Annotated in this window: 53 protein-coding genes and 1 pseudogene (1 of these 54 running past the window's edge); 32 read left to right on the forward strand and 22 right to left on the reverse strand. The window is 63.4% G+C overall.

Translation table 11 applies throughout. The features are described 5' to 3' along the window. Positions 1–360 precede the first annotated feature (360 nt). Positions 361–1,248, forward strand: a complete 888-nt coding sequence (gene rhtA, locus Q6A48_RS15515) for a threonine/homoserine exporter RhtA (protein ID WP_304554981.1) — start codon at positions 361–363, stop codon at positions 1,246–1,248. Between the two features lie 167 nt (positions 1,249–1,415). Beyond that, positions 1,416–1,697: a hypothetical protein gene (locus tag Q6A48_RS15520; RefSeq protein WP_304554982.1), complete on the forward strand. Its 282-nt coding sequence runs from the start codon at positions 1,416–1,418 to the stop codon at positions 1,695–1,697. A gap of 5 nt (positions 1,698–1,702) precedes the next feature. Here the strand turns inward: Q6A48_RS15520 and Q6A48_RS15525 are convergent, their stop codons facing one another. Beyond that, the gene (locus Q6A48_RS15525) at positions 1,703–2,266 is read right to left on the reverse strand and encodes a TetR/AcrR family transcriptional regulator (protein WP_304554983.1); all 564 of its coding nucleotides are present in this window, start codon (positions 2,264–2,266) and stop codon (positions 1,703–1,705) included. Positions 2,267–2,355: 89 nt separating this feature from the next. On the opposite strand from Q6A48_RS15525, the gene Q6A48_RS15530 reads away from it, so the two are divergent. Together Q6A48_RS15530 and Q6A48_RS15535 are read left to right on the forward strand one after the other, a co-directional pair. After that, positions 2,356–3,084 carry an SDR family oxidoreductase gene (locus tag Q6A48_RS15530; RefSeq protein WP_304554984.1) on the forward strand — a complete coding sequence of 243 codons (729 nt, stop codon included), beginning with the start codon at positions 2,356–2,358 and terminating at the stop codon, positions 3,082–3,084. Between the two features lie 33 nt (positions 3,085–3,117). Then, the gene (locus Q6A48_RS15535; RefSeq protein ID WP_304554985.1) at positions 3,118–3,708 is read left to right on the forward strand and encodes a 2-hydroxychromene-2-carboxylate isomerase; all 591 of its coding nucleotides are present in this window, start codon (positions 3,118–3,120) and stop codon (positions 3,706–3,708) included. A gap of 9 nt (positions 3,709–3,717) precedes the next feature. On the opposite strand, the gene Q6A48_RS15540 is transcribed toward Q6A48_RS15535, so the two are convergent. The 5 genes from Q6A48_RS15540 to Q6A48_RS15560 form a co-directional block, all read right to left on the reverse strand. Beyond that, positions 3,718–5,526, reverse strand: a complete 1,809-nt coding sequence (locus Q6A48_RS15540) for an aminopeptidase P family protein (protein ID WP_304554986.1) — start codon at positions 5,524–5,526, stop codon at positions 3,718–3,720. 49 nt (positions 5,527–5,575) lie between these two features. After that, complete coding sequence (locus Q6A48_RS15545; RefSeq protein ID WP_304554987.1) at positions 5,576–6,742, reverse strand: cysteine desulfurase family protein; 1,167 nt, start codon at positions 6,740–6,742, stop codon at positions 5,576–5,578. A 159-nt stretch (positions 6,743–6,901) separates the two neighbouring features. Next, positions 6,902–7,516 carry a LysE family translocator gene (locus Q6A48_RS15550; protein WP_304554988.1) on the reverse strand — a complete coding sequence of 205 codons (615 nt, stop codon included), beginning with the start codon at positions 7,514–7,516 and terminating at the stop codon, positions 6,902–6,904. Positions 7,517–7,618: 102 nt separating this feature from the next. Continuing rightward, the gene (locus tag Q6A48_RS15555) at positions 7,619–7,885 is read right to left on the reverse strand and encodes a hypothetical protein (RefSeq protein WP_304554989.1); all 267 of its coding nucleotides are present in this window, start codon (positions 7,883–7,885) and stop codon (positions 7,619–7,621) included. A gap of 117 nt (positions 7,886–8,002) precedes the next feature. Then, the gene (locus Q6A48_RS15560; protein WP_304554990.1) at positions 8,003–8,362 is read right to left on the reverse strand and encodes an antibiotic biosynthesis monooxygenase; all 360 of its coding nucleotides are present in this window, start codon (positions 8,360–8,362) and stop codon (positions 8,003–8,005) included. Between the two features lie 97 nt (positions 8,363–8,459). Here Q6A48_RS15560 and soxR point away from each other — a divergent pair, with 97 nt between their 5' ends. The 10 genes from soxR to Q6A48_RS15610 all read left to right on the forward strand — a co-directional run bounded on the left by soxR (position 8,460) and on the right by Q6A48_RS15610 (position 15,919). Beyond that, entirely contained in the window at positions 8,460–8,912 is a 453-nt protein-coding gene (gene soxR, locus Q6A48_RS15565) for a redox-sensitive transcriptional activator SoxR (RefSeq protein WP_304554991.1), read from the forward strand. Between the two features lie 102 nt (positions 8,913–9,014). After that, positions 9,015–9,473: a VOC family protein gene (locus Q6A48_RS15570; RefSeq protein WP_304554992.1), complete on the forward strand. Its 459-nt coding sequence runs from the start codon at positions 9,015–9,017 to the stop codon at positions 9,471–9,473. Positions 9,474–9,756: 283 nt separating this feature from the next. Continuing rightward, entirely contained in the window at positions 9,757–10,971 is a 1,215-nt protein-coding gene (locus Q6A48_RS15575; protein WP_304554993.1) for a PepSY-associated TM helix domain-containing protein, read from the forward strand. 38 nt (positions 10,972–11,009) lie between these two features. Then, positions 11,010–11,510 carry a PA2404 family protein gene (locus tag Q6A48_RS15580; protein ID WP_304555065.1) on the forward strand — a complete coding sequence of 167 codons (501 nt, stop codon included), beginning with the start codon at positions 11,010–11,012 and terminating at the stop codon, positions 11,508–11,510. Next, the gene (locus Q6A48_RS15585; RefSeq protein WP_304554994.1) at positions 11,507–11,833 is read left to right on the forward strand and encodes a hypothetical protein; all 327 of its coding nucleotides are present in this window, start codon (positions 11,507–11,509) and stop codon (positions 11,831–11,833) included. Before Q6A48_RS15580 ends, Q6A48_RS15585 begins: the two co-directional genes overlap by 4 nt. Next, positions 11,830–12,405, forward strand: coding sequence for a DUF6162 family protein (locus Q6A48_RS15590; protein ID WP_304554995.1), 576 nt, complete (start codon positions 11,830–11,832; stop codon positions 12,403–12,405). Before Q6A48_RS15585 ends, Q6A48_RS15590 begins: the two co-directional genes overlap by 4 nt. 35 nt (positions 12,406–12,440) lie before the next feature. After that, the gene (locus Q6A48_RS15595) at positions 12,441–13,370 is read left to right on the forward strand and encodes a metal ABC transporter solute-binding protein, Zn/Mn family (protein WP_304554996.1); all 930 of its coding nucleotides are present in this window, start codon (positions 12,441–12,443) and stop codon (positions 13,368–13,370) included. Then, positions 13,367–14,122, forward strand: coding sequence for a metal ABC transporter ATP-binding protein (locus Q6A48_RS15600; RefSeq protein WP_304554997.1), 756 nt, complete (start codon positions 13,367–13,369; stop codon positions 14,120–14,122). The genes Q6A48_RS15595 and Q6A48_RS15600 overlap by 4 nt, the downstream gene beginning before the upstream one ends. Then, positions 14,119–15,018: a metal ABC transporter permease gene (locus Q6A48_RS15605; protein WP_304554998.1), complete on the forward strand. Its 900-nt coding sequence runs from the start codon at positions 14,119–14,121 to the stop codon at positions 15,016–15,018. Before Q6A48_RS15600 ends, Q6A48_RS15605 begins: the two co-directional genes overlap by 4 nt. A gap of 1 nt (position 15,019) precedes the next feature. Next, positions 15,020–15,919 (forward strand): metal ABC transporter solute-binding protein, Zn/Mn family, encoded by a 900-nt coding sequence (locus Q6A48_RS15610; protein ID WP_304554999.1) that lies wholly within the window; start codon positions 15,020–15,022, stop codon positions 15,917–15,919. A 247-nt stretch (positions 15,920–16,166) separates the two neighbouring features. Here the strand turns inward: Q6A48_RS15610 and prpF are convergent, their stop codons facing one another. The 5 genes from prpF to Q6A48_RS15635 all read right to left on the reverse strand — a co-directional run bounded on the left by prpF (position 16,167) and on the right by Q6A48_RS15635 (position 22,978). Next, positions 16,167–17,360, reverse strand: a complete 1,194-nt coding sequence (gene prpF / locus Q6A48_RS15615) for a 2-methylaconitate cis-trans isomerase PrpF (protein WP_304555000.1) — start codon at positions 17,358–17,360, stop codon at positions 16,167–16,169. A gap of 42 nt (positions 17,361–17,402) precedes the next feature. Then, positions 17,403–19,994, reverse strand: coding sequence for a Fe/S-dependent 2-methylisocitrate dehydratase AcnD (gene acnD / locus Q6A48_RS15620; protein ID WP_304555001.1), 2,592 nt, complete (start codon positions 19,992–19,994; stop codon positions 17,403–17,405). Between the two features lie 200 nt (positions 19,995–20,194). Next, positions 20,195–21,322 carry a bifunctional 2-methylcitrate synthase/citrate synthase gene (gene prpC / locus Q6A48_RS15625; protein ID WP_304555002.1) on the reverse strand — a complete coding sequence of 376 codons (1,128 nt, stop codon included), beginning with the start codon at positions 21,320–21,322 and terminating at the stop codon, positions 20,195–20,197. 55 nt (positions 21,323–21,377) lie between these two features. After that, entirely contained in the window at positions 21,378–22,268 is an 891-nt protein-coding gene (prpB, locus tag Q6A48_RS15630) for a methylisocitrate lyase (protein ID WP_304555003.1), read from the reverse strand. After that, the gene (locus Q6A48_RS15635) at positions 22,265–22,978 is read right to left on the reverse strand and encodes a GntR family transcriptional regulator (RefSeq protein WP_304555004.1); all 714 of its coding nucleotides are present in this window, start codon (positions 22,976–22,978) and stop codon (positions 22,265–22,267) included. Before Q6A48_RS15635 ends, prpB begins: the two co-directional genes overlap by 4 nt. A gap of 282 nt (positions 22,979–23,260) precedes the next feature. Between Q6A48_RS15635 and rloA the strand changes: the two genes are divergently transcribed. The 4 genes from rloA to pabB all read left to right on the forward strand — a co-directional run bounded on the left by rloA (position 23,261) and on the right by pabB (position 27,949). Next, positions 23,261–23,797 carry a retropepsin-like aspartic peptidase RloA gene (gene rloA / locus Q6A48_RS15640; RefSeq protein ID WP_042729217.1) on the forward strand — a complete coding sequence of 179 codons (537 nt, stop codon included), beginning with the start codon at positions 23,261–23,263 and terminating at the stop codon, positions 23,795–23,797. Positions 23,798–23,802: 5 nt separating this feature from the next. Further along, complete coding sequence (gene rloB, locus Q6A48_RS15645; protein ID WP_042729216.1) at positions 23,803–25,335, forward strand: osmotic stress tolerance membrane protein RloB; 1,533 nt, start codon at positions 23,803–23,805, stop codon at positions 25,333–25,335. Then, a complete protein-coding gene (locus Q6A48_RS15650; RefSeq protein WP_304555005.1) occupies positions 25,335–26,321 on the forward strand; it encodes an alpha-L-glutamate ligase-like protein in 987 nt (328 codons plus the stop codon). Before rloB ends, Q6A48_RS15650 begins: the two co-directional genes overlap by 1 nt. A gap of 284 nt (positions 26,322–26,605) precedes the next feature. Then, positions 26,606–27,949: an aminodeoxychorismate synthase component I gene (pabB, locus tag Q6A48_RS15655; RefSeq protein ID WP_304555006.1), complete on the forward strand. Its 1,344-nt coding sequence runs from the start codon at positions 26,606–26,608 to the stop codon at positions 27,947–27,949. A 58-nt stretch (positions 27,950–28,007) separates the two neighbouring features. Here pabB and thrH read toward each other — a convergent pair whose 3' ends face one another. Continuing rightward, entirely contained in the window at positions 28,008–28,625 is a 618-nt protein-coding gene (thrH, locus tag Q6A48_RS15660; protein ID WP_304555007.1) for a bifunctional phosphoserine phosphatase/homoserine phosphotransferase ThrH, read from the reverse strand. A gap of 171 nt (positions 28,626–28,796) precedes the next feature. On the opposite strand from thrH, the gene Q6A48_RS15665 reads away from it, so the two are divergent. From Q6A48_RS15665 to Q6A48_RS15675, 3 genes are all read left to right on the forward strand, one after another. Continuing rightward, positions 28,797–29,537, forward strand: coding sequence for a phosphoadenylyl-sulfate reductase (locus Q6A48_RS15665; RefSeq protein ID WP_304555008.1), 741 nt, complete (start codon positions 28,797–28,799; stop codon positions 29,535–29,537). Between the two features lie 468 nt (positions 29,538–30,005). Continuing rightward, the gene (locus Q6A48_RS15670; RefSeq protein ID WP_304555009.1) at positions 30,006–31,535 is read left to right on the forward strand and encodes an NCS1 family nucleobase:cation symporter-1; all 1,530 of its coding nucleotides are present in this window, start codon (positions 30,006–30,008) and stop codon (positions 31,533–31,535) included. A 59-nt stretch (positions 31,536–31,594) separates the two neighbouring features. Next, complete coding sequence (locus tag Q6A48_RS15675; protein ID WP_304555010.1) at positions 31,595–32,323, forward strand: aspartate/glutamate racemase family protein; 729 nt, start codon at positions 31,595–31,597, stop codon at positions 32,321–32,323. 148 nt (positions 32,324–32,471) lie between these two features. Here the strand turns inward: Q6A48_RS15675 and Q6A48_RS15680 are convergent, their stop codons facing one another. Beyond that, a complete protein-coding gene (locus Q6A48_RS15680) occupies positions 32,472–33,395 on the reverse strand; it encodes a LysR family transcriptional regulator (protein ID WP_304555011.1) in 924 nt (307 codons plus the stop codon). Between the two features lie 125 nt (positions 33,396–33,520). On the opposite strand from Q6A48_RS15680, the gene Q6A48_RS15685 reads away from it, so the two are divergent. Next, a complete protein-coding gene (locus Q6A48_RS15685; protein ID WP_304555012.1) occupies positions 33,521–34,267 on the forward strand; it encodes a 3-oxoacyl-ACP reductase family protein in 747 nt (248 codons plus the stop codon). A 70-nt stretch (positions 34,268–34,337) separates the two neighbouring features. On the opposite strand, the gene Q6A48_RS15690 is transcribed toward Q6A48_RS15685, so the two are convergent. The 4 genes from Q6A48_RS15690 to Q6A48_RS15705 form a co-directional block, all read right to left on the reverse strand. Beyond that, the gene (locus tag Q6A48_RS15690) at positions 34,338–35,033 is read right to left on the reverse strand and encodes an HAD-IA family hydrolase (protein WP_304555013.1); all 696 of its coding nucleotides are present in this window, start codon (positions 35,031–35,033) and stop codon (positions 34,338–34,340) included. Between the two features lie 187 nt (positions 35,034–35,220). Further along, positions 35,221–35,568 (reverse strand): hypothetical protein, encoded by a 348-nt coding sequence (locus Q6A48_RS15695; protein WP_304555014.1) that lies wholly within the window; start codon positions 35,566–35,568, stop codon positions 35,221–35,223. Between the two features lie 92 nt (positions 35,569–35,660). Next, the gene (locus tag Q6A48_RS15700) at positions 35,661–35,861 is read right to left on the reverse strand and encodes a hypothetical protein (protein ID WP_304555015.1); all 201 of its coding nucleotides are present in this window, start codon (positions 35,859–35,861) and stop codon (positions 35,661–35,663) included. A gap of 30 nt (positions 35,862–35,891) precedes the next feature. Then, the gene (locus Q6A48_RS15705; RefSeq protein ID WP_165887350.1) at positions 35,892–36,050 is read right to left on the reverse strand and encodes a hypothetical protein; all 159 of its coding nucleotides are present in this window, start codon (positions 36,048–36,050) and stop codon (positions 35,892–35,894) included. A 162-nt stretch (positions 36,051–36,212) separates the two neighbouring features. Here Q6A48_RS15705 and Q6A48_RS15710 point away from each other — a divergent pair, with 162 nt between their 5' ends. Further along, the gene (locus tag Q6A48_RS15710; RefSeq protein WP_304555016.1) at positions 36,213–36,530 is read left to right on the forward strand and encodes a hypothetical protein; all 318 of its coding nucleotides are present in this window, start codon (positions 36,213–36,215) and stop codon (positions 36,528–36,530) included. Between the two features lie 229 nt (positions 36,531–36,759). On the opposite strand, the gene Q6A48_RS15715 is transcribed toward Q6A48_RS15710, so the two are convergent. Next, positions 36,760–38,949: a GAF domain-containing hybrid sensor histidine kinase/response regulator gene (locus Q6A48_RS15715; RefSeq protein WP_304555017.1), complete on the reverse strand. Its 2,190-nt coding sequence runs from the start codon at positions 38,947–38,949 to the stop codon at positions 36,760–36,762. A 385-nt stretch (positions 38,950–39,334) separates the two neighbouring features. On the opposite strand from Q6A48_RS15715, the gene Q6A48_RS15720 reads away from it, so the two are divergent. Together Q6A48_RS15720 and Q6A48_RS15725 are read left to right on the forward strand one after the other, a co-directional pair. After that, the gene (locus Q6A48_RS15720) at positions 39,335–40,294 is read left to right on the forward strand and encodes a glycosyltransferase family 2 protein (protein ID WP_304555018.1); all 960 of its coding nucleotides are present in this window, start codon (positions 39,335–39,337) and stop codon (positions 40,292–40,294) included. Position 40,295: 1 nt separating this feature from the next. Continuing rightward, on the forward strand, positions 40,296–41,147 hold the full coding sequence (locus tag Q6A48_RS15725) for an NAD-dependent epimerase/dehydratase family protein (protein WP_304555019.1): 852 nt from the start codon (positions 40,296–40,298) through the stop codon (positions 41,145–41,147). 6 nt (positions 41,148–41,153) lie between these two features. On the opposite strand, the gene Q6A48_RS15730 is transcribed toward Q6A48_RS15725, so the two are convergent. The 4 genes and pseudogenes from Q6A48_RS15730 to Q6A48_RS15745 form a co-directional block, all read right to left on the reverse strand. After that, entirely contained in the window at positions 41,154–43,286 is a 2,133-nt protein-coding gene (locus Q6A48_RS15730; protein WP_304555020.1) for a glycosyltransferase, read from the reverse strand. Continuing rightward, positions 43,279–43,965: a 2OG-Fe(II) oxygenase family protein gene (locus tag Q6A48_RS15735; RefSeq protein WP_304555021.1), complete on the reverse strand. Its 687-nt coding sequence runs from the start codon at positions 43,963–43,965 to the stop codon at positions 43,279–43,281. The genes Q6A48_RS15730 and Q6A48_RS15735 overlap by 8 nt, the downstream gene beginning before the upstream one ends. Continuing rightward, positions 43,965–45,449: a polysaccharide pyruvyl transferase family protein gene (locus Q6A48_RS15740; RefSeq protein WP_304555067.1), complete on the reverse strand. Its 1,485-nt coding sequence runs from the start codon at positions 45,447–45,449 to the stop codon at positions 43,965–43,967. The genes Q6A48_RS15735 and Q6A48_RS15740 overlap by 1 nt, the downstream gene beginning before the upstream one ends. Next, positions 45,426–46,652: pseudogene (locus Q6A48_RS15745) on the reverse strand (ABC transporter ATP-binding protein); the annotation flags it as partial. The gene Q6A48_RS15740 and the pseudogene Q6A48_RS15745, both read right to left, overlap by 24 nt. 494 nt (positions 46,653–47,146) lie before the next feature. Here Q6A48_RS15745 and Q6A48_RS15750 point away from each other — a divergent pair. The 7 genes in view from Q6A48_RS15750 to Q6A48_RS15780 are tightly spaced (at most 57 nt apart) and all read left to right on the forward strand, a layout consistent with a single transcriptional unit that may run on beyond the window. Then, positions 47,147–47,965 (forward strand): ABC transporter permease, encoded by an 819-nt coding sequence (locus tag Q6A48_RS15750; RefSeq protein ID WP_304555022.1) that lies wholly within the window; start codon positions 47,147–47,149, stop codon positions 47,963–47,965. 54 nt (positions 47,966–48,019) lie between these two features. Continuing rightward, positions 48,020–50,470 (forward strand): glycosyltransferase, encoded by a 2,451-nt coding sequence (locus tag Q6A48_RS15755; protein WP_304555023.1) that lies wholly within the window; start codon positions 48,020–48,022, stop codon positions 50,468–50,470. A 57-nt stretch (positions 50,471–50,527) separates the two neighbouring features. Beyond that, the gene (locus Q6A48_RS15760; protein WP_304555024.1) at positions 50,528–52,936 is read left to right on the forward strand and encodes a phospholipid carrier-dependent glycosyltransferase; all 2,409 of its coding nucleotides are present in this window, start codon (positions 50,528–50,530) and stop codon (positions 52,934–52,936) included. Positions 52,937–52,947: 11 nt separating this feature from the next. Continuing rightward, a complete protein-coding gene (locus tag Q6A48_RS15765) occupies positions 52,948–53,961 on the forward strand; it encodes a glycosyltransferase family 2 protein (protein ID WP_304555025.1) in 1,014 nt (337 codons plus the stop codon). Then, positions 53,958–54,749 carry a class I SAM-dependent methyltransferase gene (locus tag Q6A48_RS15770; protein WP_304555026.1) on the forward strand — a complete coding sequence of 264 codons (792 nt, stop codon included), beginning with the start codon at positions 53,958–53,960 and terminating at the stop codon, positions 54,747–54,749. Before Q6A48_RS15765 ends, Q6A48_RS15770 begins: the two co-directional genes overlap by 4 nt. Continuing rightward, positions 54,746–55,153 carry a GtrA family protein gene (locus Q6A48_RS15775; RefSeq protein ID WP_304555027.1) on the forward strand — a complete coding sequence of 136 codons (408 nt, stop codon included), beginning with the start codon at positions 54,746–54,748 and terminating at the stop codon, positions 55,151–55,153. Before Q6A48_RS15770 ends, Q6A48_RS15775 begins: the two co-directional genes overlap by 4 nt. Positions 55,154–55,155: 2 nt before the next feature. Continuing rightward, positions 55,156–55,706: the 5' end (the start) of an NAD-dependent epimerase/dehydratase family protein gene (locus Q6A48_RS15780; protein ID WP_304555028.1), read on the forward strand. The gene runs 733 nt beyond the window's last position; only the first 551 of its 1,284 coding nucleotides appear in the window; the start codon lies at positions 55,156–55,158; its stop codon lies off the right edge, out of view.

A 55,706-nucleotide genomic window follows, 5' to 3' on the forward strand; every position in this document is an offset into this window, starting at 1 on the left:
ACATCAACAACTTCAACCACTTGCGCTTCCGATCTCTCGTTAGCGGGAGGCGAATTCTACAGCGTTGTTCGCTGCTGTCAACACCTCTTTTTCAGCGCTTCCGGACTTCGATGAACTGAAGTCCTGCACTGCCGAAAATCGTTTAACTCATTGAAACTCAAGGAGTTTTCCGTTTCGACTGCGCCGGAAGTGGGGCGAATTATAGACGTCTGGAATCTGCCGTCAACACTTAATTCAACTTTTCTATCAACCTACAGCACGCCCCTTTAATTTCACCGCTGTATATAGACGGCATACGCCGGAGTGCGCAATATACTGCTCAAATTCATCTCCTGCCTTTATTCTGGACGACCGCTAGCAATGACCTCCTCTTCTCGCAGCCTGGTAACCACGTTATTCCCGGTTGCCCTGCTCTTAGTAGCCATGGCCTCCATCCAGTCCGGCGCCTCCCTTGCCAAAAGCATGTTCCCGATCGTGGGCGCGCAAGGAACCACCACGCTGCGACTCCTGTTCGCCAGCCTCATCATGCTCATATTATTGCGCCCTTGGCGCGCCAAGCTCACTGTCCAGTCCCTGCGTACCGTGATCGTCTATGGCATGGCCCTGGGCGGCATGAACTTTCTTTTCTATATGTCTGTTCGTACGGTGCCTCTGGGAATCGCCGTGGCGCTGGAATTTACCGGCCCCTTGGCCGTGGCGATCTACGCGTCGCGGCGGGCAATCGATTTCCTCTGGATTGCCTTGGCGGTGATCGGCCTGCTGCTGTTGATTCCAACAGGCGCTTCCAGCGCCGGCATCGATCTAGTCGGTGCCGGTTATGCGTTGGGGGCGGGGGTTTGCTGGGCCCTGTACATCCTGTTTGGCCAGAAGGCCGGCGCCGACCATGGCGTGCAGACCGCCGCACTCGGGGTGGTGATCGCGGCGCTGTTCGTCGCCCCGATCGGCATTGTCCACGCAGGAGCCGCGTTGCTGACGCCGGCCCTGATCCCGATCGCCATTGGCGTCGCCGTATTGTCCACCGCCCTGCCCTACACCCTCGAGATGGTCGCGATGACCCGCATGCCGGCACGCACCTTTGGCACCCTGATGAGCATCGAGCCCGCCATTGCGGCCATGTCCGGGTTCATCTTCCTTCAGGAGTTTCTGTCCCTGGCCCAATGGGCCGCCATTGCCTGCATCATCCTGGCTTCGGTCGGTGCAACGCTGACCATGGACAGCCCGGCAACGCCGGCCGTCGCGGCGGATTGAAGCAGAACTTAACGAAGGTCTGGCATTTGCCGCGCATTTAGGCCATGTTTAGGCGCGTAACCTAATGTCAGACATGGATTTTTCATACAGGACGTCATGAACGCTTCAAACGCAGGCGAACGCAACCGTACGTGGGCATGAGATCCACGACGGTGTTAAGGACGGGAATGAAACGAATTTTGATAGTGATCGCCGTACTGGCCATTGCAGGCTGCGCGGCGACAACCAAGACTGAAGTCAAGCGCGGTAAAAAAGGCCTGCACATCAATTGCTCCGGCCTTTCCTCTTCCTGGGATCAATGCGCCGCCAGCGCCGCCAACTCCTGCGCCCCCAAAGGCTACAAGGTCATCGCCAAGTCAGGTGATGCCGTGGAGGAACCTGGGGACTATCCCTTCGGGCTCAACCCCGCCGGCTATACCAGCCGTAGCATGATCGTGATCTGCAAGTAACCACGTCAGTCGAGCCCGGCCAGTCGCCGGGTGATTTCGTCATGGCTGGACTCGAGGACCGCCTGCTGGACCTCAGGTGCAGCCATCATCCGCGCGACAACCAGCGCTCCTACGCATTGGGACAGGATGGCCCAGGCCAGAGCGTCACTTCCCAGTACCTGTGCCCAACTTTCCTGCAAGCGACAGACCCACGTTTGCGCCACCTCCCTCACCTGCTCATCCGATCGCGCAATCTCGGCGCCCAGCACTGGCAATGCACAACCTACTTCGGGTTGCTCGACATGGCTCATGCTCAGATAGTGCTTGAGACAACGCTTCAACTTTGCCTGGTCCATGGCACCGTCGCCCGCCAAACGGTCCAGGCTATGGGCCAGTTCACGCTCGACGATGGCCTTGAAAAGCTCGTCCTTGGACGAGAAGTGACTGTAGAACGCCCCACCGCTCAAGCCGATCGCTTTCATCAGACCATCAACGCCCACTGTGGAAAACCCCAACGTCTTGGCGGATGCGGCACTGCTGGCGAGCAGTTTCTCTCGGGTTTCCATCTTGTGATTGGCTGAATAACGCATGGTCCTGCCCCTGATTGCTCACCTTGACGCTCGCCGGATCTTAGCATAACGTCCGTTTAGCTAACGATCGTTTACCAATGAGGCTGATCATGAATAACAACAAGGTTGTACTGGTGGTGGGCGCGGGCGACGCGACGGGCGGGGCGATCGCCCGGCGTTTCGCACAGGAAGGTTTCGTCGCGTGTGTCACCCGCCGCAGTGCCGATAAGCTCGAGCCGTTGGTTGAGGAGATCCGCGCCCAGGGCGGCGAGGCCCATGGCTTCGCCTGCGATGCTCGCAAAGAGGACGATGTCATTGCCCTGGTCGAGCAGATCGAGACCCAGATCGGTCCGATCGAAGCCTTCGTGTTCAATATCGGCGCCAACGTTCCCTGCAGCATCCTCGAAGAAACCGCCCGCAAGTACTTCAAGATCTGGGAGATGGCCTGCTTCTCGGGTTTCCTCAATGCGCGGGAAGTGGCCAAGCGCATGGTCATGCGCCAGCGCGGAACGATCCTGTTCACCGGGGCGACGGCAGGATTGCGTGGGGCTTCAGGGTTCGCCGCGTTCGCGGGGGCCAAGCATGGCATTCGGGCACTGGCCCAGAGCATGGCACGGGAACTGGGGCCGATGAATATTCACGTGGCCCACGTGGTGGTGGACGGTGCCATCGACACAGACTTCATTCGCGACAATTTTCCGGAGAAATACGCGACCAAGGATCAGGATGGCATCCTGGACCCTGGACACATTGCCGACAACTATTGGTACCTGCACAGCCAGCCGCGCGACGCCTGGACCTTCGAACTGGACCTGCGTCCCTGGAACGAACGCTGGTAACCCCTTCCGTAAAACAACAAGAGCGCAGCGCCCATGAGCAAATCGGTGGAGTTCTACTTCGATCTCGGCAGCCCGGCCACCTACCTGGCCCATACCCAATTGCCGACCCTGTGTGCAGAGACAGGCAGCCAGCTGATCTATCGCCCGATGCTGTTGGGTGGCGTGTTCAAGGCAACCGGCAATGCGTCCCCAGCGACGATCCCCGCCAAGGGTCGCTACATGTTCGAAGACCTGAATCGCTTCGCCAAGCGATACGGCGTCGCGTTCAAGCTCCCTCCCTATTTCCCGATCAATACGCTGTTACTGATGCGCGCCGTCACTGGCATTCAACTGCGCCAGCCCGAGCGTTTCGAAGCCTTTATCGATTGCCTGTTCCGCGCGCTGTGGGTGGACGCACGCAACCTCAATGATTCGGCAACGGTGGCGGCCGTATTGGCTGAAGGCGGTTTCGACCCTGAGTACGTGCTGGCCCTGACCACCGATGAGCAGGTCAAGCAAGCGCTCAAGACAACCACCGAAACCGCCATTGAACGGGGCGTGTTCGGGGCCCCGAGCATGTTCGTCGACAACGTGTTGTACTTCGGCCAGGATCGGCTGGACTTCCTCCGTGAGGCCCTGGGCTGATCCCGCGGGTCAGATGGCCACGGTCCGCTCGTTGAGCCACTGCAGCGCAGCCCCTTCCAGCAACGGGCTCAACCGACGCCGGACCTCGGCGTGGTAGGCGTTGAACCAGTCCTTTTCCTCCTGGGTCAGCAACGATGGTTCCAGGCAGCGGGTGTCGATCGGGCACAGGGTCAGGGTTTCGAATTCGAGGAACTCGCCGAACTCGCTGCTTCCCGCCTCGCGGTTCAACGCCAGGTTCTCGATGCGCACGCCCCAGCGACCGGGACGATAGGTTCCCGGCTCGATCGAGGTGATCATGCCCGCTTGCATCGCCGTTTGCGGCGTGGCCGCGGCCTGGTAGGCAATCACCTGGGGACCTTCGTGGACGTTGAGGAAATACCCCACCCCATGGCCGGTGCCGTGGCCGTAATCGACCTGCTCGGCCCAGATCGGCGCGCGGGCGATGGCATCCAGCAACGGCGACAGGATGCCCCGCGGAAACCTGGCCCGGGACAGAGCGATGACCCCCTTGAGCACCCGCGTGCAGTCACGCTTCTGTTCGGCGGTGGGGGTTCCGACCGGCACCATGCGGGTGATATCGGTGGTGCCGCCGAGGTACTGTCCGCCGGAATCGATCAGCAGCAGCCCGTCACCTTCGATGACCGCATGGGCCTGCGGCGTGGCGTGGTAATGCGGCATCGCGCCGTTGGCATTGAAGGCGGCAATGGTATTGAAGCTCAGCGAGACATAATCCGGCCGACGCGTACGGGCCGCGGTCAACTGCTCATCGATGGTCAGTTCGGTTATGCGCTCGCGCCCCCAGACCGCTTCCAGCCAGGCGAAGAACTCACAGAGCGCCGCACCGTCCTGCTCCATGGCCTGGCGGATGTGTTCGGCGTCGGCCAGGCTCTTGCGGGATTTGGCCAGCGTCGTCGGGTTGAGCCCCTCGACCAGCTTCACGTCATCGCCCAGGTTATCCAGCAGCCCAACCGTGACCCGCGCCGGATCGACCAGCAGGCTCGCCCCGCCCGGCACCTCACGCAATGCGGCCGCCGCTTCGCTGTAGTCACGCAGCGACACCCCATCCTGCTCGAGCACGGCGCGCAGCCCTGCGTCCACCTTGTCCAGGGCCACGAACAGCGTGGCCTGTCGCTGGTTGATCAAGGCGAAGGAAACGAACACCGGGTTGAACGACACATCGGCGCCGCGCAGGTTGAACAGCCAGGCGATGTCATCCAGCGTGGCGATGAAATGCCAGTCGGCGCCGCGTTCCGTGAGGGCCTCGCGCAACTTGGCAAGCTTCTCTACGCGGTTGACGGTCGCCTGGGGCGGAAGGTGCGCGTAGACCGGTTGATTGGGCAGGCTCGGGCGATCGGTCCAGACTTCGTCGAGCAGGTCGATGTCCGTGCGCAACCGCGCGCCACGTTCCGCCAGCTTGCTGCCCAGGGTCCGGGCCGACGCCACGGCCATCACCGCGCCGTCCACCGCCACTACCCCACCTTCGGGGGTTTGTTCGGCGAGCCAATCCAGGGGGCCGGGTTGGCCCGGGATCAGCTTGACCAGCTCGATACCGCTGCCTTCCAGCTCCTGGGTCGCCTGTTCCCAATAACGGCTGTCAGCCCAGACGCCGGCAAAACCCGCCGTCACGATCAACGTGCCCACTGAACCATGGAACCCCGACAACCATTGTCGTCCCTGCCAGTAGCCCGGCAGGTATTCCGACAGATGCGGGTCGGCCGATGGCACCAACAGCGCGTGGATGCCCTGCTGATTCATCCGTTGGCGAATTCGGGCCAGGCGCTGGGGAACCAGTCCAGGGGTCAAGGGCTCGGTGCTCATCGTTTCTCCTGCTCATTGATATTGTTGTTCGATGCCGAAGACACTCGGCTCATGGGGTGGTGGCCCAGAACGCCGGCGCTGTCGCGCAGGCGGCCTTGATCAGCCGTACCGCCTCGTCGATGTCCTGTTCGGTGGTAAAGCGCCCCAGGCTCAGGCGAATGGTTCGACCGGCCGCGCGCGCATCATGCCCCAGGGCCAGCAGCACGTGGGACGGCGTGTTATGCGCCGAATTGCAGGCCGAGGTCGCGGAAAAGGCCATCGACGCGCCCAGTGCGGCCGGGTCGAACGTCCCTTCATGGAACGTCAGGCTCAATGTGTGGGGAATCCGCCGGGTCGCGCTGCCGTTGATACAGACTCCGGGCAAGGCCAGCAGCGGTTCCAGCAAACGATTGCGCAACCGGGCGATCTTGGCCAGCTCGTCGTCGAACGCCTGGGCGGCCAGTTCGAAGGCCGCGCCCATGGCAGCGATCTGGTGGGTCGCCAGGGTCCCGGAACGCAGGCCGCCCTCGTGTCCGCCACCATGGATCTGCGCCGACAGCCGCGGTCGGGCACGATCGCCAACGTAGAGTGCGCCAATGCCCTTGGGGCCGTAGATCTTGTGGGCGGAAAAAGACATCAGGTCCACCGGCCAGCGGGCCAGGTCGATCTGCACCTTGCCCGCGCCCTGGGCGGCGTCGACATGGAACAGCGCACCGTGCTCGCGCACGATCTGTCCCGTGGCGACGATGTCATTGACGGTGCCCAACTCGTTGTTCACCAGCATCAGCGACACCAGGAAAGTGTCCTCGCGCAATGCTTCGCGAACCGCTTGCGGGTCGATCAGCCCCTCGGCGTCCGGCGCCAGCCAAGTGACCTCGACACCGAATTCCTCGAGCTGTCGCGCCGTGTCGAGAATCGCCTTGTGTTCGATCAGGCTGGTAATGACATGGCCGCCACTCCCGCCGCGGGCCTGGGCCACGCCCTTGAGGGCCAGGTTGTTGGATTCGGTGGCGCCGGAGGTCCAGACGACCTGCTCGGGTCGGGCTCCCACCAGTTGCGCCACTTGCTGGCGGGCCCGTTCGACCGAACGACGGGCCGCCTGGCCGAAAGCATGGGAGCTGGAAGCCGGGTTGCCGAAGTTACCGTCGAAGCCGAGACACTCGACCATGACCTGTATGACCCGCTCATCAACCGGGGTGGTGGCGGCGTAATCGAAATATAGCGGACGTTTATTCATGGGAAACTCGCAGAGCCTGCTCCGGGATCAGGCGCCCTCGTTGGATTCGAGACAAGCAATACCTGATCGAAGACCTTAAAGAAGTCGGACTTCATTTAAAAGTGCGTAGGAACGCTCCTGAACAGCGAGCTTAGCAGGCCTCGCGCCCAAGCTCAGCCCTCAACTGATGCTTTCGAGCAACAGCGGATACAACGAAGCGACCAGCAACAGTGCCATGCCCCAGTTGAACAGGCGCAGCCAGCGACGATCACGCAACAGGTTGCGCAGCAGGCTGCCGCAAATCACCCAGAGGCTGACGCTCGGCAGGTTGATCAAGGCAAATACCGCCGCGATCACCACCACGTTGAGGAAATAGCCTTGGAGCGGCGTGTAGGTGCTGATGGCGCCGATGGCCATGATCCAGGCCTTTGGGTTGACCCACTGGAAGGCCGCCGCGCCCCAGTAGCTGATCGGCGTGTTCTCGCCTGGCTGGCTTTCGGAAACCGGGCCGGAATGGGCGATTTTCCATGCCAGGTACAACAGGTACGCCGCCCCGATGTAGCGCAGCGCGGTGTAGAGCAAAGGGTACGCCTGGAATACGGCGCCGAGGCCAAGGCCTACCGCCAGCACCAGGGAAAAGAAGCCGCAAGTGATGCCCAGCATGTGGGGGATGGTGCGGTTGAAACCGAAGTTGACCCCCGAAGCCAATAACATGGTGTTGTTGGGGCCCGGCGTGATCGAGGTCACCAGGGCAAACAGGGCGAAGCCCAGCAAGAGGTCGAGCGAAAGGGTCATGTGAAGTCAGTCCATCGGGGTGGTCAGTCAAGTCATGACCCTACCCCACGTCCTGGCGCAAACCCATGGACAGTTGGGCAAAACTTCGAGCGGTACAGTCCTTCAGCTTGACCGACCGGGCACCTGCACGCCCAACTCCGCGCTCATTTCGCCCTGGTCGTCGAAACCGACATTTTTTTGCGCAGTGCCGAGCAACTCGGTCTTCTTGGCATGGTATTCGTCGAACGACAGGCCCCGGCGGTTCAACGCCTCCAGGGCCAGCTCGCGGGTTTCGTCCGCACTGTAGGGGCGCAGCTCCGGGAAGGAACTGGCGCAACCGCTCAGTAAGGTGACAGTCGACAGCAACAAAACGGCAAGGGTACGGTTCATGGCAAGTGTCCAAATGTTCTGGCGTTGGGCGATGAACAAAGGCTACTCGCCGGCCCTGCCGGGCAGAAATCAACCCTCTCGATAGTGGGTATCGCATCCTCGAATCGACCGTTGCGCTTAACCGACCAACTGGCAATGCAAGTCGTTGTCCAGGCTGCGCTCGATGTCGCACAGCACCTCGAACGAGCCGAACTTGACCGCCTTCGCCCGGTAAACCAGCCCCCAGAAGTCCTGCCCGCCGGTCTCGATGCTTCGAAACGCCGCTTCGCCCGCCTCGCGGGTTTGCCACTGCAAATAGTTGAGCACCCGCCGACCGTCCTCGCTGGCCTGGATACTCGCCCTGAGAAAGCCTTGATGGTCACGGGCCAGGCGTTCGGTCTGCCGCGACAACGCCGTGACCAGCGCCTGCTGCCATTGCGGCTCGATGTTGAATTCCATCAGTTGAGTGAAACTGCGATTGTGCCTAGGCGTTTGCATGAAAGGTCCCCGCTGCGTGTAAGGCGGATCTTGCGATCCGAAGGCCTGCAGGGTAAAACCTCTAGTTAAGTCAAGGTCAAGCGATGAATTCAGGCACATGACAACGATCGATGTCCACAAGGCACTCACCGTCGGCCAAGTGGCCGCCCGCAGCGGCGTGGCGGTCACCGCCCTGCATTTCTACGAGACCAGGGGCCTGATCAGGAGCACGCGCAACGCGGGCAACCAGCGGCGTTACCCACGAGAAGTATTGCGTCGCGTGGCGTTGATCAAGGTCGCCCAAAGCCTGGGTATCCCCTTGGCGGAAATCGGCGAGGCGTTGAATACCCTGCCGGACGACCGCGCGCCCACGGCGGCCGACTGGCAGCGCCTTTCGGCGCAATGGGGCCGGGAGCTGGATGAGCGCATCAACCAACTGGTGGCCCTGCGCGACCGGCTCGACGGTTGCATTGGCTGTGGGTGCCTGTCGATGGAGCATTGCCCCCTGCGCAACCAGGGCGACGTGCTGGGCAAGCGCGGGCCGGGCGCGCACCTGCTGGACGCGCCGTGAGACGTTCGTCGGCGCGTGACCCGGCGCCAGTCCGCTGTCCTATAGTGGATGAGCGCCAGTCGGCGAAGGTGCTCTTCGCCCTTTACAACAAGGAGAAACAGCATGGGTGCCAAAACCATTCCTGACGGTTTCCACTGCATCACGCCCTACCTGGGCATTCAAAAAGCCGCCGAAGCCATCGAGTTCTATAAAAAAGCCTTCAACGCCACCGAGGTCATGCGCCTGGCAATGCCCGATGGCCGCGTCGGACACGCCGAACTGCGGATCAACAATTTCCCGATCATGCTCGGCACGCCTTGCGACCAGGGCCCGCTGCAAAACCCGGACACATCGCCCTCGGTGGGCCTGCACCTGTACGTCGAAGACGTGGACAGCGCATTTGCCCAGGCCATTGACGCCGGGGGCACGGTGATCTCGCAAGTGAAGGACCAGTTCTATGGGGATCGCACCGGCAGCCTGAAAGATCCCTATGGGCACGTGTGGTTCCTGGCGACCCACAAGGAGGACCTGACCCAGGAACAGATCGAGCAGCGGGCCCGGGAGATGTTCCAGCAAGGTTGATCCGAACCGCTGGCCGCTGTGGGAGCGAGCCGGCTCGCGATGGCGTCGACACTTGTACCTTTCACCAGACCGTCTTCGCCAGCCGCCTCGCTCCCACAGATAAGACTGGATGCTGATTGCGAAACATTTTCTTTCATCTTTCCCTTCGGGATTTCAGTGACTCGTTCGTCTTAATTAGATGCAGCAAGCCGCGTCGGCGAAAGCCACCGCCGGCCTTGTCCAGGGCTCATGGCATTGCGAAGCCCGTAATGCCCAGCCTTTCATCGAATCAAGACGCGCAATCATGTCCAAGAAGTCCCGCTCCAAACTCTGGTTCCTGGTCCACAGCTGGCTGGCATTGCCCATCTGGTTTTTCGTCCTCATCGTGTGCGTCACCGGCACGCTCGCCGTGGTCAGCCAGGAGATCGTCTGGCTGACCAACCCGGAGATGCGCGCCAGCCGGCCGGCGGACGATGCGCCGTTGCTCAGCTACGAGCAGGTGATCACGGCGATCAAGCAGGCCCAGCCGCTCACCCAGGTGCAGAGCATCACCCGTCCGGACGAGTCGCATTTCGCCCTGGAAGTCGGCGTCACCTACCCTGACGGTCGTCCCGACACGGTCTACGTCAATCCCTACAGCGGGGTCATCCAGGGCTCGGCGCCAACGTTCAACTTCCAGGCGTTCACCCGGGCCCTGCACGGCTGGTGGCTGGTGCCGTTCACCAACGGCTTCAGCTGGGGCTGGTACCTGGTGTCGTTCCTCGGCCTGCCGTTGCTGGCCTCCCTGGTCACCGGGCTGGTGGTCTACAAGCGATTCTGGAAAGGCTTTTTTCGTCCGACCCTGCGCATTCGCCACGGGGCGCGGATTTTCTGGGGTGATTTCCACCGCCTCAGTGGCATCTGGTCGATCTGGTTCATCGCCGTCATTTCCATCACCGGCACCTGGTTCCTGATCCAGGCCCTGCTGTTCGACAACCAGATCTCCATTTCCAGCGCACCCGTGCTGCCGGTGGTCGCCCGGGAAAGCGTGCCCTTGTCGGCCGACGGCACGGCGCCGCCGCTGTTGAGCCTGGACCGGGCCATCGACATCGCCCGGCAGCGGATCCCCGGCCTGGAAGCGAGCGTCATCAACCTGCCCGGCAATGCCTACAGCCACCTGGAGATCAGCGGGCGCGGCTGGTATCCGCTGATGTTCCAGACCGCCACGCTCAATCCCTACGACGGTGACGTGGCGGCCTTGCGGCTGCTGTCGGACCGCACCACGCTGGAATTCGTCACCGAATCCATGCGGCCGTTGCACACCGGGGATTTCGGCGGCCTCTGGATCAAGCTGATCTGGTTCTTCTTCGGCCTGATCCTGAGCATGATGGTCCTCAGCGGCTTGCTGATCTGGACCAAACGCACGGCCCTGGCCACCGCCAATGCCTTCAAGCGCAGCCAGAAACCCAGCCGTGGGGCCCGGGCCTCGCGGTCGTCGCAGCCGTCCGTCGGCGTTGAATCGTCGGAGGGCAGCCTGTGAACCCATCCACCCAGCCTTCGTCACCCTCGCGCCTGGCCATGGCCTGGCGAAAATGGCGCTTTCACCTCAACGTGCTGCTGTTGCTGATCCCCCTGGGGTTCATGCCCAAGTATTTCTCCGAAGCGGCGTTGTTCCGCGGCGACGCGGGGCTTGGCGAACGGGATGTGGGCGAGATCCAAGTCGGGCCGTGGAGCCTGCGCCTGGCCGAGTTCCGCAACGAAGCGCCGCGCCAAGAGGGCCCCGCCGGCCCCATGAAACATTTCAACGCGGCCCTGTGCCAACGCTGCATCGGCCAAGTCAAGGCCACCTACCTGCGTATCGGCAAGCCCCGCAGCCTGAGGGCCGCCGGGGTGATTTTCTTCGGTTCGCCCTATCGCATGGGCGCCCTGCTGCCGGTGCCGCGCAAGACCCAGCCGGACGCCGAGCTGTGGATAACCCTCGAAGGCTGGGACGGCTCCATGCACCAGGCATCCATACCCCTGAGCCAGGCATCACCGGCCACCGTCGCCTGGCTGAATCCCCAAGGAGCCCAACGATGATCCCCCGCGCCTGTTTCAAGCGCCTGGCGCTGCTTTTATGCGTCGGCTTCAGTACCCCGGTCCTGGCCCACAACCCGATGTGCGAGTGCAAGGCCATCGATGCCGAGCAGATCCGCTGCACCGGTGGCTTTTCCGACGGTAGCGGGGCGCCCGGGGTGACCCTGGACGTCATTGGCTACGACGAAACCATCCTGGTGCCGGGCAAGCTCGGCGCCGATTCGACGCTGACGTTCAAGAAACCGGACGCCGAATTCTACGTGCTCTTCGACGCCGGCCCCGGCCACGTGGTGGAAATCGACCAGGCAGACATCGAGGCCCCATGAACGCTCCCACCACCCAAGTCATCCGGCCCACCGGAGCAGGCCACGAAACCCTCTACGTGGCACTGTTGTGCCTGGTCATCGTGCTGCTTGCCGGTTCGGTCGTGAGCTGGCACCGCCAGGCCGAAGACACGCACGCCCTGGCCTCGAACCAGCTCGACGCGCGCCGCGACCTCAGTGCCGCGGAACAAGGCCTCTATGCGGACCTGCGAGTGACCCTGGATGAAATTCACCTGCTGCGCGACGAGCGACAAGCCCTGCCCAGCCCGCAGGCACTGGCAGAGGAAGGCTTTGCCCCGTTCGCCGAGGACGCCAGTTCCGTCAGCCGGGGCGGCCACGCCTGGCAGTCGCTGGAGGATCGGGCCTACTTCGGCTTGAGCGGCAATCCTTCCGTCGCCGGCTCGTTTCTGATGCGCATCGGCGAAGCATCCGACGCCCCACCGGACATCTGGCTCAACCGTGGCGATCGTCCCACGGCACCCACCATGCTGGACGACGCCACGTTGTCCGCCGCCGGCTGGCAGCAGATCGTCGCGCAATTCGACGCTGGCGTGACCCGCCAGCACCGGCATTGATCCACGCCCCTGATTCGAGAGAAGACCCTTCGCCCATGTCTATCGCATACCCACGTCGCCCCTTGCTGCGCCTGCTGCTGATCAGCCTGCTGGCCTGCCTGTTCACCGCGCCGGCCAGCGCCGAAACCGCCAAGCGCCTGCGCATCGGCATCACCTTGCACCCCTACTACAGTTATGTGGCGAACATCGTCGGCGACAAGGCCGAGGTGGTCCCGTTGATTCCGGCTGGCTTCAATCCCCATGCCTATGAGCCACGGGCCGAAGACATCAAGCGCATCGGCGGTCTCGACGTGATCGTGCTCAACGGCGTGGGCCACGACGATTTCGCCGACCGCATGATCGCCGCTAGCGAAACCCCGAACGTGAAAGTGATCGAAGCCAACGAAAACGTGCCCCTGCTGGCGGCCACCGGCACCGCGGCCCGGGGCGCAGGCAAGGTGGTGAACCCGCACACCTTCCTGTCCATCAGCGCATCCATTGCCCAGGTCAACAACATCGCCCGGGAGCTGGGCAAGCTCGACCCGGACAATGCCAAGGCCTACACCCAGAACGCACGCGCCTATGGCAAGCGCCTGCGGCAGATGCGCGCCGCCGCCCTGGCGAAACTGAGCCAGGCGCCCAATGCCGAGTTGCGGGTGGCGACGGTGCACGCCGCCTACGACTACCTGCTGCGTGAGTTCGGCCTGGAAGTGACCGCGGTGGTCGAGCCCGCCCATGGCATCGAACCGAGCCCCAGCCAACTGAAGAAGACCATCGATCAATTGCGCGAGCTGGACGTGAAGGTGATCTTCTCGGAAATGGATTTCCCGTCCACCTACGTCGACACCATCCAGCGTGAATCCGGCGTGAAACTCTACCCGCTCTCGCACATTTCCTACGGCGACTACAGCGCCGAGAAGTACGAGAAGGAAATGACCGGCAACCTCGACACGGTGGTCCGGGCCATCCAGGAGTCCGGCGCATGACCGCCCAGCAAACCCTCGTCCGGCCGCCCGCCGGGCCGTTGATTGAATTCGCCGGTATCTGCCTGGACCTCGGTCGCACCACCATCCTCGACGATGTGGCGTTTGCGGTGCAGCCCGGCAGCATCCATGCCCTGGTAGGCCCCAACGGTGGCGGCAAGAGTTCGCTGGTCAAGACGTTGCTGGGGCAGATGCCGCACCAGGGCCGCTTGAGCCTGCAATGGCCGGGCGACCCCGGGGTGATCGGCTACGTGCCCCAGGCCTTGGAGTTCGACCGCGGCCTGCCCATGACCGTGGATGATTTCATGGCGGCGATGTGTCAGCGCCGACCGGCGTTTCTCGGCCTGAGCCGGCATTACGCCACGGCCATCGGCGCGGCCCTGGAGCGGGTCGGCATGCAGGACAAGCGCAAGCGGCGCATGGGTGCGCTGTCCGGTGGCGAGCGCCAGCGGGTGTTGCTGGCCCAGGGCTTGATCCCCCCGCCGCAGTTGCTGGTGCTGGATGAGCCGATGTCGGCGCTGGACGAAGCCGGGATCCAGGTCTTCGAGCGGCTGCTGCGCGACTGGCGCGAAGCCGGGATCACCGTGCTCTGGATCGAGCACGACCTGGCAGCCGTCGCCCGCCTGGCCGACCGGGTCACCGGACTGAACCGCCGGGTGCTGTTCGATGGCCCACCGCAGCAGACCCTCACCCCCGAACGCTTGCTGTCGCTGTTTTCCACCCATCCACGAACCCACGGGAGTGCTGCCCGATGAGCTATGAAGCCTTTCGCCTGATGGTCCAGGGCTGGGCCTCGTCCGGCTACCTGCCCGAGGCGCTGGCCTATGGGTTCGTGGTCAATGCGCTGTTGGCCGGGCTGTTGATCGGCCCGGTACTGGGCGGCCTGGGGACGTTGGTGGTGGTCAAGCGCTTCGCGTTCTTTTCCGAGGCGGTGGGTCACGCGGCGCTGACCGGTGTCGCCGTCGGCATCCTGCTCGGCGAGCCCTATACCGGGCCCTACGGCAGCCTGTTCGGCTACTGCCTGTTGTTCGGCATCCTGCTCAATTACCTGCGCAACCGCACCGGCCTGGCACCGGACACCTTGATCGGCGTGTTCCTTTCCGTTTCCCTGGCCCTCGGCGCCAGCCTGCTGCTGATCCTGGCGGGCAAGATCAACGTGCACATCCTGGAGAACGTGCTGTTTGGCTCGGTATTGACGGTCAATGGCAACGACCTGCTGGTGCTGGCGGTGGTCGGGTCCCTGGTGATGGCCCTGGCCCTGCCGCTGTACAACCGCATCATGCTGGCCAGTTTCAACCCGCAACTGGCGGCCGTGCGGGGGGTGGCGGTCAAGACCCTGGATTATCTGTTCGTGGTGCTGGTGACGTTGATCACCGTGGCCGCGGTGAAAGTCATCGGCGCGATCCTGGTGGGCGCCCTGCTGGTGATTCCCGCTGCGGCGGCGCGCCTGCTCAGCCAGTCATTGAAGGGGTTCTTCTGGTGCTCGGTGCTGATCGCCACCGCCAGCACCTTGTGCGGGATCCTCGCACCGATCGTGTTCGACCTGCCGATCCCGTCCGGGGCCGCGATCATCCTGGTGGCCGGCATCGCCTTCGCCTTGAGCGCCATCGCCCGCGGCGTCGTTCCCAGCCTCAAAGGAAACCTTGGATAACATGATGATGCTTCGACACCTGAGCCTGGCCGTGGCGCTGGGCGGCCTGATCAACGTCGGCGCGTTCGCCGCTGAAAGCAGCCGGCCGGTGCACCTGCTGGCCTCGCTGCCGGTCACCTACGGCCTGGGCGCAGCCCTGCTCAAGGGCACCGACGTCAAGCTGGAGAGAGCGGCCCCGGCCAATCTGCCCGGGACTCGGCAAAGCGCCTACTTCAGTGGCCGGGGCGCATCGGCGCTGGGCAAGCTGGCGGTTGACGCCGACGCAGTGATCGGCCTGCGTTCGCTGTGGCCGGACGACCCGCTGTACCCGATGGCCCGGCGCAGCAACATCCGCATTGTCGAAGTCGATGCCGCGCGCCCGGTGGACGGTGCCTTGCCGGGGATCGCCGTGCAACCGGGCATGGCCGATGGCCTGGCGAGCCAGCCGTGGATGGCCAGCCATAACCTCGGGCGCATGGCCGATGTGATCGCCGCCGACCTGGTGCGCCTGGCACCCTCGGCCAAGCCGGGCATCGACAGCAACCTCGCGGCCCTCAAGCAACGCCTGCTCAAGCTCAGCGCCGACAGCGAAAAGCGCCTGGCCAGTGCTGAAAACCTGAGCGTGGTCAGCCTGAGCGAGCATTTTGGCTACTTGATCAGTGGGCTGAACCTGGACGGGATCAGCACCGATGCCCGCCCCGACGCCGAGTGGACCGCCGAGGCGCTCAAGCAGTTGACCGCGACCCTGAAGGACAACGACGTGGCCGTGGTGCTGCACCATCGCCAGCCGTCGGAGGCTCTGAAGGCGGCCATCAGCGAAGGCGGCAGCCGGCTACAGGTGCTGAGCACCGATGGCCCCGACCCAATCTCGGAGCTGGAAAACAATGTGGGTCTGGTCGTCACCGCACTGACCGGAGGCTGACCGCAGTCCATTGTGGGAGCGAGCTTGCTCGCGATAGCGGTGTGTCAGGCAACTGATTGCTGAAAGATCCGACGCCATCGCGAGCAAGCTCGCTCCCACAGGGTTGATCGTGGATGTTCGAAGATCCTGTATTCACCACAAATCCATTGTGGGAGCGGGCTTGCTCGCGAAGAGGCCGGCACATTCAACATCTATGTTGGCTGATACCTCGCTTTCGCGAGCAAGCCCGCTCCCACAGGTTTTTATGTCAGTTCAGGGTATCTCCGGGCACCCGCACAACCCCTTCCATCAACACCCGCGCGCTGCGGCTCATGATGGCTTTTTTTACGGTCCATTCTCCATCGACCTGGCTGGCCTCGGCGCCGACGCGCAGGGTGCCGGACGGGTGGCCGAAACGCACGGCGTTGCGTTCGGTGCCGCCGGCGGCCAGGTTGACCAGGGTGCCGGAAATGGCGGCCGCGGTACCGATGGCCACCGCCGCGGTGCCCATCATGGCGTGGTGCAGCTTGCCCATGGACAGCGCCCGTACCAGCAAATCGACGTCGCCCGCGGCCACGGCTTTGCCACTCGACGAAACGTAGCCCGCCGGCGGCGCGACGAACGCCACTTTCGGCGTGTGCTGGCGCTGGGCCGCTTCGTCCAGGTGCTTGATCAAGCCCATGCGCAAGGCGCCGTGGGCCCGAATGGTTTCGAACATCGCCAGCGCCTGTGGATCGCCATTGATCGCGCCCTGCAACTCGGTGCCGGTATAACCGACGTCCCGGGCATTGATGAAGATCGTCGGGATCCCGGCGTTGATCAAGGTCGCCTTGAGCGTACCGACACCTGGTACTTCAAGGTCATCCACCAGGTTGCCGGTGGGGAACATCGAGCCGCCACCGCCCTCTTCTTCGGCCGCCGGGTCCATGAATTCGAGTTGCACTTCCGCCGCTGGGAAGGTCACGCCGTCGAGTTCGAAGTCGCCGGTTTCCTGCACCGCGCCGTCGGTGATCGGCACATGGGCGATGATGGTCTTGCCGATGTTGGCCTGCCAGATCCGCACCACCGCCACGCCGTTCTGCGGGATACGGCTGGCGTCTACCAAACCACTGCCGATAGCGAATGAGCCGACCGCCGCCGACAGGTTGCCGCAGTTGCCGCTCCAGTCTACGAACGGCTTGTCGATGGAAACCTGGCCGAACAGGTAATCGACATCGTGGTCGGCGCGGGTGCTCTTGGACAGGATCACGGTCTTGCTGGTGCTGGACGTCGCGCCGCCCATGCCGTCGATCTGTTTCTCGTAGGGGTCGGGGCTGCCGATGACCCTTAATAGCAACGCATCCCGTGCGGCGCCTGGGACACGGGCCACTTCGGGCAGGTCTTGCAGGCTGAAGAACACGCCTTTGCTGGTGCCGCCACGCATGTAGGTGGCGGGAATCTTGATTTGCGGTGCGTGAGCCATGATGTTCCTCGAGCGGACACGCAAGGTGTCCGCGGTTGTGATTTAGACGGCGACCGCCGATTCCAGGAAGTCCTGGGCAAAGCGCTGCAGCACGCCACCGGCTTCGTAGATCGACACTTCTTCAGCGGTGTCGAGGCGGCAAGTCACCGGCACTTCGACGCGCTCGCCGTTCTTGCGGGTAATGACCAGGGTCAGCGTCGCCCGCGGGGTGCGCTCGCCGATCACGTCATAGACTTCGCTGCCGTCGATGCCCAGGGTCTTGCGGTCGGTGCCGGGCTTGAACTCCAGCGGCAACACGCCCATGCCCACCAGGTTGGTGCGGTGGATGCGCTCGAAGCCTTCGGCGACAATCGCCTCGACACCGGCCAGTCGCACGCCCTTGGCCGCCCAGTCCCGGGACGAACCCTGGCCGTAGTCGGCGCCGGCGATGATGATCAGCGGCTGCTTGCGCTGCATGTAGGTCTCGATGGCTTCCCACATGCGCATGACCTGGCCTTCCGGCTCGACCCGAGCCAGGGAGCCCTGCTTGACCTTGCCGTTTTCCTGGACCATTTCGTTGAACAGCTTCGGGTTGGCGAACGTGGCGCGCTGGGCGGTCAGGTGGTCGCCGCGATGGGTCGCGTAGGAGTTGAAGTCCTCCTCCGGCAGGCCCATTTTCGCCAGGTATTCACCGGCGGCGCTGTCGAGCATGATCGCGTTGGACGGCGACAGGTGGTCGGTGGTGATGTTGTCCGGCAGCACCGCCAGCGGGCGCATGCCCTTGAGCGGTCGCGCACCGGCCAGCGCGCCTTCCCAATACGGCGGGCGACGGATGTAGGTGCTTTGCGGGCGCCAGTCGTACAACGGCGTGACTTTCGGCCCGGTGTCTTCCTGGATGGCGAACATCGGGATGTACACCTGGCGGAATTGTTCCGGCTTGACCGAGGCCTTGACCACGGCTTCGATTTCCTCGTCGCTCGGCCAGATGTCCTTGAGGCGGATTTCCCGACCGTCCACCACGCCCAGCACGTCTTTCTCGATGTCGAAGCGGATGGTCCCGGCGATGGCGTAGGCCACCACCAGCGGCGGCGACGCGAGGAACGCCTGTTTGGCGTAAGGATGGATACGCCCATCGAAGTTGCGGTTGCCCGACAGCACGGCGGTGGCGTACAGGTCGCGGTCGATGATCTCCTGCTGGATCACCGGGTCCAGGGCACCGGACATGCCGTTGCAGGTGGTGCAGGCGAACGCCACAACGCCGAAGCCCAGCTGTTCCAGCTCTTTGGTCAGGCCCGCCTCATCCAGGTACAGCGCCACGGTTTTCGAACCCGGCGCCAGGGACGACTTGACCCACGGTTTGCGGGCCAGGCCCAGGCGGTTGGCGTTGCGCGCCAGCAGGCCGGCGGCGATCACGTTGCGCGGGTTGCTGGTGTTGGTGCAACTGGTGATGGCGGCGATGATCACCGCGCCGTCGGGCATTTGCCCGGGCACGTCGTCCCACTGGCCGGAGATGCCCTTGGCGGCCAGATCCGACACCGCGACGCGGGCATGCGGATTGCTCGGCCCGGCCATGTTGCGTACCACCGACGACAGGTCGAAGCTCAAGCCGCGCTCGTATTGCGCACCCTTGAGGTGCTCGGCCCAGAGGCCAACCTGCTTGGCGTAGGTCTCGACCAGTTGCACCTGTTGGTCTTCGCGACCGGTGAGCTTCAGGTAATCGATGGTCTGCTGGTCGATGTAGAACATGGCCGCCGTGGCGCCGTACTCCGGGGCCATGTTGGAGATGGTCGCACGGTCGCCCAGGGTCAGGGCACTGGCGCCTGCGCCGAAGAACTCCAGCCAGGCCCCGACGACTTTCTGCTTGCGCAGGAATTCGGTCAGCGCCAGCACCATGTCGGTGGCGGTGATGCCCGGTTGCAGCTTGCCGGTCAGCTCGACGCCGACGATTTCCGGCAGGCGCATCCATGAGGCGCGGCCGAGCATGACGCTTTCCGCTTCGAGGCCGCCAACACCGATGGCGATCACGCCCAGGGCATCGACATGCGGCGTGTGGCTGTCGGTGCCCACGCAGGTGTCGGGGAACGCCACGCCGTCGCGTTGCTGGATCACCGGGGACATTTTCTCCAGGTTGATCTGGTGCATGATCCCATTGCCCGGCGGAATCACGTCGACGTTCTTGAAGGCTTTCTTGGTCCAGTTGATGAAGTGGAAACGGTCTTCGTTGCGGCGATCCTCGATGGCGCGGTTCTTGGCGAACGCCTGGGGATCGTAGCCGCCGCTTTCCACGGCCAGGGAGTGGTCGACGATCAGTTGGGTCGGCACCACCGGGTTGACCTGCGCCGGGTCCCCACCCTGCTGGGCAATGGCATCGCGCAGGCCGGCCAGGTCCACCAAAGCGGTCTGGCCGAGGATGTCGTGGCACACCACGCGCGCCGGGAACCACGGGAAGTCCAGGTCGCGCTTGCGTTCGATCAGTTGCAGCAGCGATTCGCCCAGCGTCGCCGGGTCGCAGCGCCGCACCAGGTTTTCCGCCAGCACGCGGGAGGTGTACGGCAGGCCGTCATAGGCGCCGGGCCGAATGGCCTCGACGGCCCCACGGACATCGAAATAATCCAGCGAAGTGCCAGGCAGCGGTTTGCGAAATTCTGTGTTCATCGTCAGGACTCGGGTCACGGTGGTTTCAGAAAGGGCTGGCGTCGGACTTGAAGTGAACCCTGCCCCTGTGGGAGCGAGCTTGCTCGCGATGGCGGTGTGTCAATCGACATTGATGTTGAATGTCGGTGCGCAATCGCGAGCAAGCTCGCTCCCACAGGGTTTCGGGATTATTCAGTACCTGAGCTCAGCGACCTCCCCGTTCAGCGTCGTTCGATTGGCACGAACTTGCGCTGTTCGACGCCGGTGTATTCGGCGCTCGGGCGGATGATGCGGTTGTTGGCGCGTTGTTCGAACACGTGGGCGGCCCAGCCGGTCAGGCGCGAGCAGACGAAGATCGGCGTGAACAGTTTGGTCGGGATGCCCATGAAGTGGTACGCCGAGGCATGGTAGAAATCGGCGTTGGGGAACAGCTTCTTCTGCTCCCACATGGTCTTGTCGATGGCTTCGGAGACCGGGAACAGCACGGTGTCCCCCACTTCTTCGGCGAGCTTCTTCGACCAGCCCTTGATCACCTCGTTGCGCGGGTCGTTGTCCTTATAGATCGCGTGGCCGAAGCCCATGATCTTGTCCTTGCGCGCCAGCATGCCGAGGGTGCCCTCGATGGCTTCCTGCGGCGAGCCGAACCGTTCGATCATTTCCATCGCCGCCTCGTTGGCGCCGCCGTGGAGCGGGCCGCGCAGCGAGCCGATGGCGGCGGTGATGCAGGAGAACAGGTCCGACAGGGTCGAAGCGCAGACCCGGGCGGTGAAGGTCGAGGCGTTGAATTCGTGCTCGGCGTAGAGGATCAGCGAGACGTTCATCACCTTGACGTGCAATTCGCTCGGTTTCTTGCCATGCAGCAGGTGCAGGAAATGGCCGCCGAGGGAGGCTTCGTCGGTCACGCAGTCGATGCGCTGGCCCTGGTGGCTGAAGCGATACCAGTAGCACATGATCGCCGGGAACGCGCCCAGCAGGCGGTCGGTCTTGTCGTGCTGCTCGGAAAAGTCCTTCTCCGGCTCCAGGTTGCCCAGGAACGAGCAGCCGGTGCGCATCACATCCATGGGATGGGCGTCGGCGGGAATGCGCTCCAGCACTTCCTTCAAGGCCTGGGGCAGGTCCCGCAGCTGGCGCAGCTTGTGGGTGTAGGCGTCCAGTTGCGCCTGGGTCGGCAGCTCGCCGTAGAGCAGCAGGTACGCCACTTCTTCGAATTGCGCGTCCGCCGCCAACTCGCGGACGTCATAGCCGCGGTAGGTCAGGCCGGCACCGGACTGGCCCACGGTGGACAATGCGGTCTGCCCGGCCACCTGGCCACGGAGCCCGGCGCCACTGAGTACTTTTGCTTCGGCCATTTGCTGTCTCCAATTGTTGAATTTGTAGGGAATCGGCAAGTTTCGGGGGCGCGTCTTATTTCTTCGCCGCGAACAACGCATCGAGCTTCTGCTCGAAGGTGTGATAGTCGATACGATCGTAAAGCTCCATGCGGGTCTGCATGGTGTCGATGACATTCTGCTGCGTGCCGTCGCGACGAATCGCGGTGTAGACGTTCTCGGCCGCCTTGTTCATGGCGCGGAAGGCCGACAACGGGTACAGCACCAGGGACACGTCGGCGCCGGCCAGCTGTTCGGTGGCGTACAGCGGCGTCGCGCCGAACTCGGTGATGTTGGCCAGGATCGGCGCCTTCACGCGGCTGGCGAACAGCTTGTACATCTCCAGTTCGGTGATCGCCTCGGGGAAAATCATGTCGGCGCCGGCCTCGATGCAGGCGGCGGCACGATCGAGGGCCGACTCCAGGCCTTCCACGGCCAAGGCATCGGTCCGCGCCATGATGACGAAACTGTCATCAGTACGGGCGTCCACCGCCGCCTTGATGCGGTCGACCATTTCCTGCTGCGAGACGATTTCCTTGTTCGGCCGATGACCGCAGCGCTTGGCGCCCACCTGATCCTCGATGTGCACCGCCGCCGCGCCGAACTTGATCATCGACTTGACCGTGCGCGCCACGTTGAACGCCGAGGAGCCGAAGCCGGTGTCCACGTCCACCAGCAACGGCAGGTCGCACACGTCGGTGATGCGCCGCACATCGGTCAACACGTCGTCCAGGCCGGTAATACCCAGGTCCGGCACGCCGAGGGAACCGGCCGCCACGCCGCCGCCCGACAGGTAGATCGCCTTGAAACCGGCGCGCTTGGCCAACAACGCGTGGTTGGCGTTGATCGTGCCCACCACCTGCAGCGGGTGCTCGGTGGCGACCGCATCGCGGAAACGCTGGCCTGGCGTGCTCTTGCTGGAACTCATGACTCACCTCGTTCAGTGGCGGCGCTGTCCTGGAAATGACGCGCGATGTTGCGTTTGGAGGCGCCGATGTGCCGGCGCATCAGTAATTCGGCCAGTTCGCCGTCACGGTCGGCGATGGCATCGAGAATCCGGTGGTGCTCGGCGAATGCCTGGCGCGGACGGTTGGGCGTGGTGGAAAACTGGATGCGGTACATGCGCACCAGTTGGTACAACTCGCCGCAGAGCATTTGCGTCAGGGTACGGTTGCCGCTGCCCTGGATGATCCGGTAATGGAAGTCGAAGTCGCCTTCCTGCTGGTAATAACCGACCCCGGCCTGGAACGCCGCATCGCGCTCGTGGGTCTCCAGGACCCGGCGCAGCTCGTCGATTTCTTCCAGAGTCATGCGCTCGGCCGCCAGGCGGCAGGCCATGCCTTCCAGGGACTCGCGGATTTCGTAGAGTTCCAGCAGCTCGGCATGGCTGAGGGACACCACCCGCGCGCCGACATGAGGCACTCGCACCAGCAGGCGCTGGCCTTCCAGGCGATGGATGGCCTCGCGCAGCGGCCCCCGGCTGATGCCGTAGGTGCGCGCCAGTTCAGGCTCGGAGATCTTGCTGCCAGGGGCGATCTCGCCCTGGACGATGGCCGCCTGGATACGCCGGAAGACGTTCTCGGAGAGGGTTTCCGAGTCGTCCTGGGCCATCACCGGCGTTTCGAGCTGACCGAGCATATTGTCGACACCTTTGAAATCAATGCCACAAAAACTAATCAATCCAGGGCGCAACGTCAAAGAGAAATTGGATATTGTCGACAATCGTCTAATAATGGCCTTCGCCATAACCGGGCCCCAGGTTCAATCGTAGCCTCCGGCCAGCGGTGGCGTCAGAAAACCACCGTGCTAGAATGCCGCCGCTGTTTGCCGCTCTCCTGTTTACAGGGAAGGCGCCTGAAGGAGCTTGCGCAGTAATGCCAGGGCCTGAACCGATAAACGGAACGCTGCGCACCAGGATCTATGACACTCAAGCCCTTATCTGCCGCTCTCTATCTCATGTGCCTGCCGGGGCTTGCCGCGGCGGGTGAAAAAACCGTCTACGGCCTCAACGAATACGCGGCCTTGCAGGGCATCGACCTGGAAGTGGCGGCCAAGCTCGACACCGGGGCCAAGACGGCGTCCCTCAGTGCCCGCGACATCAAGCGCTTCAAGCGCAATGGCGAGTCCTGGGTGCGTTTCTACCTGGCCATCGACGCGGCCCACTCGCACCCCATCGAACGTCCGCTGGCCCGGGTCAGCAAGATCAAGCGCCGCGCCGGTGACTACGATCCGGAAGAAGGCAAGAAGTACACGGCTCGGCCGGTCATCGAACTGGACATCTGCATGGGCTCGGCCCTGCGCAGCATCGAAGTGAACCTGACCGACCGCAGCGCTTTCCAATACCCATTGCTGATCGGCTCCGAAGCGCTCAAGCGCTTCGACGCGCTGGTCGACCCCAGTCTCAAATACGCTGCCGGCAAACCCGCCTGCGCCAATGCCGCTCAAACCGCAGAGTAATTCCAATGCGCTCCCTGACCCTCCATTTGAAAATGCTGATCGCCATCCTGGTGGTGCTGGGCTTGTCGGTGACGGCCTATCAGATTTTCGTGCTCGGCATCCCGGTGACCGAAGACGCCACCGACGACCTGTGGAACATCGACGCCAAGGTCGAGTTCGTGCCCAATGCCAAGGATCCGGTCAAGGTCCAGATGTTCGTGCCGCCCCTGAGCCGCGACTACGTGAGCCTCAACGAGAGCTTCATCTCCAACAACTACGGCGTGGCGGTGAACCGGGTCGACGGCAACCGCAAGGTGACGTGGTCGGCGCGCCGGGCCAAGGGTAACCAGACACTTTATTATCGCCTGGTGCTGACCAAGCGCTACAGCGCCGAAAAAACCAAGGTCAAGGGGCCGACCTTCCGTGACAGCATCGCCGTCGAAGGCCCGGAGAAACTCGCCGCCGAAGCGCTGCTCGCGCCGATCCGCCAGCACTCGGCCGACGTCGAGACCTTCATCAGCGAAGCCATCAAGCGGGTCAACAACCTCAACGACGACAACGTCAAGCTGCTGCTGGCGGGTGATCCCTCGTCGAGCAACAAGGCACGCATCGTCGAGCTGGTGCTGTCCATTGCCCACGTCCCGGTGGAAAAAGTCCACACCATCCGCCTGGTGGCCGACCAGCCGCAGACACCTGAACTGTGGCTGCGCAGCTTCAACGGCACCGACTGGCTGTATTTCAGTCCCGACACCGGCGAACAGGGCCTGCCCACCGACCGGTTGTTGTGGTGGACCGGCGATGAAAACCTGATCACCGTCGATGGCGGCAAGAAAGCCACCGTGACTTTCAGCATGAACAACAGCGAAATGAACGCGATTCGCCTGGCCAAGCTGACGGACGAAAACACCGACGCCAACTTCCTCGAATACTCGCTCTATGGCCTGCCCCTGCAAACCCAGCAGACGTTCATGATCATGGTGATGATCCCGATCGGCGTGCTGGTGATCCTGGTGCTGCGCAACCTGATCGGCCTGCAGACCCTGGGCACGTTCACCCCGGTGCTGATCGCCCTGGCCTTCCGGGAAACCCAGCTGGGCTTCGGCATCATCCTGTTCACGGTGATCACCGCGCTGGGGCTGTCGCTGCGCTCGTACCTGGAGCACCTCAAGCTGCAAATGCTACCAAGGCTCTCGGTGGTGTTGACCTTCGTGGTGGTGCTGATCGCCGCCATCAGCCTGTTCAGCCATAAGCTGGGCCTGGAGCGCGGCCTGTCGGTGGCGCTGTTCCCGATGGTGATCCTGACCATGACCATTGAACGCCTGTCCATTACCTGGGAAGAACGCGGCGCCGGCCACGCGATGAAGGTCGCCATCGGCACCTTGTTCGCCGCCTCCCTGGCGCACCTGATCATGAGCGTGCCGGAACTGGTGTATTTCGTGTTCACCTTCCCGGCGATCCTGCTGATCCTGGTGGGCTTCATGCTGGCCATGGGACGTTATCGCGGCTACCGCCTGACCGAGCTGGTACGGTTCAAGGCCTTCCTCAAGGCTGACTCGTAATGTTCGGCTTCTGGAAGACCTGGAAGGCCCTGGAAGCGCGGGGCATCATGGGCATCAACCGGCGCAACGCCGACTACGTGCTCAAGTACAACAAGCGCAGCCTGTACCCCATCGTCGATGACAAGATCATCACCAAGGAACGGGCGATCGAAGCCGGCATCCATGTGCCGCAGTTGTACGGGATCATTTCCACCGAGAAGGAAATCGACAAGCTCGACGGCATCATCGGCGGGCGCACCGACTTCGTGATCAAGCCGGCCCAGGGCGCCGGCGGCGACGGCATCATCGTCATCGCCGACCGCTTCGAAGGCCGCTATCGCACGGTGTCCGGCAAGATCATCAGCCATGAGGAAATCGAGCACCACATCTCCAGCATCCTCACCGGCCTCTATTCCCTGGGCGGGCACCGGGACCGGGCGCTGATCGAATACCGGGTGGTGCCGGACCAGATCTTCAAGAGCATCAGCTACGAAGGCGTGCCGGACATCCGCATCATCGTGTTGATGGGTTATCCGGTGATGGCCATGCTGCGCCTGCCGACCCGCCAGTCCGGCGGCAAGGCCAACCTGCACCAGGGCGCCATCGGCGTGGGCGTCGACCTTGCGACGGGCCTGACCCTGCGCGGCACCTGGCTGAACAACATCATCACCAAGCACCCCGACACCACCAACGCGGTGGACGGCGTGCAACTGCCTTACTGGGACGGTTTCATGAAGCTGGCCGCCGGCTGCCATGAACTGTGCGGGCTGGGCTACATCGGCGTCGACATGGTGCTGGACCAGGAAAAAGGCCCGTTGATCCTGGAACTGAATGCCCGGCCGGGGCTGAACATCCAGATTGCCAACGACTGCGGCCTGACCCTGCGCACCCACGCCGTGGAAGCGCACCTGGAAGACCTCAAGGCCCGTGGCGTCGTTGAAAGCGTGGAAGAACGGGTGGCGTTTGCCCAGGAATTGTTCGGGCATATTCCGCCGGTCGAGGGCTGAACAACCCCTTATGTGGACTGGCTGCCTCTTGTGGCGAGGGGATTTATCCCCGCTGGGTTGCGAAGCAACCCCTTCGCCGTTGAACACGGTCAATCTGATAGACCGAGGTGCTTGGCTTTGGGGTTGCTGTGCAACCCAGCGGGGATAAATCCCCTCGCCACAAGGTGTTCACATTCCAAGATTTTCGACGGCCCATACTTACTCATTCCGACATCCCCCTAGGTGCAAATCCTACAGAGGGATTACAATCGCTCCCCCGCCTCGATGGCTGATCCGCCCCGCCCATGTCGACCTGCTCCGTACACCCGCTGCCCTATCGCGCCAACCCCGCCGACTATTTCGCGGCCATCCGCCATGCCCCCGGTAGCGTGCTGCTCGACAGCGGCCGGCCAAGCGCCGAACGCGGGCGTTACGATGTGCTCAGTGCCTGGCCGCTGGCGCAACTGGCGGTGCTGCCGGAGGAAAGCGGTAGCGATTTCCTGCGACGTTTACGCGCCCAGCTGACACAGCTGGGGCACGCCGTCCTGCCGGACACCGTGCAACTGCCCTTCGCCGGTGGCCTGATCGGCTACTTGAGCTACGACTTCGGCCGACACCTCGAAGCGCTGCCGTCCCACGCCCAGGACGACCTGCAACTGCCCGACGCGTGTTTCGGCGTGTACGACTGGGCGCTGGTCAGCGACCATCAGGCCGGCACCAGCCAACTGGTGTTCCACCCCCATTGCGATGATGCTGAACGCCAGCGCCTGATTGCGCTGTTCAGCCAGGCGGTCCCGCTGTCCACGGGCGAGTTCCGCCTGGCCGGGTCGATGACCCCCGACCTGGACGCCGAGGCCTATCGCCAGGCGATCGAACGGATCCACGCGTATATCCAGGCCGGGGATTGCTATCAGGTCAACTTTGCCCAGCGCTTCCGCGCCCCGTGCCAGGGCGATGCCTGGGCGGCCTACCAGGCACTGCGGGCCGCGTGCCCGACGCCGTTTTCCGGGTTCCAGAGCCTGCCCGAGGGTGGCGCGGTACTGAGCCTGTCGCCCGAACGCTTTATCAAGGTCAGCCAGGGCCACGTGGAAACCCGACCAATCAAGGGCACCCGCCCCCGGGGCGCGACACCCGCCGAGGACGCCGCCCACGCCGCCGACCTGCTGGCCAGCCCCAAGGACCGCGCGGAAAACCTGATGATCGTCGACCTGCTGCGCAATGACCTGGGCCGCACCTGTCGCATCGGCTCGGTGCGGGTGCCAGAGTTGTTCAGCCTGGAAAGCTACCCGAACGTGCACCACCTGGTCAGCAGCGTGACCGGCGAACTGGCCGCCGGCAAGGACGCCCTGGACCTGATCGCCGGCAGCTTCCCCGGCGGCTCGATCACCGGCGCACCGAAGATCCGCGCCATGCAGATCATCGACGAACTCGAACCGACCCGACGCGGGCTGTATTGCGGCTCGCTGCTCTACCTGGACGTGCGCGGGGAAATGGACAGCTCCATCGCCATCCGCAGCCTGCTGGTCAAGGACGGTCAGGTGTGCTGCTGGGGCGGCGGTGGGATTGTTGCCGACTCGGATTGGCAGGCGGAATACCAGGAGTCGATTACCAAGGTTCGGGTGTTGCTGGACACCTTGCAGAACCTCTAGAAGCATCGCGGGCAAGCCTTGCTCCCACAGATCCAGTGCCTGTCCAGGTCTAACTGGTTTACAGGCTCAGGTTGCGGTTCGAGGCCTTGATGAATGCCTGCTTCAACTCGGCAAACGTGTGCACGGCCGGGAATTGCGGGAATTCACGGATCACGTTCTCCGGCGCATGGAACAGGATCCCGGCGTCGGCTTCACCGAGCATGGTGGTGTCGTTGTAGGAATCCCCGGCGGCAATCACCCGGTAATACAGGCTCTTGAAGGCCAGGACCGACTGCCGCTTGGGATCTTTCTGACGCAACTGGTAGCCCGTCACCCGCCCGCTGTCGTCGGTGATCAAGCGGTGGCAGAGCAACGTCGGGAAGCCCAGCTGGCGCATCAGCGGTTGGGAAAATTCGTAGAACGTGTCGGACAGGATCACCACCTGGAAGCGCTCGCGCAGCCAGTCGACGAACTCGATGGCGCCGTCCAGCGGCTTGAGCGTGGCGATCACTTCCTGGATGTCCGCCAGCTTGAGGCCGTGCTCGTCGAGGATGCGCAGCCGTTGCTTCATCAGCACGTCGTAGTCGGGAATGTCCCGAGTGGTGGCCCTGAGGGATTCAATCCCGGTTTTTTCGGCGAAGGCGATCCAGATCTCCGGGACCAGCACACCTTCCAGGTCGAGGCAGGCGATTTCCACAGGACACTCCCATTTATTGATGTTTATCGGTTGAGGGAACAAAAGGCCTGCCGACTCTAGCCATTCACCAGTGCCGGCGCAACGCGCAGGGCGCGCCAGCCCCGACAGCTTTTGTTACCATCAGCCCCCTATAGAGCGCTCAGCGCCACCGACCTGTAGGAAACCGCCCTGATGAGCCCATCGTTTGACGTCGTGGAACTCGCCACGACCTATGCCAACAAGTCCCCGCAGGACATTCTCAAGCTGGCCTTCGCCGAGTTCGGTGACGAGCTGTGGATATCCTTCAGTGGTGCCGAGGACGTGGTGCTGGTGGACATGGCCTGGAAGCTGAACAAGAACGTCAAGGTGTTCAGCCTCGACACCGGCCGCCTGCACCCGGAGACCTATCGCTTCATCGACCAGGTGCGCGAGCACTACAAGATCGACATCGAACTGATCTCGCCGGACCACACGAAACTTGAACCCTTCGTGAAGGAAAAGGGCCTGTTCAGCTTCTACAAGGACGGTCATGGCGAGTGCTGTGGCATTCGCAAGATCGAGCCGCTGCGCCGCAAGCTCACCGACGTGCGCGCCTGGGCCACCGGCCAGCGCCGCGACCAGAGCCCCGGCACCCGCAGCCAGGTGGCCGTGCTGGAAATCGACACGGCGTTCTCCACCCCCGAGCGCACGCTGTACAAGTTCAACCCGTTGTCGCAAATGACCAGCGAGGAAGTCTGGGGTTACATCCGCATGCTGGAGTTGCCGTACAACAGCCTGCACGAACGCGGCTTCATCAGCATTGGTTGCGAACCCTGCACCCGCCCGGTGCTGCCGAACCAGCACGAGCGCGAGGGTCGCTGGTGGTGGGAAGAAGCGACACAAAAGGAATGTGGGTTGCACGCCGGCAATATCATCAGCAAATCCAAGGCCTGATACAGCGCCAGCCAATTTCCCCTTCTTTCCTGTACACAAAAATGTCACCACAGGTGCCATTTTTGTGTGCACTTCTCCAGGCAATGCCCTGAAAAGTTACACCTTTTCCAGTGCCGCATTCCTGTAGCGCTCCCTCCCTCGCCTGGGCGAAAAATAAATACCTGTTCAAACGGTCAATTTATACCGTCTATTTTTCAGGTACTTATTCGCAATCAATAACCAAACGAAATGACCACTTCAGCGTTTAGATCGACGACTGGCATAAATCTGGCTTGAGACGACAAGTGTTTTGTATACAAACTAAATAAAACATACACACACTTTTAGATCCGCAAGCCTGAAGCGCCCTATCCCGTACAGGCTGCAGATGCCCCGTAACCAATGATGCTTGCCGCGCCGCGACGAAGATTGCCGAGCCTCGCGCTCATGCCCAGTCATCGCTGCGCCGAGAATCAGGAGCCTGCCGGAATGCGTACAAGTCTCTCCAATAACATTGCGCTGGATCTGCCCTCCTCAACCACCGCCGTCGAAGAAAAACAGGCGGTTTCCCTGGCCTTGAGCCCCCGCTTGCATAACAAGGACCTGGCCCCGACCAAGGCCGAAGGCCGGCGCTGGGGTCGCTACAGCATCTTCGCCCTGTGGACCAACGACGTTCACAACATCGCCAACTACTCGTTCGCCATCGGCCTCTATGCGCTGGGCCTGGGGGGCTGGCAGATCCTGCTGTCCCTGGGGATCGGTGCGGCGCTGGTGTACGGCTTCATGAACCTGTCCGGCTACATGGGCCAGAAAACCGGGGTGCCGTTTCCGGTCATCAGCCGGATCAGCTTCGGTATCCACGGGGCGCAAATCCCGGCGTTGATCCGGGCGGTCATCGCCATTGCCTGGTTCGGCATCCAGACCTACCTGGCATCGGTGGTGTTCCGCGTGCTCCTGACCGCGATCCATCCGGGTTTCGCCGAGTACGACCAGAACTCGATCCTCGGCCTGTCGAGCCTGGGCTGGGTGTGCTTCGTGGCGATCTGGTTCGTGCAACTGGTGATCCTGGCCTACGGCATGGAAACGGTGCGCCGCTACGAAGGGTTCGCCGGCCCGGTGATCCTGGTGACCGTCGCCGCCCTCGCCGGCTGGATGTACACCCAGGCCGGCGCGACCATCGCCTGGTCGATCCGCGAACCGCTCACCGGCGGCGAGATGTGGCGCAATATTTTCGCTGGCGGCGCGCTGTGGCTGGCGATCTACGGCACGCTGATCCTCAACTTCTGCGATTTCGCCCGCTCGTCGCCGTGCCGTCGGACCATCGTGGTCGGAAACTTCTGGGGCCTGCCGGTGAATATCCTGGTGTTCGCCGGGATCACCATCCTGCTGTGCGGGGCGCAGTTCCAGATCAACGGCCAGATCATCGAGAGTCCGACGCAAGTCATCGCCTCGATTCCCAACACGTTCTTCCTGGTGCTCGGGTGCCTGGCGTTCCTGATCGTCACCGTGGCGGTGAACATCATGGCCAACTTCGTCGCCCCGGCCTTCGTCCTCAGCAACCTGGCGCCCAAGTACCTGACCTTCCGCCGCGCCGGGCTGATCAGCGCCGCGATCGCCGTGCTGATCCTGCCGTGGAACCTGTACAACAGCCCGCTGGTGATCGTGTATTTCCTGTCGGGCCTCGGCGCCCTCCTCGGCCCGTTGTACGGCGTGATCATGGTCGACTACTGGCTGCTGCGAAAAGGCCGCATCAATGTGCCGCAGCTGTACAGCGAAGACCCGAACGGCGCGTACTTCTACAGCAACGGGGTCAACCTGCGGGCCGTGGCGGCGTTCATCCCGGCGGCGCTGATCGCGATCGTCCTGGCGCTGGTGCCCGGCTTCGACAGCGTGTCACCGTTTTCCTGGCTGATCGGTGCCTCGATCGCCGGCCTGCTGTACCTGATCATCGCCAAGCGCCAGGGGCATTACGAAGACGTCAGCGGTGAAGCCATCGCTGTGGATAACGTCAGCCATTGATCTTCCAAGGCGGCCCGCAGGGTTGGGCCGCCGATTTTCTGCGTTAAAGGACACTGCTCATGCGAATTCTTGTGGTCAACGTCAACACCACCGAGTCCATCACCCAGGCCATTGCCCGGCAGGCCCAGGCCGTGGCGGCCCCGGGCACCGAGATCATCGGACTCACGCCGCACTTTGGCGCCGAGTCCGTCGAAGGCAACTTCGAAAGCTACCTGGCCGCCATCGCGGTGATGGACCGGGTGCTGTCCTACGACCAGCCGTTCGACGCGGTGATCCAGGCCGGCTACGGCGAACATGGCCGCGAAGGCTTGCAGGAACTGCTGGACGTGCCCGTGGTGGACATCACCGATGCCGCCGCCAGCACCGCGATGTTCCTCGGCCATGCCTATTCGGTGGTCACTACCCTGGACCGCACCGTGCCGCTGATCGAAGACCGGCTCAAACTGTCCGGCCTGTTCGACCGCTGCGCCTCGGTGCGGGCCAGCGGCCTGGCGGTGCTGGAACTCGAACAGGATCCGCAACGGGCAGTGGCAGCTATCGTGCAGCAAGCGGAACTGGCGGTCAGCCAGGACAAGGCCGAGGTCATCTGCCTGGGCTGCGGTGGCATGGCCGGGCTCGACGAACAGATCCGCCAGCGCACCGGGGTACCGGTGGTCGACGGGGTCACCGCGGCGGTGACCCTCGCCGAATCCCTGGTGCGGCTGGGGCTGTCGACGTCGAAAGTGCGCACCTATGCCACGCCTCGGCCTAAGACCCTCAAGGGTTGGCCGGGGCGGTTTGGGCGGTGAGCGCAGTGCTCCAGACCGTGTCGCGGCCATCGCGAGCAGGCTCGCTCCCACAATGGGCACAGGGTGTTCACAGATCCCGAGCCCACCGCCAATCACCGGTGGGAGCGAGCCTGCTCGCGAAACGGCCCACCGCCTGCCGGGACCTGGCTCACACCGCACTGAACCGCGCGCCCAAGCCCTGCTTGGCAAACTGTTCGATGATGAAGTCGACGAACGCCCGGGTCTTGCCCGGCAACAGTTTGTGCTCGGCGTAGTAGATGGAAATGTTGCCATCGTCGACGTACCAGTCCGGCAGGACTCGCTGCAGCGCGCCGGACGCCAGGAACGGAACCGCCACGGGCATGCTCACCAGCCCGATGCCCAAGCCCTGGGCGGCGGCTTCGCAGTCGGCCTCCGAATCGCTCATGGTCATGCGCGCCTTGAGCATGAGTGGGCTGTGGTGCCCGGTGCGGCTGGTCAGTTGCCATGACCGCACACGCCCGGTCTGCGGCGAACGAATGAGAATGCCCTGATGCTGCGCCAGATCGTCCGGCTCGGTCACTGCGGCATGGTTTTGCAGATAGCCTCTGGAAGCCACCAACACCCGATGGGCCACCGCCAGCTTGCGGGCCACCACGCCTTGGGGTAGCTCGAAACCACCGCCGATGGCCGCGTCGAAGCCCTGGCCGATCAAGTCCACTTGCCGGTTATCGAAATGCCAGTCGGGGTTGATCGCCGGGTAACGCTCCAGGAAAGCACCCAGCAACGGCATCACGTACAACCGGCCGAACGCCGTGCCCATACTCACCTTCAGCGTGCCCGCCGGTTGCCCGCCCGCGCTGGCGAGGTTGGCGACCGCGTTCTGGATGGTATGGAGGCTGCCGCTCACCTCGCTCAGGAAGAGCTGGCCGGCTTCCGTCAGGGTCAGCCGGCGAGTGCTACGCTGGAACAGCCGCACCCCCAGCCGTGCTTCAAGCTTGGCCACGCTCTTGCCCACCGCCGCCGGGGTCACGCTCAGGCGGCGCGCGGCTTCGGCAAAGCTGCCGACTTCAGCGCTGCGGACGAAGCATTCGATACTACTAAATGTTTCCATGAACCCCACTCTAAACTTCTGGTTTACACAGACTATAGCAACGGCGGTCTACACAACCCCCGACGCGATCCTGATACTCCTCCCATCACCGCGGCATTTCGCCCCGGCACTCTTTGGAGAACACCATGAACACGCAAGCACTGAACGGTAAAGTGGCCCTGGTCCAGGGCGGTTCCCGCGGCATCGGCGCCGCCATCGTCAAGCGCCTGGCGGCAGACGGCGCCGCCGTGGCGTTCACCTACGTCAGCTCGGCGGCCAAGGCTGAAGAACTGCAGCACAGCATCACGGCGGCGGGCGGCAAGGCCCTGGCCATCAAGGCCGACAGCGCCGACGCCGACGCTATCCGCAATGCTGTCGCAGCCACCGTCGAGGCCTTTGGCGGGCTGGACATCCTGGTCAACAATGCCGGTGTCCTGGCCATGGGACCGCTGGAAGAATTCAGCCTTGAGGACTTCGACCGGACCCTGGCCATCAACGTGCGCAGCGTGTTCGTCGCCACGCAAGCGGCCGCGCGCCACATGACCGACAGTGGTCGGGTGATCAACATCGGCAGCACCAACGCCGATCGCATGCCCTTTGTCGGTGGCGCTGCCTACGCCATGAGCAAATCCGCGCTGGTGGGCCTGACCAAAGGCCTGGCGCGCGACCTCGGTCCTCGTGGCATCACGGTCAACAACGTGCAGCCTGGCCCGGTGGACACCGACATGAACCCGGCCGACAGCGATTTCGCCTCCAGCCTGATGGCGTTGATGGCCATCGGGCGCTACGGCAACGTGGATGAAATCGCCAGCTTCGTGGCCTACCTCGCAGGCCCGGAAGCGGCCTATATCACCGGGGCGAGCCTGACCATCGACGGCGGCTTCGGGGCTTGATCAAGGCCTGAAAAAAAGCCGGCCAGGGTCTCCGCCCTGGCCGGCTTTTTTGCCGTCTGGTGTTTTCCCGTCAGGCCCATTCCAATTCTGGCAAACCGCACAGGCCTGGCTGGAACATCTTCAATGAGCGGATGATCCCGTCGGCATGGGCGTATTTTTCATCGCCCATGGCCGGGTCGGGAATCGCGATGGCGGTCATGCCCGCCGCCTTCGCGGCCGTCACGCCGAATGGAGAATCTTCGAACACCAGGCAATCCGCCGGCGCGACGCCCAGGCGGCGGGCCGCGACGAGGAAGATGTCGGGGGCCGGTTTCGCCGCGCCCACTTCGGGGTCGTCCGCCGTGACGATGAAGTCGAACAGCGCGAACCAATCCCGGTGCAAGGTGGTTTTCAAGGCGAAGGTATGCCGCGAGGAGCTGGTGCCCACCGCGATGGGTACGCCGCTGGCCTTCAGGTGCCGCACCAGCTCCTCGGCGCCCGGCATCGCCAGGGCATGGGGGAAACGCTCGCGCATCAGCGGCTCGCGGATCTCCAGGAACTCTTGCGCGGTGATCGGCAACTCCAGCGCCTGGACCACGTAGCGGGCCAGGTCGCCAGCCCCACGGCCGATGATGTTCTGCTTGACGCTCCAGTCGAACGTACGCCCGTAGCGCTCGGCAATGATGGACGTCACCTCGGTGTAGATGCCCTCGGTGTCCAGCAACAAGCCATCCATGTCGAAAATCACAGCCTTGATCGGGCCAAACTCTTTCAGCGGTGCATTCATCGCATCTGATCCGTTATCAACACAACATTCCAGGGATGGCTCAGGTGCGGCCAGGACAAGGCACTTGCCTTAAAGGATTCAGCAGCATAACGAGGGGGGCTTGGCGCAGGCAACGGGTAATCGACGAGACCGTCCGCAGGAATCTATGCCTGCGGACGGTATGGCATTCAACTAGGGGGGGTTGCGGTTACTGGCTGGAACCGCTCGAACCACCGGAACCGCTACCACTGCTGCTGCCGCTGCTGCCACCGGAGGAACCGCCGCCCATGGTGCTGCCGCCGGAGGTCGAACCGCTGCCGGTGCCGGGGCTGGTGCTGCTGCCGCTGGCATCGCCACCGTTGCCGCCGCTGACGGAGCCCGGCGGCAGGGCATTACCGTTGGCGTCGGACGTGCGACCGGCATCCATTTGCGTGGAAGGCGGCATGCCTCCCTTGTCCACCGGCGGCGTGTCGTTCGAAGACTGGGCGAAAGCGGCCCATGAACTGGCCGAGAGGATCCCGGCGAGGGTGAGCGCGGTCATGCTGGACTTCATCATGGTGAGTCTCCTGTTCAAGGTACTTACCTGATGTGTGGCAAGCGCGGCTGGCCGATGGTGCCGCCGGATCGACGGGCGGCAAACCGGGTGGGTCAACTTGGCTGGCCGGACCCATCGTCACCGGCGATGTCCGGATCGTCCGGAGCGGCCTCGACGTCATCGTCTTCACGGGGCGTTGGCTCCACGTCGGCGTTGTCATCGGGCGGGAGCTGATCGCGACTCAGGGGATTGGTCGGCGATGGCAAGGGGTATTCCGGGGTTTCGTCATCCGGCACGGATGAATGGGCAGTCATGACAACCTCCTGGGGCGGACCGAGCCGGCCTCAATCGTAGGACTCTTCCTCGAGTTCGGCGTCTTCGTCGTCGATCAGGGGAACCTGGGCGTCATCCATCAGCGAGCCGGGGTCTTCGTTGCCCGGATCATTGACGAAAGGCAGGCCCGACGGGCCTTTTTCTTCCTTGCCTTCGGTTTCCGGCGTCATGGCACACCTCGCAATCGTGAGTGGATATGACCATTCGAGGCGGGGGCACGCTAAACGTTCCGGGTGAATGCATGCCGCACTGGGCCTGTCAGTTCGGCCGTCACTTTATGACGGGCAAAAAAAAGCCCGCTGGGGAAACGGGCAGGTACAGCTTTCTAACGGATGAGTTCAGCCTACGTGTGCGCTTGTGAAAGAAACGTGAAAGAAACGGCGGGTTGGAAAAAGATGAAAGATATTTCGCCAAAGGCTCGATCGCCCATAAAAAAAGCCTCGATCAATGAGGCCATGTTTATTCCTGCGGTTCAGGCAGTCCTCGTGGCGCGTGCGCCTGCCCGTGCCACGAGGACTTTTTCGATGAGCGGTGACGATTATTTCCTGACCGGAATCCTGGGCAGGAAGTTGGCTTTTTCGCCTCGCTGCACCTTCGCCACCTTCGTCCTGATGGACTTGATCGGCTCGTCGCCAAAGTCCGACCGATAGGCCGACTGTCCGCATTGCAGCCCTTCGTTGATCGGATAAGCGGCTGCATTGTCCTCGCTGTACGTTGCTCCCATCGCCATTCCCCTTTCATCGGGGCCGATACCGGCAATAATCGATTGCCTGGAAAATATCGGCCTACGCACCCAAGACTAGTCGGTCATCAACAGACTGACAGTCCGCAGGCGCCCTTGACCGACGAATGGAACTTACTGTTTCGCAAAGGAAACGTTCATTCGGTGCCCAGCAGGGTCCGATGTAAAATCCGCGAAACCTGATCGGCCGAGTAGGGTTTGGGTAGGAATTCGAAGCCCTCATGCCCCTTGAGGGCCAGCTCTTCGCTGTAGCCCGACGTCAGCACCACCGGCAGGCCAGGGCGCCGCGCACGCAGCTCCTTGGCCAAGGTGATGCCGCTGATGCCGGGCATGACCACGTCCGAAAATATCGCATCGAAGGCCATCGCATCCGGCCCGACCATTTCCAGCGCCTGTTCGGCGTTGGTCGCCCAGGCCGTTTCGTACCCCAGGTCCTGGAGGATCTGGTTGGCGAAACGCCCCACTTCGAGGTTGTCCTCCACGATCAGCACCCGCCGCGTGCCCTTCTCCAGCTGCAACGGGATGACTTCTTCCTGGCCAGGCTCCTGAACCGCCTCGGCCGCCACTTCCGGCAGGTACAAGGTAAACACCGTGCCGCCGCCCACGACGGTCGAGACATCGACGTTGCCGCCGGACTGCTTGGCGAAGCCGAACACCTGGGACAGCCCCAACCCGGTGCCCTTGCCCACCTCCTTGGTGGTGAAGAACGGCTCGAAGATATGTTCGAGCACGTCCGTCGCGATGCCTGTGCCGGTGTCCGCCAGGGCGATGGCGGCAAACGCCTGCCGGGCCCCGGCGTGGCCGCGGATCGGCGGGATGCCGTCGCCACAGTTGAGGCGAAGCCACAGCGTGCCCTGCCCGTCCATGGCGTCCCGGGCATTGAGCGCCATGTTGATCAGGGCCGTTTCGAACTGGCTCAGGTCGGCGCGGATGTAGCAAGGCCGCTCGCACAACTCGACCTTCACCTGGATGCGTGCCCCGGTGACGGTTTCCAGCATGTCGCCGAGGCTCTGCACCTGCTTGCCCACCTCGAAGACTTCCGGCTTCAACGGCTGGCGCCGGGCAAACGCGAGCAGCTGGCTGGTCAGTTTCGCGGCGCGCTCAACGGTCTCGGAAACCGCGGTCATGTACCGTTGCCGCCGCTCTTCGGACAGGTTGGGCATGCGCAGGAAATCGACGGAGGAGCGGATGATCGTCAGCAGGTTGTTGAAGTCGTGGGCGACGCCGCCGGTGAGCTGGCCGATGGCTTCGAGTTTCTGCGACTGGCGCAGCGCCGCTTCGGTCTGTTTCAGCCGCGTGGTGCGCTCTTCCACGCGCTGCTCCAGCGTGGCATTGAGCTCAGCCAGTGCCGCCAGGCCTTCACGTACCGCCGCATCCGCTCGGGTGCGCTCGATGTGGGCCCAGGATCGCTCGGTGACCTCCATCAGCAACGCGAGGTCGTTGGAGGACCAGACCCGTGGGACTTTGTCGTGGATCGCCATGAGCGCGGTCAAGCGGCCGTCCTTGATCAGCGGCACACAAATGGTCGCGGCGATGCCAATCGCCTGGAACGTCGCCGCTTCGTCCGGCGCCAGCTCCGCCAGATTGTCGTTGATCACCAGGGGCTTGCCGGCGCTCAGGTTGCTGACCGCCAGCCGACCGAAATCGGCCAGGCGATAATGCCCGAGGATATGCGGCGAACCCGCCCGGGCCCAATCGCCGCGGATCGTGAAACCGTCCTCATCCTCGTCCATGTCGGCGTAGGCACAGTTGGACAGGTTCAGGTGCGCCGCCAGGATCCGCGTGGTGGTCGCCATGATGGCCTGGGGGTCGGTGGCGTTGGCCACCGCGTTGCCGATGGCGTCCAGCACGGCCAGGCGTTGGGTCATGAACACCGTGGAAGTGGTTTCGGTGACGGTGTCGAGCATGCCCACGACCTTGCCGAACTGGTCACGAATGGGGCTGTAGCAGAAGGTGAAATAGGCCTGTTCCGGGCCGCCACCGCGTTCGATGACCAGCGGGAAGTTCTCGATATAGGTGGCCTGCCCTTCGAAGGCGGCCCGCACGATGGGACCGATATCGCTCCAGGCCTCCCGCCACACTTCATCGAACCTGCGCCCCAGGGCCTCGGGCTTGTTCCCCAGGATGGGCAGGAAGGCATCGTTGTACAGCGTGATGAGGTCCGGGCCCCAGACAATGGCCTGGGGGAAATGCGAGGCCAGGCTCAGCGCGACAGTTGTCTTCAACACAGTGGGCCATTCTTTCGGCGGCCCCAGCGGCGTGCTGTCCCAATCATGGCGCCGCACCCGTTCGGCCATTTCTCCGTAGCTCTGCAGCCAGTCTGTCATTGCGATCGATCCTTGTACTGCGACTACCATCAGGGAACGCTTGAGACCCCATGCCGGACCGTATTATCCCGTGCCGGGCTTGAATGCGCGATTGTATTGTGGACGACCACGCGCCGATGTCCGCGATCTTCGATCGAAGCGGCACGCAACCTACGGCAAAGTCCTACATGCCTGTCGGAATTTCTGCCTGATGAGCCCGACAGATAAACCTGCGCCCCGTCTGCCACTTCGTGCAATGTCTTATTTCGCAACAGAAAAAGGCAGGTGTTGATACGATGGCACCTTTTGCAGATCGTGGCGATCCAACTCCCCGTGGGCCCCCTGTTACTGCGCCGCTACCTGGACGTAGCCTCCCAATCAATGCCTCAGCCCGGCAAATGGAGTGATGAAGTTGGAAGCAGTGCAACTGGCCGCCATGGATGAGCGGCCCAAGACGCCTAGACGCGATGAGTGTGATGTCGTCATCGTCAATTACAACGCGGGGGAACTGTTGGTGACGTGCGTGCGTTCCGTCCTGGCGGCGGGTGCATCCCGGGTCATCGTGGTGGACAACGACTCCCGCGACGACAGCCTGGCCAGGCTGCAAAGCGCCCATGGAACCTGCCACTCCCTGCAGATCATCAAGAACAGCGCCAACCTTGGCTTCGCCGTCGCGTGCAACCAGGGCGCACGCCAGGCCAGCGCCGCCAATGTCTTCTTCCTGAACCCGGACACGGTACTGGCCGTCGACGCCTTGGAACGCTTGTTACGGACGCTGCGCAGTTCGCCGGAAACCGGCATGGTCGGCGGCTTCCTGTGTAACCCGGACGGCAGTGAACAACCGGGCGGGCGGCGGGTGTTTCCAACGCCCCGGCGTGCGTTCATGCGGGCCTTCGGGTTGTCACGCCTGGCCCCGGTATTCCCTACCTTGTTTTCCGACTTCCTGCTCCACAAAGAACCGTTGCCCGCCAGGCCCGTGGTCGTCGAAGCCATTTCCGGCGCTTGCATGCTGGTCAAGCGCGAAGCCATCGAGAGCGTCGGGTTGTGGGATGAAGCCTACTTTCTTCATTGCGAAGACCTGGATTGGTGCATGCGCTTCCGCCAGGCCGGCTGGAACGTCCTGTACGTGCCGGATGCCCGGGTCATGCATGTGTTCGGCGGTTGCAGCCAACAGCGCCCGTATTTCGTCGAGTGGCACAAGCACCTGGGCATCCTGCGTTTCTATGGCAAGTTCTTCCGCCAGAAATATTCGACGTTGCTGTGGGTCAGCGTGGTCATTGGCGTCTGGTTCCGATTCAGCCTGATGGTCTGCCGTCACGCGGCCACCAGGGTCCTGAAGGCATTGAAGCGACCGGGAGGAGCCTGAATTGCAGATAGGGATATTGGGCGCCTCCAGCGTCTGGGGCGAACGCGCCGCATCGCGGCTGGCCCAAGCCGATCATGCCGTGAGCGCGTTTACCCGGACGTTGCCCAAGACGCCCCTGCCCGGCGTCGACTGGCGCAGTACCGACGATTGGCACGCATTGGAGCTGGATGCGTTCCTGTCGTTCGCGCCGCTCTGGGTGCTACCGGACTTTCTGCCGCGCCTTGCCGACACACGGGTCAGGCGCATCGTCGCCGTGTCCTCCACGAGCCGCTATGCCAAGGTGATGTCGCCTGATGCCCGGGAACGGGACGTGGCGCAACGCCTGGTCGATGCCGAGGCCCACCTTGAGCGATGGGCAACGCAACGCGGCATCGACTGGGTCATCCTGCGCCCCACCCTGATCTACGGGTGTGGCCGCGACAAGAACATCACGCAGGTGGCGCGCTTCATCCAGCGCTTCGGGTTCTTCCCGCTGGTCGGTGGCAGTGTCGGCTTGCGCCAGCCGGTGCACGGTGACGACGTCGTCCAGGCATGCCTGGCCGCGATGAGCGTCGATGGCCTGCCCAGTGGCGGCTACAACCTCTCGGGAGGCGAAACGCTGCCTTACCACGCCATGGTCAGCCGGATCTTCCAGGCCCTGGAGCGCCCGGAACGAACCCTCACCCTGCCCACCCCGGCGTTGGCCCTGGCCGTTTCGCTGATGCGCTGCCTGCCGCGCTACCGGCACCTCTCGAGCGCGCTGGTGCAGCGCATGAATCAGGACCTGGTGTTCGATCATTCGGACGCCCGGGATCGCCTGGGCTTCTCGCCCCGGCCGTTCCGGCTGACGCGCGAGGACCTGCCCCGGCGCTGATTGCGTTCAGCGGTGCACGTGGGCCTGCCAGCGTCCCCACTTGCTTTCGAAGTACGCCTGGTTCTTGTCCCAGAGCGCCTGGTACTCACCACTGGCGATCAGTTTTCGAAACGACGCCTGCCCGTAATGGTGAATGAACGCATCTTCGGCGCAGACGGTCCGGTAGCCCTTTTCCTGAACGCGACGGCTGTAGTCGTCGTCCTCGAACATGCCGATGCCGAAGGCCTCGTCCAGGAACCCCACGTCTTCGAGGACATCCCTGCGCAAGGCGACGCAAAACATGGCCAGCATGGCGATGTCGAAACACTGCCCCGCATGGGTGGCGGTGTAGTCATCGGCGAAGCGCTGCATGTGCCTCATGTCGGTGTAGCTCGCCTGGACCTTCGCTTCGTTGCCCACGGCGTTGGTGACGGGACCGACCAGGCCGACATCGGGGTCGCGCAGATGACGCACCAGCGGGTCCAGCCATCCCCTGGGGACCACCGTGTCGTTGTTGAGCAGCAGGAGAATGTCGCCGTCCGCCGCCCTCAAGCCCTGATTGTTGGCGGCCGCGAAGCCGCGGTTCTGGTCGTTGAGGATAATCTTTACCCACGGCGCGTGCTGGCGCAGGTGCTCCAGGTAGTCACGGGTGCCATCGTCGGAACCGTTGTCGACCACCACCAGTTCGTAGCGCGGCCACGTGGTGTTGCGCAAAATGCTGTTGATGCATTGAACCGTCAGGTTGAGGTTGTGGTAGGTGACGACCACGATGGACACTTTCTCGTGCAACGCCACGATGGCCTGTTGAGTCGCCTCGAAGCGATCCTTCCAATCATTGGCCCGGGCCAACTCCAGGCGTTGCTTGTAGGTGGCCAGGTCGCGCTCGGCCAGCGCCCGCTCGATCTGCTCGATGAACCCGTCGACGTCGGTGGCGAAATACACCAGGTCCTGGTAGAGGCTCATTTCCTTGAGTGGCGTGGAAACCACCGGTTTACCGGCACTGATGTATTCGTAGAACTTCACCGGGTCTACCGCATGCGTCACGTTGTAGAGCCGGAAAGGGATCAGGCAGGCATCGAAATGATGCAGGTACAGCGGCATTTGCGAATACGGCTTGATGCCCAGCAAATGCACGTTGGGCTTGTGTTCGAGACCGGCCATGTCGTCGACGAACACGTCGCCCAGCATCACGAAGTTCCATTCCGGGCGCCTGTCCGCCAAGGCCGCCAGCAGGGGGAAATCCAACCACTGGGCCAAGGCACCGTAATAGCCGATGACCGGTCCGACGAACCCATCCAGCAGGTCATTGGCGAAGCAGTGCTGGTGGAAGAAGTTGAAATCCACGGCGTTCCTGACCAGTACGCAGCGAGCGGTACTGGCACACCATTTTTCCTGGAGCAAGGCCGAAGAGACAGTCACCAGGTCCGCCTCGGCCACCAGGGTCTTCTCTTCGCTGAGCAGCGGCTCACCGATGTTCGGGAAACCATCCCAGTCGTCCATGCAGTCGTACTGGACCCGCCAACCGTGCTCGGCGCGCAACGCCAGGGCCAGCGGGCTCCAGTAAGGCAGGTGGACGACCGAGAACGCGGTCTTTATCTGCCAATCGGCGGCCAGCGCGGCCAGGGCCTGGCGGTAAAGCTGGATGTTCTCCGGCGTGATGGTGGCTTCGTAGTACTTTTCCTGGACGTCGCGTTGCAGCGCCACCTCATGGACATTGGGCGCGACGGTGGTCAGCCGATAGCGCTGGCCCTCCTCGGGGACGCTGGACGGCACGACGTAGAACACCCGGTAACCCTGCCGCGCAAACTGGCTCATCAACTGTTGGGGCCGCTGGAAGCGCGCCGCCCAGGCGATGTTGGCGAAACAGAGGATGTCCAGGCGTCCCGAGGCCACGAAGACCGGCTCGACCTCGGGGATCGGCAACAGCGCCTGCCCGGGCGGGCGCACGATGGGTTCCATCAGCTTGGGCGGGTCGCGCCTGGCGGCAAAGCCATGGCGCAGCAACTGGGCAAGCATGCGCAGCGGTTGGGTAAAACGCCAGGAACTGGTCTTTTGCAGGAAGTCGACTTTCGCCAAGGCGATATCGCGCTCCTGGAGGGCCGCATCCCGCTGGGCAGCGGCGCGCTCGCGGTCGGTCAACGGAGGGTCGGGCTTATGCACGTGGGTATCCATGCAACGCAGTGGTATCACCCTGCGGCCACATGGAACTGACGGAGCCAGGGCGGTAGAACGTTGCGGTCAGGCTGCGGCGCGAGGCGGTGCAGTTGCCCACCACTTGCGACACGGCATGCCAGGAATTGGCCGAGCGCACCAGGACCGCCGAGTTGCCCACCAGGGGCTCGATCTCGGCCACCACCGCAGTGGGGTCGTTGCCGCTCAGGATCTGCAGGCAGCCACCATCGTCGCGGTTCCAGGACTCGTTGAAATACAGGATATGGGTCACCAGCTTGTCGGGCAGGTCCGGGTGCGCCCCCAGGCTCGCGCCCGGGCCGTAATGAAAGACATTGACCTCCATCGGCACGTTGCGCAGGTCGATCCCGGTCAACTGCGACATGGCTTGGCGATACGCCGCCGACCCCAGGTCCCGCGCCAGTTTCAACCAGGCGTCGCTCAGTTCCTCGGGGAAGGCAATGACCTGGGTGCCCATTTCCACCAGGGCCCGCGCCTCGTAGTCATAGTTCTTCTCCCCGCCATAGCCGCTCACGGTCTTGAAGTGATCATGGGGAAACGTCTGCGCCAGTGCCGCGGCATCCTTGGCCGAATACAGGTTGGCGATCTCGGCCCAGGCGAACGGGTAGGACTTCAGTGCGGTCGATTCGAGACGAAAAAGTTCTAGCATTATTTATTCTTGGTCGCTGTCAGTTTTCTGATACCACGGGCAATGGAGCGCAGTGGTGCGGTCATTCGGAATGAACTGGAACCCTCTAGTTGCAGAACCCTAGCATTACTCAGCGCCAGTTGCTGGCTGAGCCGGGAAATAAGCGCCTGCTGGGCAATGTCCTGGGGCGCCGGCGGTTCCGCCGGGCACTGAACAAGCGGAACATCATCGCGCTCGGCGGCGGCCTCGAGCAGATTAGGCAGGTCCTGCAGGAATGCGCCGAGCACCGGCCGGGAGCCCGTGCGGCCCTGGCGAATGATGTCCGCCACCCGGTCCCAATGCTCGACCAGCCTGTCCGCCGCCGCGCGCGCTGCCGGCGATGGAGCCGTCTTGCCGATGCGCGAAAGGAACCAATGGGGGTCGATCGTCGCCACGTCGGGCAGCCCATGGAGCCCATCGAACTCGGCCAGCGCCGTGTACTTGCCCGCGCTCAGGTCCGCGGAACAGAACACCGGCACGCCGAACGCCAGCGCACTGATCGCCAGGTGGTAGCTGTGCCCGATCACCGCTTGCGCCTGGCTGAGGATCTCGGCCATCAGCAACGGTTGCGGCCAGAACGACAAGGTGATGGCCCCCGGCAGGCGCGCGGCGATGACCGAGGGGTCATCCCCCAGGACCGGGCCGATGGGGACCACCAGGAACCGGTACCCCTGGAACGCCAGGGGATGCGCCTCGAACAGCCGGACAAACGCCTCGACCATGTGGATGGCGTGGATGACGATATACGGCCCGTCCAGCCCCGCCTGCTCGCGCAGTTGCCTGAAGGCCTGGGAAGGTTGCTGCTCATCGATCAGTCGCGGCAGGCCGAAGGCGGTGTCAGGCAGCACATCGATTTCGGCGTGCCCGGCCAAGGCAGCGAGGGCATCGCGTGACGGTGTGTCGCGCACGCGCACGTAGGGGCTCTGCTCCAGGGCCATGGTCAACAATGGCCTGGCCCAGCCCGGAATACTGTTGCAGTGCATCCCCGGGGCATTCCACACCAGCGGGATCCCATGCTGCAACGCCACCAGCGCCGGCGTCAGCCAGTACCCCGTGGGGTGATGGATGCCCGGGGTCGGCGGGCCATACCCAGGGGCTACGAGCTTGTCGAAACGGATCAGGAACCCGCCGCCGATCAAGACGCCATCCAGGTCCTCGGCGATGCGCGGCAGCTCGGTCAGCGACGTCACTGCATAGGGCCACTCGGGCGGCGTTTTCCCGTGGTAGGAAAACCGATGCAGGTGGACGTTGCCCAGGCGCCGGGCCAGCTCGGCCTCGGCAATGATGGGAAACAGCAGGTCGCCGTAATTCTCGACGTCAAAGGTGCCCGATATCGCCACCTGCCAGTCGGGCTTGCTCGTGTGCTCGGCCAACGTCCCGTGCTCCTTGGTTTCATCATCGGCTGGGTGCCCGGCCGGCTGTTCATCCGGCTGGGCATCCACGCTGTGCAGGCCCAGGTCCACCATGCCGAGGAAATGCCGGGCGCCTGGCAAGACGTCGAACGCCAGCGGCGCGACCTGTTTCTCGATCAATTGCGAGGTGTCTTCGGTCACCCCGTGCAACAGCTTCAGGGTCACATGGTAGCGACCCGCGGCGAGATTGGCCGGGAAGCGCACGTTGATCGCCGCCCGCCGCCAGCCGTTTTCGACAGGGCCCAGTGGCAAGGCCAGGTTCGCCCCGCCAATCACCAGCAACCGCGCTTCTTGAACAGTGAAACTGATGTTGGGCTGGCGGATCGATTCGTGCAGCAGCGCTTCCACGCGGATCTCGACAGCGTTTCCATACAGGTAGCTGGAGGACATCTGCCGGGTGTCGGTGAAACAGGCCGACGTGATGCGCCCTTCTTCGGTGCCGAAGGCGATGCCGTCCGCGCCGCCCATGAAGGGCTTGCGGGTCACCGACACGGTGGCGCCACTGGCCCAGCGGCGCTGCTCGTCGCGCATGTCGAGCAGGTACATTTCGGCCATTTCGTCAGGCGCGCCACTGGCGACCACTTGGCCTTCGCGCAGGTAGATGACCCGGTGGCAGAAGCGCTTGACCATGCTCATGTCGTGGGAGACGAACAAGAGCGTGGTGCCGTTGGCGGTCAGTTCCTCCAACCGGCTCAGGCACTTGAACTGGAAGGATGCATCACCGACGGCGAGGGCCTCGTCGACGATCAGGATATCGGGGTCCACGCCGACCGAAACGGCGAAGGCCAGGCGCACCAGCATCCCGCTGGAATAGGTCTTGGTCGGCTGGTCGATGAAGTCGCCGATGTTGGCAAATGCCAGGATCTCCTCGAGACGGGCGTCGATTTGCGCGCGGCTCAAGCCCAGCACGGCGGCGTTCATGTAGACGTTGTCCCGCCCGGTGAACTCCGGATTGAAACCGGCCCCCAGCTCCAGCAATGCCGCGATCCGGCCATTGCCCTGGACGCTGCCGCGGGTCGGCATCAGCGTCCCGCAGATCAGTTGCAGCAGGGTCGACTTGCCACTGCCGTTGCGGCCGATGATGCCGACGGTCTCGCCCCTGGCGACGCTCAGGGAGACGTCATTGAGCGCCCAGAACTCGCGATAGAAACGCTTCTTGCCACGCATCACCATCTGCAACAGGCGGTCCTTGGGTGCGTCATAGATCTGGTAGCACTTGCTCAGGTTTTCGGCGCTGATCGCCACTTCATTCAACATCGGCAAAAGACCCATCCGAGAATCACTGCCGTTTTCTACCGGCGAACAGGAACACGAGCTGTAACAGGAGGTTGCGGGCAGTTAAGCACAGACGCAACGAAAAAAAAGCCTGGCGTCGGTCGCGAAGGCAATTAATTCAGCCTCGCCGAAACGGCTCAGCCCGGGCAACGGCCAGGCAGGCCCGGCCCAAGGTTCTGGCGTCAATTAACCGCCCTTGGCCTGCCCCTTCCGATCGCGGTCCTTTTATCCAGAAACACGCCCGGGACCGGCGGTTCTTATTGTCGGCAGACCACGACGGACGTAAGGTGTAGCCCTCTTGCAGGCTGCGTGACGACGGCCTCCGGGCCACGGACGACAACCGGAACACGCCGTCTGGAAAGAACGCCGGCAACCGCCCCGCCATTGGCGTGAATCGATCTATATTTGACTCACCCCTCCATGAGGATTTCTTCAAGGAGCTTGCGACCGACACCGCCTCAAGGACCCCGCGACTGATGCAGCCGTTCAACGCTTCGCCCATTGCCATGATCAAGAGTGCGTTCACCCATCGAAGCCTGATCCGGGCCTTGATCGGCAGGGAAGTCAGCGGCCGCTACAAGGGCTCGATGCTGGGCATGTTCTGGTCGTTCTTCACCCCCGCGCTCATGCTGGTGGTCTATACCTTTGTCTTCAGCGTCGTGTTCAAGGCCCGCTGGGCCGGTGGCAGCGAATCCAAGAGCGAGTTCGCCCTGGTCCTGTTCGCGGGGCTCCTGGTGTTCAACCTGTTTTCCGAATGTGTGAACCGGGCGCCGGGGCTGGTGCTGGCGAACACCAACTACGTGAAGAAAATCGTCTTTCCCCTGGAGATACTTCCCCTGGTGTCGCTGGGGGCCGCGCTTTTCCACGCGGCGGTCAGCCTGCTGGCCTGGCTGATCTTCTACGTCCTGCTGTTGGGCATGCCTCCGGCGACCCTTTTGCTGCTGCCCCTGATGCTGCTTCCCCTGGTATTGCTGACGCTGGGTATTTCCTGGTTTCTCGCCTCTATCAGCGTCTACCTGCGCGACGTTGGCCAGTTCACCGGCATCATCACCACGGCCATGCTGTTCCTCTCGCCGATTTTCTATCCCCGCTCGACACTCCCGCAGGACTACCAGGCGGCCTTGCAGGCGAACCCCCTGACCCTGCCGGTGGAAGTCGCCCGCGACATGCTGTTCTGGGGCAGGATGCCGCCGTGGAGCAGCCTGGCCATTTATTCCGCCGTGTCCGTGCTGATCGCCTGGTCTGGATTTGCCTGGTTCCAGAGGACACGCAAAGGCTTTGCCGATGTCATATGAAATTGCCCCACGCCAAGCCTGGGTCAACCGCACTAACAAAGGATTCGAAACCGCATGGAACAGCTCAACCGACTGGCTGATTGCATCGACCAACTGAGGCGCTCGACAGAATCCCGGTCCGTCGAAGCCGCCCAACTGGTCAAGGAAATCGAGAACCGCGACCGGCTGGTCGATCAGTTGCGTCGGGAGCTGAAAGAGGCTGCTGCCCGCACAAGCGCCCAGGAGCGCGAGATGGCGCTGCTGCGTGAGCGGTTGCGGGCACACGAGCAGGACCTGGAAGCGGCCACGACATCGTTGCAGGCAAAGACCGGCGAAGCGACCGCCCTCGCCGATCAGGCCGCGGACCTGCAGAATCGCCTGGCCAGCCAGCACGCCGAGCTGCTCAAGCTGTCGGATTGGAGCCATGCCATCGAACGGGCCCCGCTGCGCTATTCGATCCGCAAATTCCTGTATCGCTGGTCCCGCCGGGTCTTCGCCCTGCTGCCTCTCGATGCGCAGCGCAAAAGCAGGCTGGCGAGCCAGCTGCGACGCTGGCTCAAACCGCGCAAGCCGCTGTCAGGCGAATCGCCGGTAGCACCGGACCAGGCCGCCACGTCGCTCCCGGCCCTGCCGACGAACCTTCCATCGCCGCCTGTGGCGACGGACCCGACCCTGCTGATGTTCGGCGTCATCGATTGGCACTTCCGCATCCAGCGCCCGCAGAACCTGGCCAAGGAGCTCGCCAAGGCCGGCCAGACGACCTTCTATATCTCGAACAACTTCATCGACGACCAGGCGCCCGGCTTCGAGGTCGAAGCGCTGGACGCCTCCCGGCGGCTGTTCCAGATCCGTCTCAAGGTCTTCGGCGCGCCGGCCATCTACCATGCCCCGCCTTCAGCCGCCGCGATCAGCCAGTTGTGCCAGGGCATCGCCCTGTTGCTGCGCTGGGCCAAGGTCGGCGCGGTGGACTGCATCGTCCAGCATGCCTATTGGTTTCCGCTGGCAAGGCGCATCCCGAACTCCACGCTGATCTACGACTGCATGGACCACCACGAGGGCTTTGGCAACGTGGCGCAGGAACTGCTCGACCTGGAGATCGCGCTGATGCGCCGCGCAGACCTGCTGGTCGCGACGTCCGATTGGATCGAACAGCACGCCAGGCGGGAAAACGCCAACGTCGCGGTGATTCGCAATGCCGGCGAATACGCGTTCTTCAGCCAGCGCCCCGAACACATTTACCAGGACGCCAAGGGCCGGAAGATCATCGGTTACTACGGCGCCATCGCCGAATGGTTCGACCTGGACCTGATCAAGCACGTCGCCAGATCCTTCCCACAGCACTTGATCCTGCTGATCGGCAACGACACGACCCAGGCCAGGAAACACCTCAAGGGTTGCGCGAACGTGGTCCTGGAAGGCGAAGTCAGCTACGCCTCGCTGCCTTACTACCTGCACGCCATGGATGTCTGCCTGCTTCCGTTCAAGGTCATCCCGCTGACCCTCGCCACCAACCCGGTCAAGGTCTACGAATACCTGAGCGCGGGCAAACCGGTGGTCTCGGTGAAACTGCCGGAGTTGAGTAAGTTCGGCGACCTGGTGCGGGCGGTCGAGAATCCGAAGGACTTCGTCGCGGCCATACGCGACGTCCTGCGCGCGCTCCCCGAAGCGCAATCGACGCTGCAGGCGCGACGAACGTTCGCCCAGGCACAGACCTGGCGCCATCGCGCCGCGAGCCTGCGCGAGGCCATCGACACATTGCCCCAACCCAGGGTCAGCGTCGTGGTGCTCACCTACAACAACCTCGCGCTCACCCGGGCCTGCCTCGACAGCCTGGTGACCCACAGCCACTACCCGAACCTGGAGATCATCGTCGTCGACAATCATTCCAGCGACGATACCCCCGCCTTCCTCACTGCCTGGGCCAAGGGGCACCGGGATCGGATCGTCATCCTCAACCCCGACAACAAGGGTTTCGCGGCGGGCAACAACGTGGGGCTCGCCGCGGCCAGCGGCGACTACCTGGTGATCCTCAACAACGACACCATCGTCACCGCCGGTTGGGTCAAGGGCCTGATTCGCCACCTGCGGGACAACCCGAACATCGGGATCATCGGCCCGATCACCAACAACATCGGCAATGAAGCCAAGGTCAATACCCGCTACAGCCTGATCGAGGACATGCACGTCGAATCGTCGCAACTGACCCATGCGCGCATGGGCGAGTGCTTCGAAATCAACACCCTGGCGTTTTTCTGCGTCATGTTCCCCCGCTCCACCTATGAGCAGATCGGCGGCCTGTGCGAAGAGTACGGCCTGGGGTTCTTCGAAGACGACGACTACTGTCGCCGTGTCCAGCAGCGCGGCCTGCATGCCGTTTGCGCCGAGGACGTGTTCGTTCACCACCACCTGTCCGCCTCGTTCAACCAGTTGGGCATGGAGAAGAAACGCGCGCTGTTCGAGAGGAACAAAGCCCTCTACGAAAGCAAATGGGGGCCTTGGGTCCCCCACGTGTACCGTGACGCCTAGGCCGGCCGCCCGGTGTTTTCCAAGCCACTGACGTGTTTGAACAGCAGGGACGATATCTTGCACAGAGACAGCTTGAAGTACGCGACGGTGGTGTTCGTCCTGTTGGCCAGTGCGGTGGTCAGCCTGTACGGTTTCTCGACACTGCAATGGCCGTCGTTGAACAGCGCCACCCGGACCCTGCTGCTGGCGACGGTAGCGATCGCCGCCCTCACCGTCCTCACTCGCAAGCCTGCCCTTGTGCTCGGCCTGGGATCGATAGCGGGCCTGGCCATCGCCGCCGGCCAGGCCTGGCCGCTGATCGTCGTTACCGTATTGGCGCTGTCGGCCCGCACCCTTGGCAAATGGCTGGTGGGACAACGAACCGGCACCGATTGGACGGTCCAGCTGCTGGTCGGCCTGGGCCTGTTCGGCACGCTGACGGGCCTGGCGGCCTACTTCCCGATCAACTACCCCTGGCTGTATGCGGCCCTGCTGTTGCTGCCGCTTGTGCTGGGCCATCGCGACGCCACGGCGACCGTTCGCGAAGTCCTGGCGCAGCTCCGTGCCGAGCGCGGGCCGCCGGCACCGTTGCAGGCGCTGCTTGATGTCCTGATCGTCGCCTTCGCCTGCCTGCATGGGGCGGTCGCCCTCATGCCGGAAGTCGGCTATGACGCCCTGGCGATGCACCTGTTCGTCCCCGCCCATCTGGCCCAGCGGCACCAATGGGGTTTCGACGCCGGCACGTATGTATGGGCGGTCATGCCGATGCTGGCCGACTGGATCTACAGCATCGTCTACATGCTGGCCGGCGAAACTGCCTCGCGCCTGACCAACTGCGCGTTCACGCTGCTGGTGGCGTGGCAGGTCCGAAACCTGGCGATCTGGGCCGGCGGCACGACCATAAGCGCCCGCTGGGCGAGCCTGTTCTTCCTGTCCACGCCCCTGGCCTTTGCCGAGAGCAGCAGCCTGTTCATCGAGTCGGCGTGGACCGCCTTCGTGCTGGCCGGGTCGTTGGCCATCCTCAACGCCTCACGCTTCACCCCGGACGTCGCGGAGCGTCATCGGCAGTTGATCCTGGCCGGGGTCGTGCTGGGGTTCGCCCTGGCGACCAAAGCGGTGACCCTGAGCATCCTGCCGGTGTTGTTGGTGCTCCTGCTGGTGCAATGCCAGGCCTGGCTGCGCCCCGGTGTCGCCAAGGCGTTGCTGTTGGGCAGCGCCGGCCTGCTATTGGCCGGCATCACCCCGTACCTTACGGCCTGGTGCCTGACCGGCAATCCGGTGTTCCCGTTCTTCAACGCCGTTTTCCAATCACCATTCTGGCCGAGCGTCAACTTCCAAGCCCCGGCCATCTTCGACAAGGGGGTCGCGTGGGACACCCTTTACCGGATGGTCTTCAACGCCCCCCGGTTCATCGAAGGCAAGGACGGCGCCGCCGGTTTCCAATGGCTGCTGCTGCCCACCGCAGCCGTCGCCCTGGTCCTGGGTGCCCATCGCAAGGGCCTGTGCCTGCTCGCGCTCGGGGCCGGTGCAATGGCCCTGTCGTTCCACTCCACGGCCTACCTGCGCTACATATTTCCTTCCTTCGCCTTGTTTGCAGTGGTCCTGGCCCTGCCCTTTTCCGGCCACAAGCACTTCCCGAGGACGCTCGGGGTCGTCGCTGGCGCGGCACTGGTGCTGGCCAACGTGCTGTTCATCCAGGCAGCCACCTACTATGGCCAGATCAACCCGGCCGCGCTGTTCAGCCCGGCCGGGCGGGATGCCTATCTGGCGCAGAACCTGCCGATTCGCAAACTGGTCGAGGTCGTCAACGCGTTGAACGTCGGGCACCGCCCGGTGGCAGTCTTTGCGCCGCCCTCCATGGCGGGCCTGAAAAGCGATGCCTTGTACGCGTCCTGGTACAACGTGAAATGGACCCGCGAAGTCGAGCAGGCAAGCACCTCGCCTGCGCTGCTGCAACTGTTGCGCCAGCGCCAGGTGGATTGGCTGATTATCGATCACGGTAGCACGCCGAAAGCGCAACTCGAACGCCTGCTGAGCGTGTCCGACGCCTACGCCAGCATGGGCGGGCTGGACCTGCGCAAGGTCAACCAGGTCCCCCTCGAGCGTTTGCTCAACCCCGACTTGTCCAGCCTCGAGGGCTGGCACCTGACCGACCCCTCGTCCTATGACGCGTCGCAAAAGGTCCTCACGGTCACGGTCAAGACCCCGGCCACCCAGCGTGTCGAGGTGACCCCGGGACAGACCTTCACCAGCGGCGTGTCGGCCCGTTGCGCGGCACAGCCCACGTCCGGGAGAGTCCAGACCAACTGGATGGATGCCCAGGGCCAGTTCATTTCCGCCAGCATCGAGACGTTCGATTGCACGCCGCAATGGGCGACCCATGAAATGACCGTGGTCGCGCCTGACGAGGCCGCTTTCGCGATCGTCTATGCGTCCGGGCATACCGACACGCCCCTGGCGTTCAAGTCCCTCTCATTCAGACAATAGCCAGCGAATCGATGAACTCAAAAACAGAGCTTTTCACGGAAGAACCCCGAGTCGCGGTCGTCATCCCCTGCTATCGGGTGACGGCGCACATCATCGAGGTCATCGAGGCCATCGGCCCGCAGGTGTGGCGCATCTACGTGATTGACGATGCATGCCCGGATGGCTCCGGCCAGCATGTGCTGCAAACCTGCCGCGACCCCAGGGTCAGGGTCCTGCCCCATGTGGTCAACAGAGGCGTCGGGGGGGCCGTGATGACCGGCTACCGGGCAGCGATCGCGGACAACGCGAGCATCATCGTCAAGGTCGACGGCGACGGGCAGATGGACCCGGCCTTGATCCCGTTGTTCATCGAACCGATCCTGGCGGGCGAGGCCGACTACACCAAGGGCAATCGTTTCTTCAACCTCGAAGAGGTGCAGTCGATGCCAAAGGTCCGGCTCTTCGGCAACGCGGTGTTGTCGCTGATGGCGAAACTGTCGACGGGGTATTGGGACCTGTTCGACCCAACGAACGGATACACCGCGATCCACCGTGACGTCGCCCGGCTGCTGCCCCTGGACAAGGTCAGCGAACGCTACTTTTTCGAGACCGACATCCTGTTCCGCTTGAACACCGTGCGCGCCGTGGTGGTGGATGTTCCGATGGAGGCGCGCTATGGCGATGAAACCAGCCACCTGGCGATCTCGAAGATCATCGGCGAGTTCCTGTTCAAGCACTTGCGAAACTTCACCAAGCGGGTGTTCTACAACTACTACCTGCGGGACATGTCCCTGGCTTCGATCGAGTTGCCCATCGGGTTGCTCATGCTTTTGTTCGGCACTGTCTTTGGCAGTTATCACTGGCACGAATCCGCGCAGAACGGCGTCCAGACACCGGCCGGAACGGTGATGCTCAGTGCGCTGCCACTGCTTCTGGGGTTGCAACTGATCATGGCCTTCCTTGGCTATGACATCGCTTCGGTGCCCACCCGGCCAAGGCATTCGCGACGCCGTCACGCCACTTCATTGCGCAAGGACATCCCGTGAAGGCGCTCAGGGATCTACTCTGCGACCCCTCGCTCAAGACCCTGGATGTCGATGGCGCCGAGCGTCTGGCGCTGCATAAGCGAATTCTCGAACGCAAGCGAATGCTCAGGGACGTGTTCGTCGAGTTCCACCATGCCTTTCATCGCCTGGCCGAGCGCTACTTCGAGGTCGAGGGCCTGGAAGTGGAAATCGGCGCCGGCATCGCGCCGATGCGCGATTCCTACCCTGGCGTACTGGCGACCGACATCGTGGCCACCGACCACTTGGACATGGCGTTGAATGCCGAATCCATGAGCTTGGCCGATCACTCGGTCAGGGCGTTCTATGGCCAGAACTGTTTCCACCATTTCCCTCATCCCGAGCGGTTTTTCAGCGAGCTGGAACGAACCCTCGTGCCCGGTGGCGGGGCCATCCTGATCGAACCTTTTTACGGCCCGTTCGCCGCGTTCCTGTACAAACGGCTGTTCAAGTCCGAGGGCTTCGACAAGCAATTCGAGTCGTGGGAAACACCGTCGACCGGCCCCATGAACGGCGCCAACCAGGCACTCAGCTACATTGTCTTCGTTCGGGACCGCGAGGCGTTCGAGCTCAAGTACCCCGGCCTGGAAATCCTCCACCAGGAGGTGTGCGCCAACTACCCCCGGTACCTGATCTCGGGCGGGTTGAATTTCCGCCAGTTGCTGCCCGACGCATTGATTCCCGTGATCAAGGTCGTTGAGAAAGGGCTTTATCCCCTGCGGCGGGTGCTGGGCCTGCATCACATTGTCGTCATCAGGAGCAAGCCTTGACCTTTATCCGGTATGGCGCCATCCAACTGCTGGCCTACGGGCTGGACATGGGCACGTTCCTGTTGCTGATGGTTTTTTTCCAGGACGAGCCGATCCTGGCCAACATCGCCGGCAAAGGCGTCGCCGGGGTGTTCGCGTTCTTTTTGCATCGGCACTTTACGTTCAGGTCGAGCCAGGGCAGCGGCAAGGCCCAGGCCGTAAGCTACTTCTCGCTGCTGGCGATCAACATCCCGCTCGCCTCGGCCTTGCTCAGCGCCGGCCTGTACGTCGTCGACCGCCCGACCGCGGTCAAATTCGCTGCCGACGTGGCCTGCGTCTTCATGACGTACTGGATCAGCAAGGGGTTCGTGTTCACGTCCAAGGCTGCGACGCCTGAACGGCCTGACCGCGTGGAAGGCGCCTGACCATGAAGTTGCTGATTACCGGCGCAACGGGCTATATCGGCCAACGGCTGACCGACCGTGCGGCAGCGGCCGGCCATGAGCTGGTCTGCGCCACGCGCACACCGTGCGCCGCAGCCCATGCCTGGCTGCCCTACGACCTGGAGGGTCCGGCGCCGGAATGTCCGGACGGTGTCCAGGCGTTGATCCACCTGGCGGCCAGCACCTCGCCCGACGCCGGCATTGGCGCGGACGCCGAAGTCCTGGCCGCCGAGGCGCTGATCCAGCGCGCCCGGCAAGCCTCGGCCCGGTTCATTTTCATTTCCAGCCAGACGGCCCGGGCCGCCGCCCCCAGTGCCTACGGCCAGGTCAAGTGGCGGATCGAGCAAGCAGTGCTGGCGGCCGGCGGCGTGGTGATTCGCCCGGGCCAGGTGTATGGCGGTCCCGAGCGCGGGCTCTTCGGCCTGCTGTGCAGGCTGGTGCGCCGATTCCCGGTCGTTCCGATGCTCCTGCCGGCGCCTTGGGTGCAACCGATCCATGTCGATGACCTGGCCGCCTCGATCCTGGCGGTGGTCGA

Source organism: Pseudomonas citrullilanati (genome assembly GCF_030580855.1).
Lineage (GTDB): Bacteria > Pseudomonadota > Gammaproteobacteria > Pseudomonadales > Pseudomonadaceae > Aquipseudomonas > Aquipseudomonas citrulli.

What these genes read in the sequence shown, in the direction of transcription:
- Q6A48_RS15720 (WP_304555018.1), top strand. Translation starts at nt 39,335, where the DNA reads ATGAAGTTGGAAGCAGTGCAACTGGCCGCCATGGATGAGCGGCCCAAG.
- Q6A48_RS15545 (WP_304554987.1), bottom strand. Translation starts at nt 6,742, where the DNA reads ATGAATAAACGTCCGCTATATTTCGATTACGCCGCCACCACCCCGGTT.
- Q6A48_RS15580 (WP_304555065.1), top strand. Translation starts at nt 11,010, where the DNA reads ATGGCCTGGCGAAAATGGCGCTTTCACCTCAACGTGCTGCTGTTGCTG.
- Q6A48_RS15740 (WP_304555067.1), bottom strand. Translation starts at nt 45,449, where the DNA reads ATGGTGGACCTGGGCCTGCACAGCGTGGATGCCCAGCCGGATGAACAG.
- Q6A48_RS15670 (WP_304555009.1), top strand. Translation starts at nt 30,006, where the DNA reads ATGCGTACAAGTCTCTCCAATAACATTGCGCTGGATCTGCCCTCCTCA.
- Q6A48_RS15755 (WP_304555023.1), top strand. Translation starts at nt 48,020, where the DNA reads ATGGAACAGCTCAACCGACTGGCTGATTGCATCGACCAACTGAGGCGC.
- acnD (WP_304555001.1), bottom strand. Translation starts at nt 19,994, where the DNA reads ATGAACACAGAATTTCGCAAACCGCTGCCTGGCACTTCGCTGGATTAT.
- Q6A48_RS15610 (WP_304554999.1), top strand. Translation starts at nt 15,020, where the DNA reads ATGATGATGCTTCGACACCTGAGCCTGGCCGTGGCGCTGGGCGGCCTG.
- Q6A48_RS15595 (WP_304554996.1), top strand. Translation starts at nt 12,441, where the DNA reads ATGTCTATCGCATACCCACGTCGCCCCTTGCTGCGCCTGCTGCTGATC.
- prpB (WP_304555003.1), bottom strand. Translation starts at nt 22,268, where the DNA reads ATGAGTTCCAGCAAGAGCACGCCAGGCCAGCGTTTCCGCGATGCGGTC.
- Q6A48_RS15590 (WP_304554995.1), top strand. Translation starts at nt 11,830, where the DNA reads ATGAACGCTCCCACCACCCAAGTCATCCGGCCCACCGGAGCAGGCCAC.
- Q6A48_RS15715 (WP_304555017.1), bottom strand. Translation starts at nt 38,949, where the DNA reads ATGACAGACTGGCTGCAGAGCTACGGAGAAATGGCCGAACGGGTGCGG.
- Q6A48_RS15605 (WP_304554998.1), top strand. Translation starts at nt 14,119, where the DNA reads ATGAGCTATGAAGCCTTTCGCCTGATGGTCCAGGGCTGGGCCTCGTCC.
- Q6A48_RS15525 (WP_304554983.1), bottom strand. Translation starts at nt 2,266, where the DNA reads ATGCGTTATTCAGCCAATCACAAGATGGAAACCCGAGAGAAACTGCTC.
- Q6A48_RS15530 (WP_304554984.1), top strand. Translation starts at nt 2,356, where the DNA reads ATGAATAACAACAAGGTTGTACTGGTGGTGGGCGCGGGCGACGCGACG.
- Q6A48_RS15535 (WP_304554985.1), top strand. Translation starts at nt 3,118, where the DNA reads ATGAGCAAATCGGTGGAGTTCTACTTCGATCTCGGCAGCCCGGCCACC.
- Q6A48_RS15570 (WP_304554992.1), top strand. Translation starts at nt 9,015, where the DNA reads ATGGGTGCCAAAACCATTCCTGACGGTTTCCACTGCATCACGCCCTAC.
- Q6A48_RS15560 (WP_304554990.1), bottom strand. Translation starts at nt 8,362, where the DNA reads ATGCAAACGCCTAGGCACAATCGCAGTTTCACTCAACTGATGGAATTC.
- Q6A48_RS15665 (WP_304555008.1), top strand. Translation starts at nt 28,797, where the DNA reads ATGAGCCCATCGTTTGACGTCGTGGAACTCGCCACGACCTATGCCAAC.
- Q6A48_RS15690 (WP_304555013.1), bottom strand. Translation starts at nt 35,033, where the DNA reads ATGAATGCACCGCTGAAAGAGTTTGGCCCGATCAAGGCTGTGATTTTC.
- prpF (WP_304555000.1), bottom strand. Translation starts at nt 17,360, where the DNA reads ATGGCTCACGCACCGCAAATCAAGATTCCCGCCACCTACATGCGTGGC.
- Q6A48_RS15555 (WP_304554989.1), bottom strand. Translation starts at nt 7,885, where the DNA reads ATGAACCGTACCCTTGCCGTTTTGTTGCTGTCGACTGTCACCTTACTG.
- rloA (WP_042729217.1), top strand. Translation starts at nt 23,261, where the DNA reads ATGACACTCAAGCCCTTATCTGCCGCTCTCTATCTCATGTGCCTGCCG.
- soxR (WP_304554991.1), top strand. Translation starts at nt 8,460, where the DNA reads ATGACAACGATCGATGTCCACAAGGCACTCACCGTCGGCCAAGTGGCC.
- Q6A48_RS15575 (WP_304554993.1), top strand. Translation starts at nt 9,757, where the DNA reads ATGTCCAAGAAGTCCCGCTCCAAACTCTGGTTCCTGGTCCACAGCTGG.
- rloB (WP_042729216.1), top strand. Translation starts at nt 23,803, where the DNA reads ATGCGCTCCCTGACCCTCCATTTGAAAATGCTGATCGCCATCCTGGTG.
- Q6A48_RS15735 (WP_304555021.1), bottom strand. Translation starts at nt 43,965, where the DNA reads ATGCTAGAACTTTTTCGTCTCGAATCGACCGCACTGAAGTCCTACCCG.
- rhtA (WP_304554981.1), top strand. Translation starts at nt 361, where the DNA reads ATGACCTCCTCTTCTCGCAGCCTGGTAACCACGTTATTCCCGGTTGCC.
- Q6A48_RS15540 (WP_304554986.1), bottom strand. Translation starts at nt 5,526, where the DNA reads ATGAGCACCGAGCCCTTGACCCCTGGACTGGTTCCCCAGCGCCTGGCC.
- Q6A48_RS15680 (WP_304555011.1), bottom strand. Translation starts at nt 33,395, where the DNA reads ATGGAAACATTTAGTAGTATCGAATGCTTCGTCCGCAGCGCTGAAGTC.
- Q6A48_RS15675 (WP_304555010.1), top strand. Translation starts at nt 31,595, where the DNA reads ATGCGAATTCTTGTGGTCAACGTCAACACCACCGAGTCCATCACCCAG.
- Q6A48_RS15600 (WP_304554997.1), top strand. Translation starts at nt 13,367, where the DNA reads ATGACCGCCCAGCAAACCCTCGTCCGGCCGCCCGCCGGGCCGTTGATT.
- Q6A48_RS15705 (WP_165887350.1), bottom strand. Translation starts at nt 36,050, where the DNA reads ATGACGCCGGAAACCGAAGGCAAGGAAGAAAAAGGCCCGTCGGGCCTG.
- Q6A48_RS15710 (WP_304555016.1), top strand. Translation starts at nt 36,213, where the DNA reads ATGAGTTCAGCCTACGTGTGCGCTTGTGAAAGAAACGTGAAAGAAACG.
- Q6A48_RS15635 (WP_304555004.1), bottom strand. Translation starts at nt 22,978, where the DNA reads ATGCTCGGTCAGCTCGAAACGCCGGTGATGGCCCAGGACGACTCGGAA.
- Q6A48_RS15585 (WP_304554994.1), top strand. Translation starts at nt 11,507, where the DNA reads ATGATCCCCCGCGCCTGTTTCAAGCGCCTGGCGCTGCTTTTATGCGTC.
- Q6A48_RS15700 (WP_304555015.1), bottom strand. Translation starts at nt 35,861, where the DNA reads ATGACTGCCCATTCATCCGTGCCGGATGACGAAACCCCGGAATACCCC.
- Q6A48_RS15685 (WP_304555012.1), top strand. Translation starts at nt 33,521, where the DNA reads ATGAACACGCAAGCACTGAACGGTAAAGTGGCCCTGGTCCAGGGCGGT.
- Q6A48_RS15750 (WP_304555022.1), top strand. Translation starts at nt 47,147, where the DNA reads ATGCAGCCGTTCAACGCTTCGCCCATTGCCATGATCAAGAGTGCGTTC.
- prpC (WP_304555002.1), bottom strand. Translation starts at nt 21,322, where the DNA reads ATGGCCGAAGCAAAAGTACTCAGTGGCGCCGGGCTCCGTGGCCAGGTG.
- Q6A48_RS15650 (WP_304555005.1), top strand. Translation starts at nt 25,335, where the DNA reads ATGTTCGGCTTCTGGAAGACCTGGAAGGCCCTGGAAGCGCGGGGCATC.
- Q6A48_RS15765 (WP_304555025.1), top strand. Translation starts at nt 52,948, where the DNA reads ATGAACTCAAAAACAGAGCTTTTCACGGAAGAACCCCGAGTCGCGGTC.
- Q6A48_RS15695 (WP_304555014.1), bottom strand. Translation starts at nt 35,568, where the DNA reads ATGATGAAGTCCAGCATGACCGCGCTCACCCTCGCCGGGATCCTCTCG.
- Q6A48_RS15520 (WP_304554982.1), top strand. Translation starts at nt 1,416, where the DNA reads ATGAAACGAATTTTGATAGTGATCGCCGTACTGGCCATTGCAGGCTGC.
- pabB (WP_304555006.1), top strand. Translation starts at nt 26,606, where the DNA reads ATGTCGACCTGCTCCGTACACCCGCTGCCCTATCGCGCCAACCCCGCC.
- Q6A48_RS15550 (WP_304554988.1), bottom strand. Translation starts at nt 7,516, where the DNA reads ATGACCCTTTCGCTCGACCTCTTGCTGGGCTTCGCCCTGTTTGCCCTG.